The organism is Blautia sp. DFI.1.216, from assembly GCF_020594215.1.
GTDB lineage: Bacteria > Bacillota > Clostridia > Lachnospirales > Lachnospiraceae > Blautia_A > Blautia_A wexlerae.
Genome location: NZ_JAJDML010000036.1, coordinates 1 through 41131, shown reverse-complemented (window position 1 = coordinate 41131; position 41131 = coordinate 1). Strand labels below are relative to the sequence as shown.

Below are 41131 nucleotides of genomic sequence, written 5' to 3'. Positions count from 1 at the left end.
AGATATCTAATCCTTTTAGGAATAAATATCTTCTGCTTTTAAGTTAATGACATTGCTAAAATACCTCACTTTGATCACCGGAGTTTTAACATTGTTATTAGGAGTCTACACTCTTGTAAGACCAATGAGAACTTTTCTTGCCATCGGATGGATCCTGGGAATCCTTCTGTTTGTAAATGGTATTGAACTTGTAATCCTTTCTTTATCCAAAGAAAAGAAAGAAATCGGAGCATGTATTCTCGGTGTTCTGGAAGGACTTGCAGGTATTATCTTATTATTCAGCGGCATTCAGCGGTTCATCACAGACGTAATGGCAGCTTATATGGTCGGTGCAATCATTCTGATCTACGGTATTTTCCAGATTGCCGCCGGCACAAAGGTATATAAAACATCTAAAGGAAAAGGTATCCTGAGTATTGTGTGCGGTGTTTTATCCGTAATTGTCAGCATCATTTCATTTACCCATCCTATACTTACCATGATCTCTGCAGGATATATGATCGCTTTTTCTGTTTTGATGCAGGGTATCAATATGATCGTACTTGGAATCAATTTCGGAAAGACCGAAAACTAACAAAAAGGTTATGACTGTATGAATAACACAAAAAGCCCCAAAAACGTATCTTTAAAAAATCAGCTTGAATTGTGGCTGTTCTGTGCACTCATTGGTGCTGTTGCCGGTGCACTGGTATGGATCCTGCTGAAAATAATGGCAGTGGGAACTGAATTTCTGTGGAAATGGTTTCCCGGAAAAACCTCTGTTCCCTATTATACGATTCTTATCTGTGTAGCCGGTGCGGCAATTATCGGTATTTTCCGAAAAATATTCGGAGACTATCCCGAAGATCTGGAAACCGTTATGGAAAAAGTCAGAGTAGAAAAAAGATACGAATACAAAAACATGCTTGTAATGATGGTGGCCGCACTGCTGCCATTACTCATAGGAAGCAGTGTAGGTCCCGAAGCCGGACTTACCGGTATTATCGTAGGTTTATGCTACTGGGCCGGAGACAACCTTAAGTTTGCCAAACAGAATACCAGAAATTATTCGCAGATCGGTGCCGCAGTCTCCATGAGTGTGCTGTTTCATGCACCTCTGTTCGGCATTTTCGAAGTAGAAGAAAACTCTGAAGAAGACCTTGCAGCCTTAACAAAGGGTTCCAAATTATTTATTTACGGAATCGCGCTGGCTGCAGGCACTAGTATTTATGCAGGTTTATCTGCACTTTTTGGTGCAGGGCTTTCCGGATTTCCATCCTTTGATATGGTGGAAATCCAGAGAAAAGACTATCTGCTTATGATTCTGTATATTTTGTGCGGTCTTATCCTGGCATACTTCTATCAGGCAACACACAAGCTGACCGGAAATATTTCCAACAGATTCCCGGCAGTTGTCAAAGAGATTTTTGCAGGTTTATGCCTTGGAATCACAGGTTCATTCTTACCTGTACTTATGTTTTCCGGAGAAGATCAGATGGGAACACTTATGAAAACTTACACCTCCTATCTGCCGCTGGCACTTATTGCTATCGCGTTTTTCAAACTTCTGCTGACAAATCTGTGTATTCAGTTCGGTTTAAAGGGAGGACATTTCTTCCCTGTCATCTTTGCCGGAGTATGTATGGGATACGGCATGGCAATGCTGACCTGCGGGCCAGACGGGGGACATGTGGTATTTGGAGCTGCAATCGTTACTGCGTCACTTCTGGGCGGAATCATGAAAAAGCCACTGGCAGTAACCATGCTTCTCTTCCTCTGCTTCCCGGTTAAAATGTTTATCTGGATATTCATCGCAGCAGCGGTTGGGAGCAAACTTATCACACTCAAACCAGAGCAGGAACCTTCTGCAAATTACAGCAAGCAATAGAGTCGCTACCAGACAAAAAGAACCATTATATCAGAAAACATGGCTGTATGCTTCAGGCAACAACTATAACTTCTGTATATAATGGTTCTTTCATTTACAATTACATGTTATTTTTATAATTACTTTTCTCCGGAAAGAAGAATACGGTCATTATCCAGCATCTTACCGGCACCTGTCTTAAACTTCTCCAGAAGACCTTCCACTGTCAGGCCTTTCTTTTCTTCTTCATGGATATCCAGCACAATATCTCCGGAATCCATCATCAGAATACGATTTCCCAGATCAAGGGCCGACTGCATATTGTGGGTGATCATCAGACAGGTAAGCTGATGTTCCTCTACAATTCGTTTCGTAAGATTCAGTACCTTCTCTGCTGTGCCCGGGTCAAGGGCTGCTGTATGCTCATCCAGAAGCAGAAGCTTGGGCGGATTCATGGTTGCCATGAGAAGTGTCAGCGCCTGTCTCTGTCCACCGGAGAGAAGTCCTACCGGCTGAGTCATACGTTTCTCAAGTCCTATATCCAGAAGTTTCAGCTCTTCATGGAATCGCTCTTTCTCCTGTCTGGACACATGGGAAAGCCATCCGCCTTTCCCTGCTGCAAGCGCCAGATTCTCTTCTATGGTCATTCCAGGTGCAGTTCCCCTCATAGGATCCTGATACAGGCGACCGATGGTCTTTGCACGTACATGCTGGGGCATAAAAGTAATGTCCTGTCCATCCAGCATGATCACACCGGAATCTGTAAAAAAATCTCCACAGATTGCATTAAACAGAGTGGATTTACCAGCTCCATTGGAACCGATGATCGTTGCAAAATCGCCCTTCTCCAGATTCAGGGATAAATCTCTGATGGCCTGTTTCTCGTTTACCGTACCCGGATTAAAAGTCTTGGAAATATGTTCAATCTTCAGCATAAATCACTGTACTCCCTTCCTGTGAGTCATTCTTCTCTTAATCTGCGGCCACTGTTTTTTCAAATATGGACCTGAAATAGCCAGCACAACGATCACAGAAGATACCAGTTTCAGCATAAATGCCGGCATATTGAATCTCAGTGCAACGGTATATACCAGACGGAAAATAAAAGATCCAAGTACCATGCCAACAGCTCTCACGAAAATTCCACCTCTGCCAAGAATCGTACCACCAATCAGCAGGGAAGCCAGCGCGATGGTAACCATTCCCTGTCCGATATTGATATCTACAGATTTCTGTGACTGAGACAGAAGACATCCGGAAAGTGCTGTGAAGGAGTTGGCAACACAGAGACCTACAATCGTAGTAAATACCGGATTAATAGATGAGGATTTTACCATATCTGCATTATTTCCTGTTGCCCTGATTGCCAGACCAAGTCTTGTCCTTAAGAAAAATACAAGGAAGACAATCACAATGGCTACTGCAATGAAAGCAACTACAATATCTCCTCTTCCTTTCAGCGGTGTACTTTTCAATGTTTCTTTCATCATGGAAAATACCGTCTCTGTTCTGTTCATATTGATCAGGGAGGAACCTCCCATCACTGCAATATTCACAGAATAAAGAGCCGTATTAACGATAATTCCTGCAAGAAGACTGTCAACACCCAGCTTTGTCTGAAGTATGGCTGTCACAAAGCCCGAGCATATACCTGCAGCCATAGCTGCAAAAATTGATAAAAAAGGATGTCCGCTGACTGCCACTGCTGCTCCCACTGCTGCTCCCAGTGTAAAACAGCCATCAGTGGAAAGGTCACAGACATTCAGCATGGAATAACTGAGAAACAGGGCAAGAACTGTCAATGAACAGATCAGGCCAAGTTTCAGCGCGGTCTCTCCAAGAGAGAGTATAGTCGCAATAGTCACGATGATTTCCTCCAGTTTGTATTTATTTTATTACATTCAATGAACAGCAACAGAAAATATCTGCTGCTGTTCATTTTAATCCAGAAAATATATCAGTCTTTTCAATCGGCACAATGGATTCCATAAACCCAGAACTTATTCTGAATTTATTCAAAATGCTGTCCGAATATCCTTATTATTTCTCTACATCATCAAAGCTCTCTGCTGTAACGATCTCATTTACCTGTGTGCATAACGGCTCGAAATCTTTTTTAACAGTTTCAAGATCAAGTCCAAGTCCCTCGCAGGTTTCTGTGTTTACTGTTGCAGTACCATTATCAAAAGTTTCAACAGATGTTGTTGCAGGATCTGCATCATTCATAAGGATGTCTGCGATCATATCTGCTGTCTTCTGTCCAAGGTTTGCATAATCAACACCATATCCGACAAATGCACCGTTTAGTGCAAAGGAGTCAGCTCCTGTATACTGTGGGATACCTGCATCAATGAATTTCTCATAGATAGAAAGCTCTGCTGTCATAATTGTGTTGTCAGTTGGTGTGAATACTGCATCTACGCCATCTGCCACCAGTGCATCTGCTGCAAGCTGTACCTCATCTGTTGTGGTACCTGTACGCTCTACATATTCGATGCCTTCTTTATCCAGATAATCCTTGGCTTCCTGGATGGCTGTTGTAGAAGAATCCTGTCCGATATCGTATAAAAGTCCGATTTTCTTTACATCCGGGTTCACTGCCTGGATCAGTTTCATGATGGATGCTGTATCCAGATAATCGCTTGTACCTGTAATGTTTGCTCCAGGTGCATCCAAATCCTCTACAAGACCGCTTCCTACAGGATCAGACACTGCGGAAAATACAACCGGTGTATCGGTTCCTTCTGTTGCGGACTGCATACGCATTGCTACAGGTGTTGCAATACCTACCATCAAATCTACATTATCAGCCTGAAAATCAGAAATGATCTGTTCCATAACATTGGCATCTGCATTACAGTTATCATAGGACACATCAAAATTTACGTCTTTTTCCTTGCCGATTTCTTCCAGACGGGACTGGATGTTGTCTACGATCTGATTCAAGGAAGCGTCATCTACATAATTGCAGATACCGATCTTGAAATCCTGTGCCATAACCGGTGATGCCATCATCATAGTTGCCATTGCTGTTGCTGCGATTGCTAATACTCTTTTTTTCATAGTCTTTTTTCCTCTCTCTACATCTTATTTAGCAGTTCATGGTTTTTTAACTGCCATAGTCTCAGGGATGTTTGCCAATCCCTTGTTACTGTCTGTGAGAAAGAACTCCCCGGATTCCTCTTTTTCCCAGATGTGTCAACTGCTGTGATACCCACCTGCCATCAGCAGATTTTCCTGCATTACAGGGGGTGCCATATAACAGATTCTCTTTATATATAAAAAAATCCGCCACAAGCTATCTGTTGCTTGAGACGGTAATAAGAATCTTATTATCGCGGTACCACTCAAATTGACGAATCGTCCACTTTCTCATGTACAAACATACACTCCTGATTTATAACGGGTTCGGTTCCCGTCGGTGCCTACTCTCACGCTTATCAAGATTTCGGACCGCCCTCGAAAGGCCATTCAACAATCAGTTTCATACGGCTTCCCACCAACTGCCGTTCTCTGGAATGATTCTTGGTTGTTTACTCTTCTTTCTCATCGGTTTTGATGTGTTTACTTTACCACGCTAATGCAGATATGTCAAGAGGTTTATTTTTTATTTTTTTCCATTAATTTTTTCAAAAGGGACGCGAAGGAATGGGAAGGGATTTCGGGCTTAGTTTCGGAACCATGTAATTCTAAGGCATTTGGGAAGTTGCTAAAAGCATTCAAAAAAATCTCAAACTCGCTTCGCTCAGACAGTGAGATTTTTTTGAATAACGCAACTTCCCAAATACCAAGAATTACTATGAACCCTCAAATGCGCCCGAAATCCCTTCCCATTCCTTCGCTGTGTACTGGCAAATTGACATATATTCCATTTTCGACAGCATGCCGAATTGCTTGTATCAGGATGAGTGCAAGCTCCTTCTGATAAACTGCGGAGTAGTTATTCAGTGCAGAGCCCGTAGCGAAGCGGATGATTTTATCCGCTTGACTTCTGTTAAATGCCTGCTGCAATGATATTGGGACCTGTATATTTCAGAATAGCAATATGTAAACAGTGATGTTTACAGAACGATGTGATAAGTGTTAAAATAATGTTCAGAAAAGATCTGTGATCTGCTATGTAGTGATTTTAAGTTTATATAGATTAGATTATATAGAAATGAGGGATATTATATGTCAACAGCAAAAATGGTTTTTCATGGGAGTGATATTGAGAAAATATGTGAGGTCTATCAGCTTAAGTCTGAGGAAATTGTGAAGTTTGGGGCTAATGTAAATCCGCTGGGGCTTTCCGAGCATGTAAAGGAACAGCTTGCAGGACGGCTGGATATCCTGTCTTCTTATCCAGACAGAGATTATACTTCACTTCGCAGCACAATTTCAGAATATTGTAATATTCCTGCTGAATTCATCCTGCCCGGAAATGGTTCCAGCGAACTGATCGCACTGCTGATACAGGAACGAAATCCAAAGCATACCCTTATCCTGGGTCCGACCTATTCAGAATACTCCAGGGAACTCTCCTTCTCCGGAAGCACTCAGGAATACTACCACCTGCGCGAAGAGGATAACTTTGTTCTCGATGTAGATGACTTTTGCCGGACTCTGGATGGAAAATACGATTTTCTCATCCTCTGCAACCCAAATAATCCTACCTCATCTGCAATTAGCATAAATGACCTGCGCAGAATCGTTTCCTTCTGCAATGAGCGGAACATTTTCGTGATGATCGACGAAACTTATGTAGAATTTGCCCCGGATATCAATGAGATCACTGCTGTCAGCCTTACCAGAGAATTCACGAACCTTATGATTCTGCGCGGCGTATCAAAATTCTACGCAGCCCCAGGTATGCGTCTTGGCTACGGAATCACCGGGAACCTGGAATTTCTCAAAAAAATGAAAGAAAAACAGGTACCATGGTCCCTCAACAGTCTGGGAGCCCTGGCCGGCGAGCTGATGCTCAAGGACAAAAACTACATCCGCCAGACCCGAGACCTCATTCTCTCAGAACGCACCCGCCTGCTCAAAGCACTGGAGAATATCCCCACTTACAAAACCTACCCGGCCTACGCCAACTTTCTCCTCCTGAAAATCCAGAAGCCCGGCCTGACCTCCCGGGACGTCTTCGACGCCTGCATCCGTCAGGGTCTCATGATCCGTGACTGCTCCTCCTTCGAATGCCTGGACGGCGAATACATCCGCTTCTGCATCATGCACCCCGAAGACAACACCCGACTCCTCAATATTCTGGAATCTCTTTAATTGCTATAGTTAAAACCAGATACCAGCGGAGCGGAAAATATTTTGTCTGGGGTGCATTTGCAGGAGTCTTAGATATTCTTAGTTTTCAGAAATCTGCGTTATGAGCTGGCTGCATCACTGTCTGAGCGAAGTTTGCAACGGAGCGAGTTTGACAAGACGGCTCATGCTTTTAGCAGATTTATGGAAACTTAGAATATCTTAGGCTCCGAAACCGCACCCCAGACAAAATATTTTCCGCTCCGCGTCCCTCTTGAACATAAAAAGAGCCAGAAACTCCCCTTTTCCGAAGTTTCTGGCCTTTTTTATCAGTTTTTAAAGCTATGGATCGGTGCCGGAATCCTTCCGCCACGCTGCACAAACGCATCACAGGAGAACTGGTTCACCGGCATGATCGGTGCATAACCAAGCAGTCCACCGAACTCAACCACTTCGCCAACCCCCTTACCAATTACCGGGATCAGACGAACCGCCGTAGTCTTCTGGTTCACCATACCAATTGCAGACTCATCCGCAATAATACCCGCAATCGTAGAAGCCTTCGTATCTCCGGGAATTGCAATCATATCAAGACCTACAGAACATACACAAGTCATAGCTTCCAGCTTCTCGAGAGTCAGTGCCCCTGCATTCACCGCATCAATCATACCCTGATCCTCGCTGACCGGAATAAATGCACCACTCAAACCACCAACTGCTGTAGAAGCCATAACTCCGCCCTTCTTAACCTGGTCATTTAACAGAGCAAGCGCAGCTGTTGTGCCCGGTGCACCTGCATGCTCCAGACCAATCTCCTCAAGGATCTCAGCAACACTGTCACCAATTGCAGGAGTAGGAGCCAGAGACAGATCCACGATGCCAAACTTAACACCAAGACGTCTGGAAGCCTCCTGTGCTACCAGCTGACCAACACGTGTTACCTTGAAGGCAGTACGCTTGATCATCTCACAAAGAGTTTCAAAATCCTTACCTCTTACCTGTTCCAGCGCAGTCTTAACAACGCCAGGTCCGCTGACACCAACGTTGATGATAGTGTCTGCTTCTGTCACACCATGGAAAGCACCTGCCATAAACGGGTTATCATCCGGTGCATTACAGAATACAACCAGCTTCGCACATCCCAGGGAATCCTGATCTTTGGTAGCTTTCGCTGTTTCCAGAACGATCTCACCCATCAGCTTAACAGCATCCATATTGATACCTGTACGTGTAGATCCAACATTTACAGAACTGCAGACACGCTCTGTCTTCGCCATAGCCTGTGGGATAGATTCGATCAGAAGTCTCTCAGCAGGAGTCATTCCCTTGCTTACCAGTGCAGAATAACCGCCGATAAAGTTTACGCCTACCACCTTGGCAGCCTTATCCAGAGTTTCTGCAATAGTTACAAAATCTTCCTTTGTCTTACATGCAGCTCCGCCAATCAATGCGATCGGAGTTACGGAAATTCTTTTATTTACGATCGGAATTCCATATTCACCGGAAATAGCCTCACCTGTAGATACCAGATCCTTTGCACAGGTTGTGATCTTTTTATAGATTTTCTCATTTAAAACAGCAAGATCACTGTCAATACAGTCCAGAAGGCTGATACCCATAGTAATGGTACGCACATCCAGATTCTCCTGCTCGATCATTTTATTCGTTTCATTTACTTCAAAAATATTGATCATTTTGTTTTTCTCCCTTGTATGTTCTCTCAGCATTTTTCAGGCAATCTGATACAGGAAAGTCCCTCAGTGGCTTACCTGCTTAGATTTTCTCAGATTCTGTGCATTACATTGAAGATATCTTCATGCTGGCAGCGGATCACTACACCGATCTTATCTCCAAGGGCTTCCAGTTCTTTGGCAAGAACTCCGTTGTCTTTCTCACATTTGCTGGCATCTGTTACCATCATCATGTTGAAATATCCCTGTACGATGGTCTGGGAGATATCAAGAATGTTTACATTATTGTCTGCAAGATAAGTACAAACCTTTGCAATAATTCCTACGGTATCGTTTCCTACTACTGTGATGATTGTCTTTTTCATAAGTTCTTTGTCCTTTCTACACTGTAATTACTTCTGATATGCAATCCCTCTGTGCCACCTGAATTCTGAAATCACGCGACTTATAAGGGTTGTCACCTAAGGTTACTTCTGAACAGACGGTTTCATATGCCAGTTCCTCATAATTATTTTCCCTGCTCAGATGTCCAAGGAAAATCCCTTTCATATTGTCATGTAGCAGCCTGCATAAAAGCCTGCCTGCATTCTCATTGGAAAGATGTCCCCTGTCTCCAAGGATTCTCTGTTTCAGATAATAGGGATATTTTCCAACCTGCAGCATACGGATGTCATGATTTGCTTCCAGAAGAAGCGCATCCAGATTCTGCAGATTACCGACTATGTACTCATTATATTTTCCAAGGTCTGTAGCAATCCCCACAGAATGCTCTCCACACTCTACCCGGTATCCTACGGGCTGTGCAGCATCATGAGGGATCGTAAAAGGATTCACTGTCAGATCATTAATCTCAAAAGGCTCATCTTCATGTATCTCACGAAAAATCCCTTCCGGCATTTTTCCAAGATTCATGTGAGATAAAGCTTCCACAGTTCCTTCTGTCGCATAAACCGGTATCTGATGTTTCCTTGCGATCACGCCCAGACCTTTGATATGATCCGAATGTTCATGTGTAATCAAGATACCATCAATATCTTTTCCTGTCAATTCCAGAGAATTCAATCCCTGTTCTACTCTTTTTCCGCTGATGCCTACATCCACCAGAAGATGGGTATTATCTGAGCCCACATAAATACAGTTTCCGCTGCTTCCGCTGGCAATGCTACAAAGTCTCATATTTTCTGATTCCTTCCTCAATCTGCCGTCTGGTCTGTGCAAAATCTCCGTTATTTACCACGACATAGTCTGCATTTTCCCGAAAAAAAGTCTCCGGTGCCTGACTGGCAATGATACTGACTGATTTCTCTCTTGTATAACTGCGGTTCTCCATCAGTCTCCTGATACGAATCTCTTCATCCGTATGAATATACCATATCGTATCGCAAAACTCCTGATAATGATCTTCCAGAAGGAGTGCAGCTTCCACCACACATATCTTCTGTCCCTGCTGTTTCTTTACAGCTAACTGCTCTCTGATGTACTGTTTCACAGCAGGATGGATGATCTGGTTTAATTTCTCCAGAAGCTCTGGATGTGAAAATACTACATCCGAAACCTGTCTGCGGTCAATAGTTTTATCATTTTTTATGATTTGTCTTCCAAATAGTGCAATCACCGGTTCATAACAGGACTGCCCCGGCTCCATCACCAGATGCCCGATCTCATCTGCTTTCATCACATATGCCTGATACTTTTCTTCAAGAAAATCAAGCACTGTACTTTTTCCGGCACCCACTCCGCCGGTAATTCCTATTGTTATCATCATCACTTCGCCTCATACCAGTTATTACCCTGATGCATATCGACTTCCAGTTCTACGGAAAGCTTTGCGGCACCTTTCATCTCTTCTTCAAGAATAGCAGAAACCTGCGGGATTTCCTCTTTACAGGTCTCTATCAGAAGTTCATCGTGTACCTGAAGTACAAGACGGGATTTAAGATTCTCATCCTTTAATCGTCTGTACACACGGTTCATTGCAATTTTAATGATATCCGCCGCAGTTCCCTGTATTGGAGAGTTCATGGCTACTCGCTCCCCAAAAGACCTCTGCATAAAATTACCGGATTTCAGTTCCGGGATCGGCCTGCGTCTGCCAAACATGGTAGTCACATATCCTTTTTCTTTTCCCTCTTCCACCAGTCCGTCAAGAAATCCTTTGATCTTTGGATACGTTTCAAAATATCTTTCAATATATTCGGCTGCTTCTTTTCGTGTGATACTTAAATCCTGACTGAGTCCAAAGGAACTGATCCCATAAACGATTCCAAAATTTACTGCCTTGGCATTTCTCCTCTGCAGATCTGTCACCTCATCAAAGGGCACATGGAATACCTCTGATGCTGTATGTCTGTGGATATCCTGGGCTTCTTTATATGCCTGGATCAGTTTCTCATCCCCTGACATATGTGCCAGAACGCGAAGCTCGATCTGGGAATAATCCGCATCCAGAAATACATATCCCTCTTCCGGAACAAATACCTTACGGATCAGTCTTCCAAGCTCCATTCTTACAGGGATATTCTGAAGATTCGGCTCTGTGCTGCTGATCCTTCCTGTTGCTGTAATTGTCTGGTTAAAAGTAGAATGAATCCTGCCGTCCTCTGCGATCTCACCAACAAGCCCGTCTGCATAAGTAGATTTCAGTTTCGCAAGCTGACGGTACTCCAGAATATCCTTTACAATGGGATACTCCGGTGCAAGCTTTTCCAGAATATCTGCCGCTGTGGAATAACCTGTCTTTGTTTTCTTTCCGCCCTTAAGGCCAAGCTTTTCAAACAGGATCACTCCCATCTGTTTCGGAGAATTGATATTAAACTCTTCCCCTGCCTGCTGCCAGATCTGCTTCTCCAGTTCTCCAATACGTACACTTAGTTTCTCACCGTAGCTTTTCAGTTCTTCACTCTTCACGCTGATTCCCCATTTTTCCATGGAATCAAGAGTAAAGATCAGCGGAAGCTCAATCTGTGTATATACATTCCACATATCTGTATCACGCAGTGCTTCACACATGGGTTTCCGGCAGGCAAGTGCTGTATAGGCCATGTAGCAGGCCCATGCTGCAAGCCCCTCTGCACTCTCCTCCCATGCTTTTTCCACTGTTTTCTTTCCAAGAAGTTCCTCTCTTGCAGGCAGGATACGACCATTCAGATATTCCTTTGCCATATCATCGTAAGTATAGGAGGATTTCAGAGGATTCAGCAGATATGCAGCCACACCTGCATCAAATACAGCCATCGGATCATCAGATTTTATATGCTTGAGTAATGCCTTTACATCCAATGCACATACACATTTTTTATCATATTTCAGAGTACCGTCTGTATTGACATCAGATATCTCATTTTCCGGATCCTTCTTCACATCATCTGTATTAGATTTCATAATGTTCTCTGTGTTGGATTCAGATACTTTATGAAGGAGCCCTTCCAATTTTCCGCAGAGATAACCTTCTGTGATCATCCCCTCTGCAGGAATATAATAAATTTCCTCTTCATTCAGCGCAAGTCCTGCACCAAATACTCTGCCATTCTCTGTAACCAGAGAAACACCCGCTGTCTTTCCTGCTTCCGCTTTCGCAAACAGCGCTTCACAGCCTGCCAGGTCTGCACATGTGAAAAACTCCTGTTCCAGCGTATCTTCCTGTACTGCCGCAGAGTCAAAACGGTTAAGCAGATTCTTAAATTCCAGCTGTCTGCAGAGAAGGAAAGCTTCTTTTGTATAAAGATTTCCCAGTTTTGCCTTTTCATACGAAAACTCTATGGGACTGTCCGTACAGATCGTAGCCAGAGCCTTGCTCATCTGCGCCATATCATAATGTTCTCTCATTGATTCCCTGGCTCTGTTTGGCTTCAGCTCTTCCAAATGTTCATGAGCATTCTCAATACTTCCATACTCCACAATAATCTTTGTGGCAGTCTTCTCACCTACTCCCGGGATTCCCGGAATATTGTCAGCACTGTCACCCATCAGCGCCTTTAACTCAATGATCTGGGGAGGTGTCACCTGATATTTCTCGATCACCTGCTGTGCATGATAATCCTCTATGGTGGTCTTGCCCCTTACAGTCTTTGGCAAACGGATCATAACCTTATCTGTCGCAAGCTGAAGCAGATCTCTGTCACCGGAAAGGATTGTCGCATCCATTCCTGCCGCTTCGCTTTTCCTGGCCAGAGTTCCCAGAATATCATCCGCTTCGTAGCCTTCTTTTGTCACAACATTCACACCCATTGCAGTAAGCATTTCTTTAATCAGCGGTACCTGCTCTCTCAGTTCTTCAGGCATGGGTTTACGTGTTCCCTTGTATGCTTCAAACATCTTATGGCGGAAAGTCGGTGCCTTCAGGTCAAATGCCACTGTCAGATACTGAGGCTTCTCTTCCTCGATCGTCCGAAGAAGGATATTCAGGAAACCATATACTGCCCCTGTGTGTTTTCCTTCTGAATTTGTAAGATCCGGCAGACCATAAAAAGCTCTGTTCAGAATACTGTGTCCGTCAATCAGTAATATTTTTTCGCTCATAAAATCCTCCAGTGTCTTTATAGAATGTAATTTGTCTCCATCATTACAAAAATCAATATTGCCGCAATCGTAGCGATCAAAAGGCATATACTTACTCCAAACATCAGCCAACTGGCTTTCTTCTTGCGGATATATCTTCTGGATTTCCGGATATCCTGTTCCAGCAGTTTTTTGAAATCCAGAACCGAATCGCTGCTGTCATCATCAAGCTGCTGTGTTACCTCATGTACAATAAAATATGTTTCCAGTTCATCATAACAGGAAGAACAATTCTGTACATGATCGAGAAACTCTTCCAGTTCATTTAGTGGAAGATCATGTTTAATATAACTACTCACCATTCCTTCTGCAGTTCGGCAATCCATCTTCATTCCCTTCTTTCTTCCAAAAAACATCCAGGATGCTGCGTTCACTATTACGAATTATAACCGAACCGGAGTTAATTGGCAAGGAAAAGCAGCAGAAGCTCAAATCGCCTCTGCTGCTTTCATTGCTGTTCACTCAGTTTTCAGTGACATAACCAAATTTCCGGATTGCCTGCGGCAATGGACTTTTGGCTTGTATATCTTGAGAAAATATCACTTCTGCAGATTCACTTTCCCAGAAGATGTATCTGCATCAGCTTCTGTACTGTTTTCGGATTCTGCATTGTTCTCAGACTTTGTATTACTTTCAGATTCTGCCACTACAGTGGGAACCTGTACAGGTGCATTCAGGATCTTCATAAATTCCTCACCTGTAATTGTCTCATGCTCATACAGATATTTTGCAAGTTCATGGAGCTTTCCGATATTGTCCTGAAGGATTTTCAGTGCTTTCTGGTGTTCCATCCTGACAAGCTCCACAACCTTCTTATCCAGAAGAGTCTGTGTCTCAAAAGAACAGCTTAAGCTGGAGTCTCCGCCCAGATACTGATTTGTCACATTCTCCATGGCAACCATATCGAAGTCTTCACTCATACCATATCTAGAGATCATTGCTCTTGCAAGCTTAGTCGCCTGTTCGATATCATTGGATGCTCCGGTTGTAATAGAGTGGAAGATCAGTTCCTCAGCGGCACGACCGCCTGTAAAGGTCGCTATCTTATTTGCAAGTTCTTCCTTTGTCATCAGATAATGATCTCCGTCATCTACCTGCATGGTATATCCGAGTGCTCCTGATGTACGCGGAATAATAGTGATCTTGTGGACCGGTGCAGATTCGGTCTGCTTTGCTGCAACCAGCGCATGTCCGATTTCATGATAAGCAACTATCAGTTTTTCTTTATTGGAAAGAACTCTGTTCTTCTTCTGATATCCTGCGATAACTACCTCGATACTCTCCTCAAAATCTGCCTGGGTGGCAAATTTTCTGCCGTCACGTACTGCACGAAGTGCTGCTTCATTGACAATATTTGCAAGTTCTGCACCGGAAGCTCCGGCTGCAGCTTTCGCAATCTCATCAAAACGTACGGAATCTGCGATCTTAATCTTCTTTGCATGGACTTTAAGGATTTCCTCACGTCCTTTTAAATCCGGAAGTTCAACAGGAATACGTCTGTCAAAACGTCCGGGACGAAGAAGTGCGGGATCAAGGGAATCCGGTCTGTTGGTTGCCGCAAGGATCACAACACCTTTGGAGCCGTCAAAACCATCCATCTCTGTAAGCAGCTGGTTCAGAGTCTGCTCGCGCTCATCATTGCCGCCTGTAAATCCGGCACCATCACGTTTCTTGCCAATTGTGTCGATCTCATCGATAAATACAATACATGGAGCTTTCTCATTCGCCTGTTTGAAAAGATCACGCACCTTGGCAGCGCCCATACCAACAAACATTTCCACGAATTCAGAACCGGAAATGGAGAAGAACGGAACTTCCGCTTCACCGGCTACCGCTTTTGCAAGAAGTGTTTTACCTGTACCCGGAGGGCCTACAAGAAGGGCTCCTTTCGGCATAGATGCACCGATTTCTCTGTATTTCTGCGGGTTATGAAGATAATCTACGATTTCTGTCAGAAGATCCTTGGCTTCGTCCTCTCCCGCTACATCTGAGAATTTGATTCCCGTAGATGATTTCACATATACTTTCGCATTACTCTTTCCAAATGACATTGCCCCACCGGGACCTCCGCCCATGGAACTCATCATCTTCTTGCTGAGCCACCTTCCAAGAAGGATAAAGATGGCAATCGGCAGTACATATCCTGCGATCAGACTGATCCAGATAGATGTCTGCTGTGGTGCTGCTGCACCGAACTTGACATTTGCATCATGCAAACGGTCTACAAGGTCAGGATCATTCATCTTGACAGTTCTGAAATAACCCTCCTGTCCGTCACTCTCTGCTACATAATAAATATAATCATCCTGAATTTCTACTGTCTTAACGTAATCCTTCTCTACTCCTGTCAGGAAAGTACTGTAATCAGTCGTCTGTACCTTTCGTCCCTCAATTGCAGGAAGTAACAGCACATTCAGAAGAATGATAATAACTGCCGCAATGATATAATATACATAAAGCGGTTTTCTGCCAGGCTTTTTATTATCAAGGTTCATTGGCTTTTCCTCCATTTCGTTTTGTTATGATGTACCATATCACTTATTCATCTCTTTTTCAAGAAAAGCGAGATAAATTTCATAAAGATTTTAGAATTATCTGAACTGTTCAATACGGCAAATAAAAAAAAAGCGAGAACCTTCACAAACAAAGGCTTCGCTTACTTTTTAATGCCGGCAGTGGGACTTGAACCCACACGTGGTTGCCCACAACAGATTTTGAGTCTGCCTCGTCTGCCATTCCGACATGCCGGCATTGAAACGAGTATTATCATATCACGTTTTTGTCGAAATAGCAAGGGCATTTTTGAGTTTTTTTTAATATTTCACAAACCTCGTTTTAGAATACACATTGCTTGCCTTGATCAGTTTCTGATATCTGGCAAACAGCTTCTCAGGAAGTCTGATAGTTACGGTTTTGTTGACCGCAAAAGCTTTTTTTCCAACATAGTTCAGTGCTGTACTGTTGATCCTGATCACTTTGACTGCCGGGCACTGGTAAAAAGCTCTGGCATCTATATGTCTGACACTGGCAGGAAGTATAAAATTTCGCAGTTTCGTACACTGTGCAAATGCGTTGCTGCCAATTCTTTTTACTCTGCTGCCAAATCTTATGTTCCGCAGATTCGGGCACTGGCTGAACGCATATTTTCCAATCGTTGTTACATTATTTCCAAAAATAACATCTGTAATTTCTTTGTTCCCGCTGAAGGCATTCTTGTCAATTGTAGTTACTTTATAAACTTTATCATTGATCACAACTGTAGCCGGAATCTGTATCACATTATATTCCGCAGCAAGACCTGTAACGCTTACTTCTCTTTCATTTAAAATCTTATAGCCAATTCCACCTATCAGGTACTTATAGCTTCCACCCTGTTCAGTTAACGGAGCTGCATTGAACTGATATCTCACAGGTTGTACAATATCGTTTTTCTCCCATATACCTCCTGTATATTCTTCTCTCTGGAAAAAGACATATATATTGTATGCACGTTCCACCTTTGTATAAATACCCTTTGCAGAACCGATTTCCCATTTCCTGTGAATATCGCTTTCCTGCGGCTTGAGAGAAAGACTCCAGTATAATGGTGTCCATCTGACATCTCCCTCAACAGGATTCGTATTCTGCGTTCCGGCACCGGTCACATTAAATTTATAGTAAGTGTTGGGATAGAAAACCAGAGGTTTGTCAAGTCCTTCAACGACACTGTCATTTGGACTTACCCCTTTGCTTTCATCTGTGTCTGTTGAAGTTTCCTCTCCGGCTGCCAAGATGAAATTCTGTGTATCTGCTCCATCCTGAAATTCCGCTGCACCGGCCGTACTAACCGGAACTGCTGCCAGAACACCTGCCAGCACCATAGCTGCTATTTTTTTCATTACTCTCTCCTCCTCTTTTTCAGCAGTATATAAAATATATACAACTGTTCAGTCCTTTCTTATAGCAATAGTGAACTGTTAAATACTTACGACATTTGTGTTACTGTTCTGCTTACAATTTATATCTACATCTTGTATTTTACTTATTTTTCTGCTAAATGTCTACCTTGATTTTCTGCTAATCCTGTCGTATTTTTGTTACTGTTCACTCCGTTCTCAGTAACTTAGCCAAAATTCATTTCAGATTGCCTACGGCAATAGAATTTTGGCTTGTATGTCTCGGGATTTTGGCATATTCATGCCAAAACACCTCGCGGGATAGTGCTATGTGAATAGTAACGCATTTTTACTTCATCTGTATTCCACTTCTCATACGTGATATAATCCGCACCCATTTTCCTGAAAATGTCTACCATATCTTCATTCCGGCAAAGCCATACGGATATGCGGATTCCATTCTGATGAGCATTGTTGATATCATTCATACTGATATTTTTATACTCTGCACTTATGTCCAGATCATATTTCTTACACTGCTGTATCATAGAAGCATTCATGCGCACTGTACGGATCCACTGCATTTTTCCTGTAAATCCCATCTCACGCAGTTTACCAAGTGTTTCTATGCGAAAACAGATGAGTACCGGCTCTTTCTGTGATTCAGTCAGAAGCTGCATGAACAAATTCATGGCTTCTTCCGTACGAATTGACTTTATTTCAATCACCGGCGTCACAGAGTACTTATTGCAGCATGCAATATACTGTTCCAGTGTAGGAATAAGATTATCCGGATACTGCGAAGCATTTCTTCCATTTATAATCGGATACTGCTTTATCTCCTCATAAGTCATCTCTGAAATAAGCCTGTCCTCCCCGCACATCCGCAGCAAAGAATCATCATGAGAGACAACCAGAACTCCATCTGCGGTCTCTCTCACATCTGTCTCCACAAACTCCGCCCCATTGCGTCCTGCCATCTCAAAGGCAGGCACGGAATTCTCAGGTGCTTCTGTCTGTTCACCTCTGTGCAAAATATAATGAGTAACTCCATCCAGGGGTTTCCGGAACTTTTCCTCATCTTCCGGTGCAGGTGTGATTTTCGGAGTTGGCGTGACCGTTACCGTCGGCTCCGGGGTCACAGATGGTGCTGGTTCATCCGGCGTCAGTGTAGGCGTAATTTCCGGAGTTTCTGACGCTGCCGGCAGGACGATCACTTCTATCTCTGATACATACCTGTCAGTACCATAAGAAACACTGGTGATTTTGACATTTCCCGTCTTTTTTGCAGTAACTTTTCCTTTCTTTGATACAGTTGCCACCGTTTTATCAGAAGAAGTATAAGTCAGCCTTTTTCCATACTTCTGCGGCTCCAGAATAATTGTCTTTCCTGCCGTTACTTTCACCTGTTTTTTGTATTTCTTAAAAAGAACTGTTTCCGTTTTATTATAGACAAAAACCTCGCAGTTTACTTTCAGTCCACTCATCTGTGCTGTGATCGTTGCCTGTCCGGGCTTTAAACCATATATCCTGCCATTTATAACCTTTACACATTTTGAGTTACTGCTGGTCCATTTAAACTTCTTTGGACTCACTTTTGTATCATGATTCAGGATCTTTACTGTATAAGTGGCACCGGTCTTTACAACCACCTCAGATTTATGCACTCGATATTCGTCTGCTGCATAAGTATTATCTGCCACAGATATTATACTGGTAAAACCTGTAATTATAAGCACAATAGCAAATATGACAGACCTTACAGTCTGCATGCCTGTTCTTTTGTCTCTGTATTCTTTTTTCTTATCTCCCATTATTCTATCTCTCATCTCTCATATGCCATTCCTGATCTGCTGCTTTTATTTCCGGTATGTTCTTAAACACTTCACAATTCTGATCACATTCGTCTCTGATGCAGGGACAGACCATCTTTACTTTTTTAAAATGTCCGGGAACACCCTCATATTGTACACTCCACAGACCATTGTAATGCAGCTGTTTACACATTCCTGTTTCATATTCATATTTAATCATACGTCTACCTCCGAACAGACAAAATTTTTACAGTACATTCTTCTGAAATCACTGTTTCTCCATGCAAAACGAAAGGCACTAACCTTCCAGCATCATGCACAGATCAGTACCTTTCTTTTTGTGTGTTTTTATGTCCTATCTGCCCCGTCAATACCACAGAACAGTAAATTACAGAATAATCACAACATTATTCCATATCTTCCAGTAATTTCTCATAAATCGGGAAGCAGTCAAATGTTGCGAAATAATCCTTCGGTGTCTCGGCACGGCGGATCATCTCGAAACTTCCATCTTCATGGAGAAGGATCTCAGAAGATTTCAGTTTACCATTGTAGTTATATCCCATGGCAAAACCATGAGCTCCTGTATCATGGATCACAAGAAGATCTCCCATATCAACCTTCGGAAGATAGCGGTCAATTGCAAACTTATCATTGTTTTCGCAGAGAGAACCTGTCACATCATACATATGATCACATGGCTGGTCTTCTTTTCCCATAACAGTGATATGATGGTATGCGCCATACATTGCCGGACGCATCAGGTTTACAGCACACGCATCCACACCAATATATTCTTTATGAGTATGCTTCTCATGGATTGCCTTAGTTACCAGGCAGCCATACGGTCCCATCATGAAACGTCCCATCTCTGTATAGATTGCAACATCACCCATTCCGGCCGGAACAAGTACTTCTTCATATACTTTGCGGACACCATCACCGATCTCTCTGATATCATTCGGAGTCTGATCTGGTTTGTAAGCGATTCCAACACCACCGGAAAGGTTGATAAACTTCACATGAGCGCCTGTCTCTTTCTGAAGTTTCACTGCCATTTCAAACATCTCTTTCGCCAGCATCGGATAATACTCATTTGTCACAGTATTGCTTGCAAGGAATGCATGGATACCGAATTCCTCGGCACCTTTTTCCTTCAGGATCTTGAATGCTTCAAAAATCTGCTCTGTTGTCATACCATATTTGGCATCTCCGGGGTTGTCCATAATATCATTGCTGATCTTAAACACTCCGCCCGGATTATAACGGCAGCTGATCACCTTCGGAATATATCCTACAGCTCTTTCTACACTCTCGATATGTGTGATATCATCAAGATTGATGATTCCGCCGATTTCATTTGCATATTTGAATTCTTCTTCCGGTGTATCATTGGAAGAAAACATGATATCTCCCTCTTTGCATCCGATTGCTTTGGACATCATCAGCTCTGTCATGGAAGAACAGTCACAGCCACAGCCATACTCCTGAAGAATCTGGATCAGGAACGGATTTGGCGTTGCCTTTACAGCAAAGAATTCTTTGAAGCCCTTATTCCATGCAAATGCCTCTTTCACTGCCTTTGCATTCTCGCGGATACCTTTTTCATCATAAAGATGGAAAGGTGTGGGAAACTGTGCGGTGATTTCCTGGAGTTTGTCCAGGGTGACAAATGGTACTTTTTTCATAATAATCTTTTCTCCTCTTACTTCTTGTGTATATGTGTATATAAATGATCCTGACAGTACTCGTAGTTTCCGTTACATTTGGAACAGAAACGGAATTCCAGATTCGGATCATCTTTCTCTGTACGACCACAGACTGCACATTTGTGCTTTGTCACTTCCCCTGACTTGCTGCCACCCGGGAAGGGAACGGTCTTACTTTCTCCCATTGCTCTCTTAAACTGGTTTCTGCGATGGATTTCCTTCGGATTGTATCGGTTAAGATTTCTTGTACCAAGGAAGAAAATGATAAAGTTCAGTAAGGATGCGATGATTGGCAGTGCCATAAACCATGCTCCTCCCATAAAATATCTGACAATATCATATACCACAAGAGCAGCATATACAATCGCCATCCACTTCATCTTGATCGGGATTACAAAGTACAGTAAAACCTTCATATCCGGATATGTCAGCGCATATGCCAGAAAAATAGATAAACTGATATAATACGTTGAAAACTGTGATCCATTCAGATAAGCATCTAACACTCCACCTGTGATAAAATACAAAATAAACGCAGAAATTACTGTAAAAATCATTCCAGATAAAATATATACAGTAAATCTGAATGATCCCCATGTACGTTCCAGCGATGCACTGATCGGATAATAAAAGAACAATATCGCAATCACAAACCATAAAGCAGATGACGTACTCGGCGGATAAATAATCCATGTAACAAGTCTCCATATCTGACCATGCAGGATTTCAGAGACATTCAAACTCAACATGGAAAGAGCCCCCGGATTAATATACATCAATGCATATCCCAGTACATAACTTACAATAATATAAATCGTAAGATTCTCAATCCCGCGATTTCCAAATTTTCGTTCCAGTTTGTCAATAAATTTCATAAATCTCCTTTTCTCACAAAATGCTATTCGTTCTTTCGTTACAGCGGATATCCACAATCTGCTTTCTCTGCGTAATTCTGCACCGAATAACTGCTTCTCAGTTCAGCTGCAAAATCAGAAAAACTTCTTCCTGGAAAGAAATATCGCTGCAATGATACTTGCCACTACAGAAAGGATGATAACGATAAGAAATCCCCATGGTGTCCTGGAAAACGGCATTCCTGCAGCACTCAGGTTCATACCATACGCACTGAAAACAATAGTCGGAATACTCATAACAATGGTAATAACAGCCAGAACCTTCATGACAATGTTCAGGTTATTGGAAATAACTGACGCAAAAGTTCCCATCATACTGCTGAGGATACCACTGTAAATATTAGCCATCTCAATGGCCTGCTTGTTCTCAATGATAACATCCTCCAGAAGCTCTGTATCCTCCGGATATTTCTTGATACTCTCCACCTTCAGAAGTTTCTCCAGAACCATCTCATTGGAACGCAGAGATGTGGTAAAGTATACCAGTGATTTCTCCAGTTCCAGAAGTTCCATCAATTCCTGATTTCTTGTAGACAGATGAAGTTTCTCCTCAATCTGCTCGCTCTTCTTATCTATAATACGCAGATATCTCAGATACATGCTGGCATTACGGTACAAAATCTGCAGAATAAATCTGGTTTTCATATAGGTAAAAAAGTTTCTTACCCTGCCTTCCATAAATCTTGTCAGAACCTGTGTGTCTTCCAGACATACAGTAAAGATCATCTTCTGAGTCACGATAATACCAAGAGGAATGGTCACATACCAGTCCTTCTCGTTACGTTCTTCAATCGCAGGTACATCTGCAAGGATAAGGGTATAATTGTCCTCCACTTCTATACGGGAACGCTCTTCCTCATCCAAAGGTGCGCGCAAATCGTCCACCTCTATCCCAAACTGCTCGGAAATTTCAAAAATTTCTGTTGCCGTAGGATTCGTCAGCGCAATCCAACAGCCCTCCTGTGGTTCCTGTATTTCATGGATAGCGCCATCGATTGTCTTAAAAATCCTTACCACGATCCACACTTCCCTTCTTTTTCTCGATTTCCCCTCAATAGATTGTTACTGTTTACTCTGTTCTCAGTAACAATAAATCTGCAACTATTCAGAGTTTCTGCAAGAGATTACTGAACAGTTACGTTTACTCTTTATTTTCACAAAGACTCAAACATCATTATAATTTGAACATGAATTTTTGTCAATTCCAATGCTTTCGGTTTACAAAACTTTTACACTTCGCTATAATAAAGTAGTATTTATTTATAAAAGTCCCGTAAGGTGGGGCGTACAGATTGCGGGAATGATTTTCCAAACACGCTCTAACTACGGCAACTGAATTCAGGTGAAATATCCCGCAAAGTGGGGCGTGCAGATTATGGGAATGATTTTCCAGACACGCTCTAATACAATAACAGGAAAGGATACAAATCATATGAGCCAGTCATCATTTGGAAATAAATTTAAGGTAACCACCTGGGGAGAATCCCACGGAAAAGCTCTCGGAGCTGTGATAGACGGATGCCCGGCAGGCCTTCCTCTCTGTGAAGAGGACATTCAGAAATTCCTCGACAGAAGAAAACCCGGACAGAGCAGATACACCACCGCCCGTAAAGAGGGAGATCTGGTAGAAATCCTCTCAGGTGTCTTTGAGGGCAAAACCACCGGAACTCCAATTTCTCTGATGGTAAGAAATACAGATCAGCGCTCCAGAGACTACGGAAATATCGCATACTCCTATCGTCCCGGACATGCAGATTATACTTTTGACCAAAAATACGGATTCCGCGACTACAGAGGCGGCGGACGTTCTTCAGGGCGGGAAACCATCGGAAGAGTTGCAGCAGGTGCCATTGCTTCTAAAATATTAGGAGAACTTGGCATTTCAATCTGCACCTATACCAAATCTATCGGACCTGTTGAAATTGCTTCTTTTAATAAAGAAGAAATCCATCAGAATGCATTTTATATGCCGGACGCACAGGCAGCAGTGAAGGCCGGTGAATATCTGGAAGAATGTATGAAGAATCAGGACAGTGCAGGCGGCGTGATCGAATGTCGTATTACCGGAACACCTGCCGGACTTGGCGAGCCTGTCTTTGACAAGCTCAGTGCTCTTCTTGCCCACGCCCTGATGTCCATCGGTGCAGTCAAGGCTGTTGAAATCGGTGACGGCATTGCAGTGACTTCCTCAAACGGTTCCACTGACAATGATGGATTCACAGTCAAAGACGGTAAAATCATCAAAACCTCCAACCACGCAGGCGGAATCATGGGAGGAATCAGTGACGGCAGTGAAATCATACTTCGTGCCCATATCAAGCCAACCCCATCCATCAGCCAGCCGCAGCAGACCGTAACCAAAGATAAAGAACCTCTTTCTCTGGAAATCCATGGCCGACATGATCCGGTCATTGTCCCAAGAGCAGTGGTTGTGGTAGAATCTATGGCAGCAATCACACTGGCGGATGCGCTCTTTGTCAATATGAGTTCCCAGATGGATAAGGTTCGGGATTTTTATCGGAAATAATTCCAATTAATCCACGCAAAAATACCTTCACTTGAATTCTGAGCTAATCTCAGTTTCAAATGAAGGTATTTTATTATCTGCCTATATTGCTGATTCTATGTAACGAATCTGTTATTCTTCCGGAACCGGCCAGATTCTGATACAGTTTGGCTCTGTAATCTTAATCGGCTTGCCGTTCATCACAATAATATTCTTCTCATAATCCACTGTAAAAGTAGTCAGTGTATTACTTGCATGATTAGCCAGCACCAGATGCTTATCATCCGGTAAAAGTACCAGATCTTTCGGATATTCACCACTGATCGGAAGTGTAAACTTCCTTGTCAGCATACCAGTCTCCTCATCACGCTCAAACATGGAAACTGTATCCTCACCTGCTGTTGTACAGAAAAGATGCTTGCCATCATTTGCAAGAGAAAGACCGGACGCTGCATTATGTGTATCATGAACATCCTTCTTCGCACTTGTCTCAATCGTCTGGATCAGTTCAAACGCCGGAACCTTACCGCTTCCATCATATTTGTAAGCCCTGATCTCATTACTGAGTTCAAAGAGAATATAAGCAAACTTACCATCATCGCTAAAACGAATGATACGCGGGCCGCTCTCTCTCGGACATCTCAGGATGTCTACCAGTTCCAGCTTATTGCGCAATTTGTTGACACGGTAAATCTTCACCTGATCAATTCCGTTATCTACTGCACAGAGATATTTATTATCCGGAGTCGGACGAACACAGTTCACATGGGGACGGAAGTTACGCTCTGCAACACTTCCGAGTCCTGTATGGAATACGCCATCCATCAGGCTTCCAAGTCTGCCGTCCTTATGAGTATGTACAACAGTCACCTTACCGTCATGATATCCGGCAACATAAAGATACTTACCGTCAACATCTGTAGAAAGGAAACAGCCTCTCATTCCATCAATATTTACACTGTTGATACGTGACAGATCACCATTTTTATCACGTTTAAATACTGCAACACCCTCATCCTCGATAGAATAAAGATACTTACCATTCTTTGAAACAGCCATGTGGGATGCATTACTTACTTCAACACTGCTGCGTTCTGTAAGAGTGCCATTCTCAACATCAACATCATAAACATGGATTCCCTGTCTGGAAGAGCCGTGTGTATAAGAGCCCACATAAGCTACATATTTCTTTTCACTCATAATGCTTTTTTCCTCCTGCTGTCCTGAAGTTTATTTATCATCGCTCACTCTGTTCCCGTCTGCTGTCAGCGAGCAATAATATTTTCGTCCCGATATTGCCGGACGATGTCATACGATAAGGTGATTATAGCACATTTCCCTAATCAGAACAAGATTACGGAACTCAGTTTTATGTATTTTTTCCAGTTCATGGGTTACTGTCGTTACTATTCACATACAAGCCAAAATTCTATTGCCGCAGGCAATCTGGAATGAATTTTGGCTAAGTTCTATACCGGATAAGCGCTCTGCTGTTTATTTGGTAAAATAATTTCTGACAGCTTCCAGTGTCTGGTCTATAATCTCATCTGTATGGGCAACAGATAAAAACATTGCCTCAAACTGTGACGGAGCCATATGGATTCCCTGCGCAAGCATTCCCTTGAAATATTCAGAGAAAGCTTTTGTATCTGAAGATTTGGCTGATGTATAATCCACAACCTCCTGCTCTGTAAAGAACAGGCTTCCCAGGGAAGATACGTGATTGATATGGTAAGGCAGATTTTTCTCTGCCAGGATTTTCTCCATACCGCCATAGAGACGTTTTCCTTTTTCCTCCAGATCTTTATAGATTTCCTGGTGTTCATAGAGATATTTTAACTGTGTCAGTCCTGCTGCCATTGCAATAGGATTTCCGCTTAAGGTACCGGCCTGGTAAACCTTTCCCACAGGGGAAACCAGTTCCATAATCTCTCTGCGTCCGCCGTATGCGCCTACCGGCATACCTGCACCGATGATCTTACCATAGGTAACCAGATCAGGGGTCACGCCAAAATATTCTGCAGCACCGCCAAAAGCCAGACGGAAACCAGTGATAACCTCGTCAAAGATCAGAAGGGCGCCGTACTCATCGCAGAGCTTTCTCAGACCTTCCAGGAACCCCTTTTTCGGGGGAACCACACCCATATTGGCGCCTACAGCTTCCACGATAACAGCAGCAGTCTGTCCGTCAGCCTGCTCCATCAGTGCACGTACACTGTCCAGATCATTATAAACAGCAGTCATGGTATCCTCTGTGCATCCCTTAGGCACACCGGCACTGTCCGGAACACCGCTTGTCATCACACCGGAGCCTGCACTTACCAGCATGGCATCACTGTGTCCATGATAGCATCCTGCAAATTTAATGATCTTATTCTTTCCTGTAAATCCTCTGGCAACACGGACTGCACTCATAACAGCCTCTGTACCGGAATTTACCATACGCACCATATCCACATGTGGAATATGGTCACAGATGAATTCAGCCATCTCCACTTCAATTGCAGTTGCACATCCGAAGCTGAGGCCCTTTTCACATGCCTTCAGTACACTTTCTTTTACTTCCGGAAAATTATGGCCCAGAATCATAGGTCCCCAGGAATCGATATAATCCACATATTCTTTTCCATCAACATCATAAATATGGCATCCGTCTGCGCGGTCGATAAATCTCGGTGCAATACCGATTGCGCCATAGGCACGTACAGGACTGTTTACTCCTCCCGGAATCACCTTTACCGCTCTGTCAAATAATTCTTCTGATAAACCCATCAGCCGATTCTCCCTTCATCCATGCATTTTGCAAGTTCTTTTGCATAATAAGTAAGATAGATCTGGGCACCTGCACGGTATGCACTGACTGCCATCTCACACATAATACGTTCTTCATCGATCCATCCCATCTTTGCAGCTGCTTTCACCATTGCATATTCACCGCTTACACTGTATGTTGCAACCGGCACATTTACAGCCTTTGATACCTCAGAGACCATATCCAGATAAGACATGGCAGGTTTTACCATAATGATATCTGCGCCCTCTTCCACATCCGTAAGAGCTTCCTTCATTCCTTCTCTTCTGTTATGGAAATCCATCTGGTAGCTCTTTCTGTCACCAAAAGACGGTGCAGAACCTGCTGCATCACGGAATGGTCCGTAGAAAGCAGATGCATATTTTACTGCATAGGACATGATCGGTGCTCCATAATGTCCGTTCGCATCAAGAGCCTCACGGATAGCACGTACACGTCCGTCCATCATATCAGAGGGAGCTACCATATCTGCGCCTGCCTCTACATGGGAAACAGCTGTCTTAGCCAGTAATTCCAGTGTTGCATCATTATTTACATCATGACCGCAGAGCACTCCGCAGTGTCCGTGTGAAGTGTACTCACACATACATACATCTGTGATATAGTACATGTCCGGGAACTGTTTCTTTGCTTCTCTCAGGGCCTTCTGTACGATTCCGTTGGGGTCGTACGCACCGCTTCCCACCTCATCCTTATGATCCGGGATACCGAACAGCATAATGCTGTTTACTCCTGCATTCTGCAGACGTTCCAGTTCAAAAGGAAGACGGTCTACACTGTAGCGGAACTGTCCTTCCATAGAAGGGATCTCTTCTTCGATTCCTGTTCCCTCTTTTACAAATAAGGGATAGATAAGGGAAGACTTGTCCATTCTTGTCTCTCTTACCATTTTTCTTAAATTTTCACTGCCTCTTAATCTTCTTGGTCTCTGAATTAAATCCATGTCTTTTTGCTCCTTTTATCAACAATTCTCATAACTGTTCCATTTTTTGCAGAATAGTTATCAGTTTTCCTGTTTCATCTCTTCCACAAGCTCTATGAGACTTTCGATGGTAGCCTTCTTTGCCATGCAGGTCTGCATACCATAAGCATCTGCTGCAGCTTTGGTCTGTTTTCCGATACAGGCAGCTTTTACCTTCGTATAGTCCAGTCCCTTTGTGCCTTCCACAAAGCCCTTTACAGTGGATGCACTGGTAAATACTACACAGTCCACACTTCCTGTCTCCAGTTCTTTCTTCTCATCGATCAGTCTGCTCTTCTCATAACGAGTAGTGTAGGTTGCAATATCATCCACCTGTGCCCCTGTCTGCTCCAGCAGTTCTGTCAGCTTTTTATTTCCGGCTTCAGCTCTTGGGATCAGGATTTTTTCATTTCCCTGAAGTTCTTTTGCAAGCTCTGCTCCAAGAGTATCTCCGTCATACACACCTGGCACAAAATCAGCCAGCAGGTGATGCTCTTTCAGCTTTTTCTTCGTTCCTTCACCGATCACTGCGATCTTCGCCTGTCCCAGGCTGCGCACATCCATCTCTTTTCTGTCCATCTCGTCAAAAAAGATCTCCACACCTGCAGGGCTTGTAAAAATGATCCACTGATAAGTATCCAGTTTCTCAAATGCCTCATACAGTCTGCCATTATTCTCAACAGGTACTGTACAGATAGACGGCAGCTCCAGAACCTCGGCACCTTTCTGACGGAGAAGATCTGCTGTCTTTGAAATATGCTGTCTTGGTCTTGTGACCAGAACCTTCCAGCCTGCCAGAGGAAGCTTCTCATACCAGGCAAATTTGTCAGCCAGGGAGCAGACCTTACCCACAACAATAATGGCAGGTGTCTCTATCCCCTGTCTGTCCACCTCTTCCTTGAGGGTACCTACAGTAGCAACCACCCGCTTCTGTCCTGCTGTTGTTCCTTTCTGAAGAACTGCTGCCGGCACATTCGGATCCATTCCGCCTGCAAGAAGCCCTTTGCAGATATCCTCCAGTGCTGCAATTCCCATGAGAAACACCAGTGTTCCCTTTGTCCGGGTCAGTGCCTTAAAATCTATATCATACTCCTGCCCTGCGCGTTTATGTCCTGTAATAATATGTAAGGACGAACAGAAATCCCTGTGTGTCACAGGAATCCCATTGTAAGCAGGAACAGAGATGGGAGATGTCACTCCGGGCACGATCTCATAAGGGATTCCATTCTCAGAAAGAAGTTCCAGTTCCTCCCCGCCTCTTCCAAAGAGAAAGGGATCTCCACCTTTAAGCCTTACCACTTTATTTCCTTTTTCAGCTTCTTCCAGAAGAACCTTATTAATATCCTCCTGCACCATTGTATGGTGATTTGCTCTTTTACCTACATTAATCAGTCTGGCATGCTCCGGGATCTTTGCCAGAACCCCTTCGCCTACCAGACTGTCATATACTACCACATCTGCCTGCTGCAGAACCGCTGCGCCCTTTAATGTAAAAAGCCCGATATCACCCGGTCCCGCACCAACCAGCCAAACCTTGCCAGCTGCCATGTTACCTCTCCTTTTTGCGTCACAAGAATTTTCTTTTTATAAATTTTTTTATCTTCCCTCACAGTCAGATTTCAATTGCTTTGCAAGTGCAATTCCAAGCTTCTCTCCATCCTCTGCTGCACCTCTGATCTGACCTGTAAGCCACTTTCCTGTAGCTTCACTGTAATATAAACCGCGGATAAAGATCTCATCTCCGTCCACCTCTGCAAATGCAGCTACAGGCGAAGAACATCCTCCGTCCAGATATTTTACATATGCGCGCTCTGCAGTTCCTGCAATCCAGGCATCCCTGTCACAGTATCCGTCCAGATACCCATAATCCTCACCTTTGCGTCCCTGCACAGCCAGGATTCCCTGACCTGCTGAAGGAATCATCTCATCTGGTGTAAAATATCTGCTGATCCTGCTTTCCAGCCCCAGTCGTTTCAGACCTGCCGCTGCCAGGATCAGCCCGGAATACTCTCCTTCATCCAGCTTGCGAAGCCTTGTCTGCAGATTTCCACGGATACTCTTTACCTCCATCTCAGGATACAGCTTCTCTAACTGAAGAGTTCTCCTTAAGCTGGAACATCCCAGAGGTTTATCCGGATCCAGCTCCGCCACTCCCTCAGGAAGCACCAGTACATCTCTTGGATCCTCACGCTTTGAAAAGGCCAGAAGGGGAAGCTCTTTTGGAACCTCCATAGGCATATCCTTAAGACTGTGTACAGACAGATTGCTTTTACCATCTAGCAATGCCCTGTCCAGTTCTTTTACAAACAATCCTTTTCCGCCCACCTTATCCAGGGTACGGTCCAGAATAATATCTCCTGTTGTTTTCATAGTCAGGATATTTACTGTTATTTCAGAACCGGCATTTTTTTCACGGTTTTTCTGTTCTATGTAGCTTTTTACCATCTCACTCTGGAGAACGGCCAGCTTACTCTCTCTACTTCCAATGATCACCTCAGTCATCATTTCCCTCCTCATTCTCATCTTCCTGCGCAACCCTCTCCAGGGCATTCTGGATTTCTTCTCTTATCCTGCGCGCTTTTTTATGATCCAGACCGCTGGCTGTGATTCCCACCACCAGTCCATCCTCCATATAGATCCCGGGGAAATAAAAATCGCACTGTTCTCTGTCGCTGGCTACATTAACATAAACGCCTTCCTGCCTGCAGATCCTGTGGATCTCATCATTTAACTTTCTGTCATTTGTAGCTGCGATCACCATATATGCCATCGCAAAGTCTGTACGCTTCACCGGACGTGTGATCAACTCTACATAGCCGGCTTTGCCAAGCTCCATCATCTCCATGGTGACCTTCGGAGCAATGACTCTGATATTTCTGGTGAATGATAAAAGGGTTTTCACTCGACGGGTTGCAATGTTTCCGCCGCCTACAACCACGATATTCTTATCTGATAAGTCTATAAACATTGGAAAATACGGCTTATTCTTCATATATTTTCTCCAGTCCTGCCACACACTCAAGGAAAATCTCCTGATTCAGACTGTCACGCAGACCAAAGATCAGTTTATTTACTACTTTTCCTGCTGCCGTATCCACTGCATGGACCAGATTCTGCCTGTCATCCTCTTCCATAGGTGTTTTCTTTAATATCTTTGCAATCCTTAAATTCAGGTCATTGACTGCCTCATCTTTAATATCCTGAATTCTTGGGATCAGGTCTCTTCCATCCAGCCATTGGAAAAATTCATCCATCTGCTCTCTTACGATCGCACCTGCTGCCTCCAGATTTTCCTGAAGTTCTGCAGGAACTTCCTCTATACGGAAGCTGTCCATGTCATAAAGTGTGACCCCCTGGATCTTTCCAACAGATGGCTCTATATCTCTGGGAACTGCTAGATCGATCAGGATCAGGTCATCCTTTGTCCGGATTCCCTGGAATAATTCTTCTCTTAATGTGAAATTCGGACTTGCAGTTGCACTCACTACAAGGTCACAATGCGGCACATACTCCATTCTGTCACCGTAATTAATGCGCTTACAGCCCAGCGGAATATTCACAACTCCGCTTCTGTACTGACGGATGGTCACTGTCACATCTGCACCTGCCTCCTGCAAAGCCTGAGCAGCCACCTTCCCCATCTCACCGTTACCGATGACCATACAGGTCTTATCCCTGAGAGAATACCCTTTCTCTGCCAGAAATCCGATGGCCTGATGGATCACTGACGGATTTCCATGGGAAAAAGGAACCTCTGTCTTAATCCTCTTTCCTGCTGTGGCAGCCATTCTGAACAGAACCTCCAAAACACCATCTGCCGCAAAATTCTCTCTTGCCAGATTCAGGGCATCCTTCACCTGTGTAAGGATCTGATCCTCCCCTATGATCTGTGATTTCAGACCACTGGTAAGATAAAAAAGATGCTCAACTGCCTCCTGATCCTTACGCTCTACAAAATATTGTCTGTAAGAATCCTCAGTAATTCCCTTTATCCTGCAGAGGCAGTCATAAAGACAGACATCCACCTCATCATCCACACTTGCCCAGACCTCCAGGCGGTTACAGGTGGACAGGATCACACATCCATATATTCCATTTTGATTCTTTATTTTTTCCATTGCTTCACCGGCATTTTTCTTTGTAAATGCAAATTTCGCACGAATATCCACCGGTGCCATATTATGGTCAATTCCAATCATGGAAATACTCATAACTCTAACTCTCCTTCGTATTTCACCATTTCTCATTCATTTCATATCATAATCATTTCCTGTTAAGATGTCAATTGCAAACGCGGAAAAAGCTTCTTCTTTAAAGGATAACGTGACAAGACCTCATTACCGTTCGTTCTGCATCCGGTAATGAGGTCTGAATATTCTGTGTTCACTGTTTGTCTATTCTCATCAGCACCTTACATTTCTTTCTGTAACAGGCGATTCCATATTTTATGATTGTATGAATCCCTTCCTGCTCTAACGCCTCAGTATATCTGATATCTATAATCTGCTGAAGTGCTTTTTCGCACTCTTCCTGAAGATTTCCGTCATCTGCATATTTTACTTCGATCACAATTCCCACATCTTCATCTTCTATACGGATCAGAATATCCCCGAATCCGTCTCCTGATTCCCGATTTGACATTACTGACCAGTTCTCTTTGAATCCCAGAATACCAAGCAGCAATCCATGATAGAAATTTTCTTTCGTTGGTTTCTGCGCAAAGGTATCTCTTATGCTGATCGTTTTTTTCATATATTCTGTAAAAATCAACTCTACTTTTTCCGGATTTTTGTTCAGCAGTGCATCACATAAATCGCTGACTGTTTTTCCATCGTCCTTTACATTTTCTTTAAACATTTTCAGAATATGATTGGTGATAATATTTCGGATTTCTCTGTTGGGAATGACCAGATTATATCTGTTACCACTGGGTTCCCCTCTCTGTGTCAGATATCCGGTCATAAAAAGTGTGCTCCACAGATTGTCTATGGAAGAATATAATTCCTTATAGGTAAGCTCAAAATTAATTTCTTTCTGGACAATCCCTCCATTTACCAGCTGTTCCAGTTCCATTCTGGTCAGCTTCTGTGGTTTTCCCACACTGTCAATGAAATGGCTGATCACACTGTTTCCACTTGTATTCGCCCAGTAATTCTTCGGTTCCAGCCCGGGATCTGCCAGATGATCGCTGCAGAAATTGATCACATCCCATGGACAATAAACATCCACATTTCCAAACCGGTAGCCGTCATACCACTCTTTCACTGTCTCATAATATTTTTCCTGTCCATAATACCGGAGAAGTTCCCTTACTTCCGCATCTGTAAATCCAAATGTTTCATCAAAGCTCTTATCTGTAATGGAATAAGCCTTAAAGTTGTTAAGACCTGTAAAAATGCTTTCTTTTGCAATCCGCAGGCATCCTGTCAGCACTGCGAATTTCAGACTGCTGTTGGTTTTTAATGCATTCTCAAATAAATTGCGGATCAGAAATACCATTTCATCATAATAGCCATTTTCATTTGCCTTTGCCAGAGGTACGTCATATTCATCGATCAGAACAATTACTTTGCTGCCATAGTGCTTTTCCAGCAATTCTGTCAGCTCACGGATACTGTACACCAGAGAATCGTTTGTCATTTCTTTTTTCTTTAACTGTATCAGCAATTCGTGATCTGTCTCATCAAGCTCTGTGCTGTCTGAAAGTACGGATAGCCTGCGGGCTTCTTCATTGATTGTTTTTATGAGAAATCTGCGGGCTTCCTCATATGTGGCACCATTGATTCCCTTCAGACTGACAAAAACCACCGGAAATTTCCCCTGATATTTTTCACATAATTCCTGATTATCTGAAATCCTCAGCCCATCAAACAAAGTCTTATCTTTTCCAATCTCAAAAAAACTCTGGAGCATACTCATATTCAGGGATTTTCCAAAGCGTCTCGGACGGGTAAACAGGTTTACCTTTCCCCACTGGGTAAGCAATTGTCCAATTACATGTGACTTATCTACATAATAGAAATCTTCCCGACGCATCTTTTCAAAATTCTCAATTCCAATTGGAAGTTTTTTTAATCCTGCCATCTTATATCCCCTTCCATTTATAAAGCATACCTTCTTATTGTTATCCGTCTTATTACTGTTTATAATATCATGAATCCTATCGTAATTCCAGAAAATAATGCAACCTGTTACTATCGCAAGTGACAGTGGCAAACGAATTAAAATATGTAATAATATGATTGAGATACTTGCAGAAAATATTAACAGAAAGGGAAGGTGATGAAATTTATGAAGATATTGAAGAAAGCAGGAGGGGTTCTCCTTGTAATAATCGGAATATTCTTTTTTGTATCTGCTTTAAAGATGATCTTTGTGGATAACCCCAAAACAAAAGCAGCTCTGAAAGACGCAGTTTACGTTGATGCAGCAGATACGATCGACCCGGAAAACGATGGAAAAACCGTCATTGTATGCGGCACATTTGAGCTGACTGAACCGGCACATGATGATGAGCTTGGACTGGACTTTGACAGCATCCGCATTTCAAGTTCAAAACAGACAATGAAATTAACAAAATCTTCCTCCAAAAAGAAGGAGGCAATGACTGACGACGAAAAGAAATATGGCGTTCTGGAATGGAATTCATCTTTCAGCAGCATGCCGGTATCAGGTCAGGGGAAAATTGGAAATTATGCACTTTCGCAGGATTTTGTTGATGATATTATGCTTACCAAAACCTGGGAAGATTACGACAAGGCAGCATTATCATCTGCCGGTTATACATATGTACCGGATAACACCTATACACAGAAGCATTTTATAGAACCATCGAACCAGACGACACGTTCACATAAAGAATATGATGTTCGTTATTATTATTCTGCTGCTGATTTCGAAACAGGACAAACCGTAACTGCTATCGGCATACAGGACGGACAGACTCTCAAATCCGCACCCGGAATCACAGAGAATCTGATGAAAAATAAACTTGACCGCGATGAAGCGATCAAACAGGGCGGCACCCCAGGTGTAGGAGCCCAGATCTTTTCAGTTGTTTCCTCATTGCTGTTAATATTGGGAGGGTTCCTTCTTATTATATTATGAGAAATAAATCTATAGCAATCCTCTTAAATGCATTATTTACGAGGATTGCTATAAAAAGAGGATATTACTTTTCAATTCTAAGCATGCGATATCCAATGCCAATATGTGTCTGGATGTATTGCACTCCATTTTTCTCAGGCTCCAGTTTTTTTCGCAATGTTGCCATAAAAACTCTAAGAGAAGCAACGTCATTATCCGAACATCGTCCCCAAATCTGCTGGGTAATATAGGTATGTGTCAATACCTTTCCCACATTGCGGGACAAAAGGCAGAGCAGCTTATATTCTATAGGTGTCAGATGCAATTCCTCTCCCTTCAGATATGTACAGCCTGCCGTATAGTCTATCTTTAATCCACCATTCTCAAAAACAGAGCTTTCTATCTGCTCTCCGCTCTGCATAACCGCAAGTCTCCTCTGGGTGACACGGATACGCGCAAGTAATTCCTCAACAGAGAACGGTTTCGTAATATAATCATCTGCTCCTGCATCCAACGCCTCTATTTTATCTGTGTCCTCACTTCTGGCGCTGATCACAATAATCGGCATATTCGACCAGGTACGGATTTTTTTTATCACTTCTACCCCTTCCATATCAGGAAGCCCCAAATCCAGAAGAACAATATCCGGATTGTGGGACGAAGCTTCCAGAATAGCTGAAGATCCGTTTTCTGCAGCCAGATATTTATAGTCATGTGTTTTTAATGTAGTAACGATCAGATTGCGTATGGGTCTGTCATCTTCAACCACCAGAATTAATGTTTTATTCATTTAATGTCACCTCGCTTAAGGGTAAAGTAAAAGTAAAATTGCATCCATGAGGATCATGATCTGTCAAAACCAGGGTTCCTTCATGTGCTTCTATAATAGAGTGGCAAAGTGCCAGTCCAAGTCCAAGACTTCGTTGACTATCCGCAACTGTTGTTTTCCCTGTATAAAACATCTCAAAAATATGTGACTTCATTTCTTCCGGAATTCCCGGGCCATTATCTTCCACACTTATCTGCGCTTTCCCATCTGTTTTCGTTCCCCGAATACAGATCACAGAACCCGGTGGTGTATATTTTATTGCATTGTCAACTAAATTTACCAGAACCTGCATAATAAGACGTACATCCATACGTGCAAGAACAAGTTCTTCGCAGTCTGTCACAATTTTATAATCATCATGTTTCCGGCTGATATGCCGCAGGGATTCTGCAATCACCTCATCCAGAAGCTGGTCTGTAAATTTAAATTTCAGTCTTCCGTCATTCAGTCTGGTAATGGAAAGCAGATTCTCCACAACTCCGATCAGCCATTCAGAATCATCATAGATATCGCTATAAATCTGATGTTTTGTAGCTTCGTCCAGACGGTCACTATTGCCAAGCAGCATATCTGCATTACCGGAAATGGAGCAAAGCGGCGTACGAAGATCATGCGAAATCGCCCGAAGAAGATCTGCCCGCAGCTGTTCATTTTTGGCCATAACTGCATTTTTTTCTTTTTCTAATGCATTTTTCGCATTTTCCATTGCAAGCGCACATTCATTTATTACAGACAACAGGATGCTGTATTCAAAAGTGTCCAGTGTTTCTTTTTGCAATGGTATCCCGATCACACCGTAAACATTATCCCCGCTTCGGATTGCCAGATATAAACATTTAGCCTGAGGAAAATGGTGTGTGGACGCACCGGCATGCTGTCTGTTTTCACAGACCCATTTGGCTATCTGCTGCTCTTCTGGTATCAAAAAATCTTCTGTGTCCTCTTTTTCCCCGGAGAAAAGCTTTCCCTCTGATAAAGTTCCATTTTCTACTACATATGCTGTAATATTGCGGTTTAATAAACGGAGAAGCTGTGTACAGGTGACATCAAGAATCTCTGTTTCTCCTTTTGCCTTTTGCAGCAGACGGTCTGTATCGAACAGAATCTGTGCACGAAAGGCAAGCTGTGTAGACAGCTTTGCATGTGTTTTCAGCTTTGCTGCAAGTGCTCCCGTAAGTACGGATGAAATAAGCATTATGAAAAATGTCACCGGATAACCCACCGCATAGGTTTTGAAAGACATCCTTGGTTCTGTCAGAAAAAAACAAAATAAAAATACACTTAAGAAAGAGCCTGCCACACTGCAAAGATAGCCATCTGTCACAATCGAAGTAAGCAAAACCCCCAGAATATATATGGTTACAATGTTCGTGTCCGTAAAATTTAGTTTCTGAAACAACAGACCAATTAAAGTGCATACCGCAAATATAAATACCGTCAGAAAATAATCCTTTGCAGACGGTTTTTCCATAGACCATATGAATGACCGTTTCTGATGATTCACATTTTTTAAACTCATCCTGTCCCCCACCTTTTTTACTGTTTTGAAAATTATATCATGGGGCTGTGTTGTGGTCAAAAGTCTTTTTTACTATATGCGGAAGCACTTCTGAAGAGCTCTGTATTCTCCCAGCACCAGCAATTTACTATTCTCTTCCAAATACGTATCCGGAGAAATTGCAATATTAAATTCTCCTTCATTTTTTACTGCCAGAATATTAATATTGTAACGCTTTCTGATATCCAGTCCGCCTACAGTTTTTCCAGTCCATTCCTCCGGCACTTCTACCTCAAAAATCGCATGGGAAGCATCCACCTCCATATAATCAAGGATATGATCATCTGTGTAACGGATAGATGCCCATTTTGCAACCTGCTTTTCTGGATAAACCACCTTATCTGCACCATTGCGTAAAAGAAATTTTTCCTGAACATCACGTTCAGCTCTGGATATTACCAGTTTTGCTCCCAGTTCTTTCAGAAGGGAAGTTGTCTCAAGAGAATTCTGAAAGCTTCCTCCAATAGTCACAAAACAGATATCGTAGTTTCCAATTCCAAGGGATTGTAAAAATTCAGCATTGGTACTGTCCCCGATCTGGGCGTTAGTCACAAACGGAAGCACTTTGTCCACCCTTTCTTCCTTCCAGTCAACTGCCATAATTTCATGCCCAAGCTGATTCAGCTGCATGGCAATATGTCTTCCAAATCTTCCAAGTCCAATAATCAATACATTCTTCATGATATTACTTTTCTCCTTCTCATCCAACTGTGATTTTCTCCAGAGGAAGCTTTGCATTTCCCTTATTTCTTCCTGAGAATACTGCATAAATCAGGGTCAGGCCGCCTACGCGTCCCAGATACATCAGTATGATCAGCACAACTTGTGAAAAAACATGAAGTCCCGGTGTGACTCCCAAGGTCAGACCTACCGTGCCCACAGCTGAAGCTGCTTCATACAGACAATCCAAAAGGGGAAGACCTTCGTATACGCTGATTGCAACACCTCCACAAAAGAATAATGTAAAATAGAGCATAGCTATTGTGGCTGCATTTTTTATCACATGATACTCCAGTCTCCGTCCAAAAGCCCCTGCATTTTCCTGACTGCGAAAGGTTGCAATTGCATTCAGAATCAGTACCGTAAAAGTGGTTGTTTTCATTCCTCCTGCTGTAGAACCCGGCGAACCACCGATCAGCATTAACAGTATCATAACCGCTTTGGATGCCTCGCTCATCTCTGAAATGTCTATGGTATTAAAGCCGGCAGTTCTTGTAGTTACCGATTGAAACATGGCAGCTAACAGGCGTTCTCCTGCAGGCAGGTTTTTCAGATCACAGGCAAAGAAAAAAACTGCCGGAAAAATAATCAGACATACAGTAGTCATAAGAATAATCTTGCTTTGCATGCGGTAACGTTTAAAATTCATTTTATTCCTATAAATATCATCCCAGGTGAGAAAACCGATTCCTCCTGTGATGATCAGCAGCATAATTACCACATTTATAAGGATATTTCCGGAATAGCCCGTCAGAGACGGAAAGGCATTATCTACTGTTCCCAGAATGTCAAATCCTGCATTACAAAAAGCAGAAATAGAATGAAAGACTGCCATCCAGATTCCCTTTAAGCCATAATCTGATGCAAAAACCGGCAGCAATAACATAGCTCCTGCTGCTTCAATCAAAAGAGTCCCCTTTAAAATGAACCTTGTCAGTCTGACAATTCCTCCAACTTTAGGTGCTGAAATTGCATCCTGCATTGTACTTCTTTGCATGAGAGATATTTTTTTCCCTGAAAGAAGCGAAACCGCTGCCGCTACGGTTACTACTCCAAATCCACCTATTTGTATAAGCGCAAGAATAACCGTCTGTCCGAACACAGACCAGTAACTTCCGCTGTCCTTTACCACAAGTCCTGTAACGCATACTGCCGAAGTGGCTGTAAAAAGTGCCTCATGAAATGACGTCGGCACTTTCTCCAAAGAGGAAACCGGAAGCATCAGCAAAATACTTCCCAAAAGGATCACACCTGCAAATCCCAGAATAATCACCTGAAAAGACGTCAGGTGTTTTTTCTTACACATTTTTTCCGGCATAAATGATCATAACTCCTTACTAATGATTCTATAGCAATATCTTCATAATGCGTTTTATTATATACAATTGCTTTCAAAGATAGTATAAAAGTCTATGATTCCGTATTAAGATTGTATAAAGACAGTCAATACTTTTACACAAGACGTATCAGCATATGGCATAATCTTATTGATGTAGAACTGTCTGTTTATCATAGAAATCACCTTCATGGTTCCATGATACCCGCAATACCTGTTATTTTGCTACTTGTCTGATTCGATTAAACACACACTAATTCATCTGACATTTCTCTCTGAGAGTGTCATAAATTTTCTTTGTTTCTGATTCATCTGCGCCATTTACCACCAATATTTTTCCGCCCATATCCATAACTACATATGAGTGGCAGGATGCATGGGTGTAGCGGATATAATCTCCATAAATATCATTTCTGAAATTTCCCATACCATACTTCAGGTTTCCCATACCATTTGTTCTGCGATCATTCCCATTTTGAAATAAATTTTCTTTGTATGAGATACTGTCAATCTGCTCATAATCCACTGTATAATCACTCCATCCCTGTGCCTCAACAGTAAAATCATTATCATGGAAACTGATATCAATACCACCCCAGAACAAAGTCCATATAGTAAATATTACGACAAAAACTGATACGATTACATATATCACGATTGTCTTCTTGTTATACTGGATTTTTAATTTTTCTCCGGCTGCCATTTTTTTCTTATAAAAAAGATAAGAATAAAGAATGCTGACAATTGCAGCAGCCATAATGCTCACAATATACAAAACCAAAGCAGCAATGCTTTCTCCAAAAAGGCCGCAAAGCATACATAAGACACCTGATGCCACCCATAATTTTCCACTGAATCTATGAGTTGCACTCCAGTTTTCTTCATCCTGCAATGTCCATACAACCCTGATTCCTATGGTGTTATTCTGTTTCACCTTTGGCAAATAATTTCCTATGATCATAAACAGTAATCCTGTTCCAAAGTAAATTACTGCCATAAACAGATTCTCACTATCCGCATCCATACTGATCAGTCTTGCCATACCATTATAGATTAACGCGGTAACAGGTATCATCCATATGACCATCCCTATAACCTTGCTGCTCTGCTGTCTGTTCCTGTTGTCATAAAAGATGATTGTCACCAGTATACAATCTGTCACTACAAAAAACACGTTTATCCATATGCTCTGCGCCATCGTAAAACCCACCAAAATTCCTACAAGCATTACCAGTACAGAACAGATCAATGTACCTTTATATTTTTTAATCATTTCCTTCATAATCCGATACCCCCTTTAAGTCTGTGATCCACAACATAACATCCTCCAATACAGAAGTATTTAGTTCGTAATAAATAAATTTTCCTTCCCTTTTGCTCCTGATCAGATCAGCATCCTTTAATATTGCCAGATGTCTGGATATAGACACCCCCGTCACTGAAAAATGTTCACATATCTCTCCTGCTGAAAGCCGTCCGCCCTTTAACAAATTTAGAATCTCACGTCGTATTGGATCTGCCAGCGCTTTCAAAGTATCCTGTAATCCCAAAAGTTCATCACAGCCTTTCATTTAACATTTAACCTAATTGTTAAATATAATATAGTATAAAGAATATCATATGTCAACGAATCATGAAAGCTTATCTCAGCCTATAATGAAAATAGGATACTGACT

36 protein-coding genes, 1 tRNA gene, 1 pseudogene and 1 other annotated feature are annotated in these 41131 nt (G+C 42.7%); of the genes and pseudogenes, 6 read left to right on the top strand and 32 right to left on the bottom strand.

Features of this window, described 5'->3' with window-relative positions; all coding sequences use genetic code 11:
* The first annotated feature begins 46 nt into the window (after nt 1-46).
* Nucleotides 47-574: an HdeD family acid-resistance protein gene (locus LJE11_RS13395; protein ID WP_044952045.1), complete on the top strand. Its 528-nt coding sequence runs from the start codon at nt 47-49 to the stop codon at nt 572-574.
* Nucleotides 575-592: 18 nt separating this feature from the next.
* The gene (locus tag LJE11_RS13390) at nt 593-1867 is read left to right on the top strand and encodes a chloride channel protein (protein WP_008704720.1); all 1275 of its coding nucleotides are present in this window, start codon (nt 593-595) and stop codon (nt 1865-1867) included.
* Between the two features lie 119 nt (nt 1868-1986).
* On the opposite strand, the gene LJE11_RS13385 is transcribed toward LJE11_RS13390, so the two are convergent.
* The 3 genes from LJE11_RS13385 to LJE11_RS13375 all read right to left on the bottom strand — a co-directional run bounded on the left by LJE11_RS13385 (nt 1987) and on the right by LJE11_RS13375 (nt 4909).
* A complete protein-coding gene (locus LJE11_RS13385; protein ID WP_008704722.1) occupies nt 1987-2781 on the bottom strand; it encodes an ABC transporter ATP-binding protein in 795 nt (264 codons plus the stop codon).
* A gap of 3 nt (nt 2782-2784) precedes the next feature.
* Complete coding sequence (locus tag LJE11_RS13380; protein ID WP_008704724.1) at nt 2785-3711, bottom strand: ABC transporter permease; 927 nt, start codon at nt 3709-3711, stop codon at nt 2785-2787.
* 175 nt (nt 3712-3886) lie between these two features.
* Nucleotides 3887-4909: an ABC transporter substrate-binding protein gene (locus LJE11_RS13375; RefSeq protein WP_008704725.1), complete on the bottom strand. Its 1023-nt coding sequence runs from the start codon at nt 4907-4909 to the stop codon at nt 3887-3889.
* A gap of 244 nt (nt 4910-5153) precedes the next feature.
* Nucleotides 5154-5405: a binding site (T-box leader), on the bottom strand.
* Nucleotides 5406-6019: 614 nt separating this feature from the next.
* Between LJE11_RS13375 and LJE11_RS13370 the strand changes: the two genes are divergently transcribed.
* The gene (locus tag LJE11_RS13370; protein WP_008704726.1) at nt 6020-7111 is read left to right on the top strand and encodes a pyridoxal phosphate-dependent aminotransferase; all 1092 of its coding nucleotides are present in this window, start codon (nt 6020-6022) and stop codon (nt 7109-7111) included.
* 305 nt (nt 7112-7416) lie between these two features.
* Here LJE11_RS13370 and LJE11_RS13365 read toward each other — a convergent pair whose 3' ends face one another.
* The 14 genes from LJE11_RS13365 to LJE11_RS13300 form a co-directional block, all read right to left on the bottom strand.
* Nucleotides 7417-8781, bottom strand: coding sequence for a PFL family protein (locus LJE11_RS13365; protein ID WP_008704727.1), 1365 nt, complete (start codon nt 8779-8781; stop codon nt 7417-7419).
* 89 nt (nt 8782-8870) lie between these two features.
* Complete coding sequence (locus LJE11_RS13360; protein ID WP_008704728.1) at nt 8871-9143, bottom strand: ACT domain-containing protein; 273 nt, start codon at nt 9141-9143, stop codon at nt 8871-8873.
* 16 nt (nt 9144-9159) lie between these two features.
* Nucleotides 9160-9954: an MBL fold metallo-hydrolase gene (locus LJE11_RS13355; protein WP_008704729.1), complete on the bottom strand. Its 795-nt coding sequence runs from the start codon at nt 9952-9954 to the stop codon at nt 9160-9162.
* The gene (gene coaE, locus LJE11_RS13350; RefSeq protein ID WP_227296096.1) at nt 9941-10543 is read right to left on the bottom strand and encodes a dephospho-CoA kinase; all 603 of its coding nucleotides are present in this window, start codon (nt 10541-10543) and stop codon (nt 9941-9943) included. The genes LJE11_RS13355 and coaE overlap by 14 nt, the downstream gene beginning before the upstream one ends.
* Entirely contained in the window at nt 10543-13296 is a 2754-nt protein-coding gene (gene polA / locus LJE11_RS13345) for a DNA polymerase I (protein ID WP_227296094.1), read from the bottom strand. The genes coaE and polA overlap by 1 nt, the downstream gene beginning before the upstream one ends.
* Nucleotides 13297-13313: 17 nt before the next feature.
* Nucleotides 13314-13661 carry a zf-HC2 domain-containing protein gene (locus LJE11_RS13340; RefSeq protein WP_029676784.1) on the bottom strand — a complete coding sequence of 116 codons (348 nt, stop codon included), beginning with the start codon at nt 13659-13661 and terminating at the stop codon, nt 13314-13316.
* 213 nt (nt 13662-13874) lie between these two features.
* Nucleotides 13875-15830 (bottom strand): ATP-dependent zinc metalloprotease FtsH, encoded by a 1956-nt coding sequence (gene ftsH, locus LJE11_RS13335; RefSeq protein ID WP_055053421.1) that lies wholly within the window; start codon nt 15828-15830, stop codon nt 13875-13877.
* Between the two features lie 172 nt (nt 15831-16002).
* A tRNA-Leu gene (locus LJE11_RS13330) sits at nt 16003-16085 on the bottom strand.
* A 63-nt stretch (nt 16086-16148) separates the two neighbouring features.
* Entirely contained in the window at nt 16149-17213 is a 1065-nt protein-coding gene (locus tag LJE11_RS13325) for a leucine-rich repeat domain-containing protein (RefSeq protein ID WP_227296093.1), read from the bottom strand.
* Nucleotides 17214-17509: 296 nt separating this feature from the next.
* On the bottom strand, nt 17510-19024 hold the full coding sequence (locus tag LJE11_RS13320) for a glycerophosphodiester phosphodiesterase family protein (RefSeq protein WP_173701977.1): 1515 nt from the start codon (nt 19022-19024) through the stop codon (nt 17510-17512).
* Nucleotides 19025-19028: 4 nt separating this feature from the next.
* The gene (locus LJE11_RS13315; RefSeq protein ID WP_020993737.1) at nt 19029-19244 is read right to left on the bottom strand and encodes a hypothetical protein; all 216 of its coding nucleotides are present in this window, start codon (nt 19242-19244) and stop codon (nt 19029-19031) included.
* A gap of 187 nt (nt 19245-19431) precedes the next feature.
* Complete coding sequence (locus LJE11_RS13310) at nt 19432-20712, bottom strand: diaminopimelate decarboxylase (protein WP_227296091.1); 1281 nt, start codon at nt 20710-20712, stop codon at nt 19432-19434.
* Nucleotides 20713-20729: 17 nt separating this feature from the next.
* Nucleotides 20730-21608 carry a hypothetical protein gene (locus LJE11_RS13305; protein WP_022381481.1) on the bottom strand — a complete coding sequence of 293 codons (879 nt, stop codon included), beginning with the start codon at nt 21606-21608 and terminating at the stop codon, nt 20730-20732.
* A 114-nt stretch (nt 21609-21722) separates the two neighbouring features.
* Entirely contained in the window at nt 21723-22664 is a 942-nt protein-coding gene (locus tag LJE11_RS13300) for a magnesium transporter CorA family protein (protein WP_020993736.1), read from the bottom strand.
* A gap of 190 nt (nt 22665-22854) precedes the next feature.
* On the opposite strand from LJE11_RS13300, the gene LJE11_RS20840 reads away from it, so the two are divergent.
* The gene (locus LJE11_RS20840; protein ID WP_368183604.1) at nt 22855-22983 is read left to right on the top strand and encodes a DUF6783 domain-containing protein; all 129 of its coding nucleotides are present in this window, start codon (nt 22855-22857) and stop codon (nt 22981-22983) included.
* Here the strand turns inward: LJE11_RS20840 and LJE11_RS20835 are convergent.
* A pseudogene (locus tag LJE11_RS20835) lies at nt 22975-23079 on the bottom strand (DUF6783 domain-containing protein); the annotation flags it as partial. The gene LJE11_RS20840 and the pseudogene LJE11_RS20835 overlap by 9 nt on opposite strands.
* On the opposite strand from LJE11_RS20835, the gene aroC reads away from it, so the two are divergent.
* Nucleotides 23080-24174 (top strand): chorismate synthase, encoded by a 1095-nt coding sequence (gene aroC, locus LJE11_RS13295; protein WP_173744646.1) that lies wholly within the window; start codon nt 23080-23082, stop codon nt 24172-24174.
* Nucleotides 24175-24285: 111 nt separating this feature from the next.
* Here aroC and LJE11_RS13290 read toward each other — a convergent pair whose 3' ends face one another.
* The 8 genes from LJE11_RS13290 to LJE11_RS13255 form a co-directional block, all read right to left on the bottom strand.
* Nucleotides 24286-25353: a lactonase family protein gene (locus tag LJE11_RS13290; RefSeq protein WP_008704751.1), complete on the bottom strand. Its 1068-nt coding sequence runs from the start codon at nt 25351-25353 to the stop codon at nt 24286-24288.
* A 294-nt stretch (nt 25354-25647) separates the two neighbouring features.
* Nucleotides 25648-26925, bottom strand: a complete 1278-nt coding sequence (hemL, locus tag LJE11_RS13285) for a glutamate-1-semialdehyde 2,1-aminomutase (protein WP_022381480.1) — start codon at nt 26923-26925, stop codon at nt 25648-25650.
* Entirely contained in the window at nt 26925-27908 is a 984-nt protein-coding gene (hemB, locus tag LJE11_RS13280) for a porphobilinogen synthase (RefSeq protein ID WP_008704753.1), read from the bottom strand. The genes hemL and hemB overlap by 1 nt, the downstream gene beginning before the upstream one ends.
* A gap of 60 nt (nt 27909-27968) precedes the next feature.
* The gene (gene cobA / locus LJE11_RS13275; protein WP_161233288.1) at nt 27969-29474 is read right to left on the bottom strand and encodes a uroporphyrinogen-III C-methyltransferase; all 1506 of its coding nucleotides are present in this window, start codon (nt 29472-29474) and stop codon (nt 27969-27971) included.
* A gap of 48 nt (nt 29475-29522) precedes the next feature.
* A complete protein-coding gene (hemC, locus tag LJE11_RS13270; RefSeq protein ID WP_330584076.1) occupies nt 29523-30443 on the bottom strand; it encodes a hydroxymethylbilane synthase in 921 nt (306 codons plus the stop codon).
* Nucleotides 30421-30918: a precorrin-2 dehydrogenase/sirohydrochlorin ferrochelatase family protein gene (locus tag LJE11_RS13265; RefSeq protein WP_118408159.1), complete on the bottom strand. Its 498-nt coding sequence runs from the start codon at nt 30916-30918 to the stop codon at nt 30421-30423. Before LJE11_RS13265 ends, hemC begins: the two co-directional genes overlap by 23 nt.
* Complete coding sequence (hemA, locus tag LJE11_RS13260) at nt 30908-32137, bottom strand: glutamyl-tRNA reductase (protein ID WP_173704998.1); 1230 nt, start codon at nt 32135-32137, stop codon at nt 30908-30910. The genes LJE11_RS13265 and hemA overlap by 11 nt, the downstream gene beginning before the upstream one ends.
* 172 nt (nt 32138-32309) lie before the next feature.
* Nucleotides 32310-34010, bottom strand: a complete 1701-nt coding sequence (locus LJE11_RS13255; RefSeq protein WP_227296089.1) for an AAA family ATPase — start codon at nt 34008-34010, stop codon at nt 32310-32312.
* Between the two features lie 207 nt (nt 34011-34217).
* Here LJE11_RS13255 and LJE11_RS13250 point away from each other — a divergent pair, with 207 nt between their 5' ends.
* Entirely contained in the window at nt 34218-35033 is an 816-nt protein-coding gene (locus LJE11_RS13250; RefSeq protein ID WP_227296088.1) for a hypothetical protein, read from the top strand.
* A gap of 64 nt (nt 35034-35097) precedes the next feature.
* Here the strand turns inward: LJE11_RS13250 and LJE11_RS13245 are convergent, their stop codons facing one another.
* The 6 genes from LJE11_RS13245 to LJE11_RS13220 form a co-directional block, all read right to left on the bottom strand.
* Nucleotides 35098-35802: a response regulator gene (locus tag LJE11_RS13245; protein ID WP_019161280.1), complete on the bottom strand. Its 705-nt coding sequence runs from the start codon at nt 35800-35802 to the stop codon at nt 35098-35100.
* Nucleotides 35795-37360, bottom strand: a complete 1566-nt coding sequence (locus tag LJE11_RS13240; protein WP_173720144.1) for an ATP-binding protein — start codon at nt 37358-37360, stop codon at nt 35795-35797. The genes LJE11_RS13245 and LJE11_RS13240 overlap by 8 nt, the downstream gene beginning before the upstream one ends.
* A 72-nt stretch (nt 37361-37432) precedes the next feature.
* Nucleotides 37433-38080: a potassium channel family protein gene (locus LJE11_RS13235; RefSeq protein WP_008704764.1), complete on the bottom strand. Its 648-nt coding sequence runs from the start codon at nt 38078-38080 to the stop codon at nt 37433-37435.
* A 19-nt stretch (nt 38081-38099) separates the two neighbouring features.
* Nucleotides 38100-39437: a TrkH family potassium uptake protein gene (locus LJE11_RS13230; protein WP_227296086.1), complete on the bottom strand. Its 1338-nt coding sequence runs from the start codon at nt 39435-39437 to the stop codon at nt 38100-38102.
* 271 nt (nt 39438-39708) lie between these two features.
* Complete coding sequence (locus tag LJE11_RS13225; protein ID WP_227296084.1) at nt 39709-40737, bottom strand: SdpI family protein; 1029 nt, start codon at nt 40735-40737, stop codon at nt 39709-39711.
* On the bottom strand, nt 40721-41026 hold the full coding sequence (locus tag LJE11_RS13220) for an autorepressor SdpR family transcription factor (protein ID WP_202018822.1): 306 nt from the start codon (nt 41024-41026) through the stop codon (nt 40721-40723). Before LJE11_RS13220 ends, LJE11_RS13225 begins: the two co-directional genes overlap by 17 nt.
* Nucleotides 41027-41131: the final 105 nt, after the last annotated feature.

Coding starts and splice junctions, on each gene's coding strand:
- LJE11_RS13395 (WP_044952045.1), top strand. CDS start 47: ATGACATTGCTAAAATACCTCACTTTGATCACCGGAGTTTTAACATTG.
- LJE11_RS13390 (WP_008704720.1), top strand. CDS start 593: ATGAATAACACAAAAAGCCCCAAAAACGTATCTTTAAAAAATCAGCTT.
- LJE11_RS13385 (WP_008704722.1), bottom strand. CDS start 2,781: ATGCTGAAGATTGAACATATTTCCAAGACTTTTAATCCGGGTACGGTA.
- LJE11_RS13375 (WP_008704725.1), bottom strand. CDS start 4,909: ATGAAAAAAAGAGTATTAGCAATCGCAGCAACAGCAATGGCAACTATG.
- LJE11_RS13370 (WP_008704726.1), top strand. CDS start 6,020: ATGTCAACAGCAAAAATGGTTTTTCATGGGAGTGATATTGAGAAAATA.
- LJE11_RS13365 (WP_008704727.1), bottom strand. CDS start 8,781: ATGATCAATATTTTTGAAGTAAATGAAACGAATAAAATGATCGAGCAG.
- LJE11_RS13360 (WP_008704728.1), bottom strand. CDS start 9,143: ATGAAAAAGACAATCATCACAGTAGTAGGAAACGATACCGTAGGAATT.
- LJE11_RS13355 (WP_008704729.1), bottom strand. CDS start 9,954: ATGAGACTTTGTAGCATTGCCAGCGGAAGCAGCGGAAACTGTATTTAT.
- coaE (WP_227296096.1), bottom strand. CDS start 10,543: ATGATGATAACAATAGGAATTACCGGCGGAGTGGGTGCCGGAAAAAGT.
- polA (WP_227296094.1), bottom strand. CDS start 13,296: ATGAGCGAAAAAATATTACTGATTGACGGACACAGTATTCTGAACAGA.
- LJE11_RS13340 (WP_029676784.1), bottom strand. CDS start 13,661: ATGGATTGCCGAACTGCAGAAGGAATGGTGAGTAGTTATATTAAACAT.
- ftsH (WP_055053421.1), bottom strand. CDS start 15,830: ATGAACCTTGATAATAAAAAGCCTGGCAGAAAACCGCTTTATGTATAT.
- LJE11_RS13325 (WP_227296093.1), bottom strand. CDS start 17,213: ATGAAAAAAATAGCAGCTATGGTGCTGGCAGGTGTTCTGGCAGCAGTT.
- LJE11_RS13320 (WP_173701977.1), bottom strand. CDS start 19,024: ATGGGAGATAAGAAAAAAGAATACAGAGACAAAAGAACAGGCATGCAG.
- LJE11_RS13315 (WP_020993737.1), bottom strand. CDS start 19,244: ATGATTAAATATGAATATGAAACAGGAATGTGTAAACAGCTGCATTAC.
- LJE11_RS13310 (WP_227296091.1), bottom strand. CDS start 20,712: ATGAAAAAAGTACCATTTGTCACCCTGGACAAACTCCAGGAAATCACC.
- LJE11_RS13305 (WP_022381481.1), bottom strand. CDS start 21,608: ATGAAATTTATTGACAAACTGGAACGAAAATTTGGAAATCGCGGGATT.
- LJE11_RS20840 (WP_368183604.1), top strand. CDS start 22,855: ATGCTTTCGGTTTACAAAACTTTTACACTTCGCTATAATAAAGTAGTA.
- aroC (WP_173744646.1), top strand. CDS start 23,080: ATGAGCCAGTCATCATTTGGAAATAAATTTAAGGTAACCACCTGGGGA.
- LJE11_RS13290 (WP_008704751.1), bottom strand. CDS start 25,353: ATGAGTGAAAAGAAATATGTAGCTTATGTGGGCTCTTATACACACGGC.
- hemL (WP_022381480.1), bottom strand. CDS start 26,925: ATGGGTTTATCAGAAGAATTATTTGACAGAGCGGTAAAGGTGATTCCG.
- hemB (WP_008704753.1), bottom strand. CDS start 27,908: ATGGATTTAATTCAGAGACCAAGAAGATTAAGAGGCAGTGAAAATTTA.
- cobA (WP_161233288.1), bottom strand. CDS start 29,474: ATGGCAGCTGGCAAGGTTTGGCTGGTTGGTGCGGGACCGGGTGATATC.
- hemC (WP_330584076.1), bottom strand. CDS start 30,443: ATGAGGAGGGAAATGATGACTGAGGTGATCATTGGAAGTAGAGAGAGT.
- LJE11_RS13265 (WP_118408159.1), bottom strand. CDS start 30,918: ATGAAGAATAAGCCGTATTTTCCAATGTTTATAGACTTATCAGATAAG.
- hemA (WP_173704998.1), bottom strand. CDS start 32,137: ATGAGTATTTCCATGATTGGAATTGACCATAATATGGCACCGGTGGAT.
- LJE11_RS13255 (WP_227296089.1), bottom strand. CDS start 34,010: ATGGCAGGATTAAAAAAACTTCCAATTGGAATTGAGAATTTTGAAAAG.
- LJE11_RS13250 (WP_227296088.1), top strand. CDS start 34,218: ATGAAGATATTGAAGAAAGCAGGAGGGGTTCTCCTTGTAATAATCGGA.
- LJE11_RS13245 (WP_019161280.1), bottom strand. CDS start 35,802: ATGAATAAAACATTAATTCTGGTGGTTGAAGATGACAGACCCATACGC.
- LJE11_RS13240 (WP_173720144.1), bottom strand. CDS start 37,360: ATGAGTTTAAAAAATGTGAATCATCAGAAACGGTCATTCATATGGTCT.
- LJE11_RS13235 (WP_008704764.1), bottom strand. CDS start 38,080: ATGAAGAATGTATTGATTATTGGACTTGGAAGATTTGGAAGACATATT.
- LJE11_RS13230 (WP_227296086.1), bottom strand. CDS start 39,437: ATGCCGGAAAAAATGTGTAAGAAAAAACACCTGACGTCTTTTCAGGTG.
- LJE11_RS13225 (WP_227296084.1), bottom strand. CDS start 40,737: ATGAAGGAAATGATTAAAAAATATAAAGGTACATTGATCTGTTCTGTA.
- LJE11_RS13220 (WP_202018822.1), bottom strand. CDS start 41,026: ATGAAAGGCTGTGATGAACTTTTGGGATTACAGGATACTTTGAAAGCG.